This window comes from bacterium, assembly GCA_037143175.1.
GTDB lineage: Bacteria > Verrucomicrobiota > Kiritimatiellia > CAIKKV01 > CAITUY01 > JAABPW01.
Genome location: JBAWZF010000006.1, coordinates 1 through 56,325, shown reverse-complemented (window position 1 = coordinate 56,325; position 56,325 = coordinate 1). Strand labels below are relative to the sequence as shown.

Below are 56,325 nucleotides of genomic sequence, written 5' to 3'. Positions count from 1 at the left end.
GACACGATGATGTTCCTCCTGGTTTTTTTCCTGATGGCCACGAAGTTCGCTGATATTGAGCGGGATGTCCGCGTGAAACCGCCGGACAGCCGCAATGCCAGGCCCATGATGGCCATGCCACGGGAAATGGTGGTCAATGTTGGCCAGGATGGACAATTCGTCATTGGCGGACAAGTACGACAGACTGAGGAGGTTGACCGGCTTATCGGCATGGCAAAATCAGAGAATCCCGATCAGGCCGTGGTCATCCGTGGCGACAAACGCGCAGTACTCCAGTTCGCCGTGAATATTCTGGACCTGTGCGAAAAACACAGCGTGAAACATACCTATCTCACGACCAACCAAGGCGACAAATAAGGTGAAGCTATTTCGCGAACGGAAAATGATCATTGAAGGGTAACGTACGAGGATCAGCGTTGCAGCCCTGGATGTGGGTGCTGATTGCCGCAGGCCTTGTCGCCGCTGTCGCGACCAGTTTTCTGGCGCCTGTCAGCTGGGCGCAATACTGGCATTATGTCCTGGCGCGATTCGGCTTCCCCCTGTTGGCGGCCATCCTGACAGCTGTCGGTCTTCTGGTGATTTCACTGCTGGCCGCCGGGCGTCGTCAGACCTCTGGCTTTGTCGCGCTCGGCATGTTCATCAGCATCGTGGCACACATGTTGACGGCCTCGTTGTTCGGTCTGTTTGTCTTGAGCACCCCGGTGCCCGAAGTTGACATGACCGCAGGCAGGTTGGAGTTGTCATCGAGTGTCCCCCCGATGACGGAAAGCCAGTTAAGCCAGGATATGCGGGCACAGTTTACCGCAACCACAAAGCCCGATCTCCGGGAACTATCCGTCAAAAAGGAATCACTGGTGGATCCCATTGAAGCCAGGGCGGCGCAGCTAATGCTGGAACTGAAGCACGGGCCGCCACCGGAGCCCATGCAGGAAAAAATGAAGCCCGTTGAGGCTTCACGGGCCAAAGCGCAGCTTCAGGAAGCGCTCACCAGGACTGAAGAGACGATTCCCGATATCAACAAGACTAAACTGGTCGCCCTCGCCCAGATCAAGAATGCCGGCGAAACCGCTCCAGTGAAACCATCGCCCCGGGAACTGCCTGGGCAGATGCCCCAAAAACTGCAGATCGATACCCTGGCCGCTCCAATTAATGACCACCGGAATGTGACTAGGAATGAAATGCAGCGGACACTCACGCGGGATACCGTAAAAATTGAACCCATACAGCACGGCGGGCGAAAAACGGACGATATACTGCGGACCAGCGGTAGCGCCGGTAAAATCGAAGCATTGAACTTGAAGGCGAAACAAATCCAGGATGCAGAGGCACCCGGCCGGATGGAAATAAAGCGTACAGGTGAGCCATCACACGCCATGGATGTCGCTCACCAGGGAACATCGGCACCCGATGCGCCGGCGGCGGCAATGTTGTCGCGCGAGTTGAAAGGCACAATGGCCAGAGTGGCCGCTGCCAGCCTGTCCGATGCCACCCCCATAACCCGGAAATCACAACCGCGGGTGGATACAACGCCCCAACAACGCGAAACGAGTCATGCACAATTCCTGAGCGCACCAGTCCGGATGACCGACACGCAACGCCCCGTGGTTGGCCCAGCTGCCGCTGCGCTGGCAGCTGAACCCGTCTTTGACACCCAAAAAGAGGTCAGAACCTTACGGAGCGGACAAACATCCGCGATGCAAGAGGCCCCACTGAACCGGTCCAAAGCGTCAATTACGCTGGAAAGACGTCCGGCGGCTGAGAATACCAAATTTAGAGTCACTTCCACAAAAGAGACAGCTCCCGCGGGCGCTGACCGCCTCGCCCTACAGGACCGGTTACTGGTAACAATGGGTGAAACCGGCACCCACCCCCTCGTGGATGTAGGTGGATCCGCAGCGGGAATTCAGGTTGAGCGCACACAATCGTCCATGCCAGCACAATTGAATGGTCGTGATGCTTTTGAATCTATTGCAGCTGTAAAGAGCGGATTGACCACGGGAGACATTCCGGACGTAAACAGTGGATGGGTGGCACGACACTCAGTCGATTTGACAACATCCGAAAATCACACAGCCGGCGCCGGTGAGCGCACCCCCTTTGACGTTCCGGGAGCACAGGCACAGACTACCACGCGCCCCGCAGGAGACACGAGTGAACTCACATCGGCTGTTTCGCGCTCAATGGCAATAGCAATGGTGGATATGGGTGGCGCCGCGGCACCGGCGGCGACCATTTCATCGGGTAGTGCCAGCGAAGAGGTGAGATCTCTCCGCGGAATTGACAAACTGCGGTATGCCTTGACAACCGGCAAGAGCCAGGCCGCCGGAAGTTGGGGACAGCCTGACGATGCGGCTTTTTCGCAACGACTGAACGCTGGGCGCGTTCTTTCCGGGGCGGCAGGCACACACAACTCGCTAGCTGGCAAAGCAACTGAAGTACTGATAGGAGGCTTGTCCGGCTCTATGGCGGCTGATGTTGATGCAACAAAAATTGAGAATCCGGGCTCCGCTGCAGGGGCTGGCGCAAAAGTGGCTGATATCCTTGCCGGGCTGGCCCCGGCAATGGCCACGGCGGACACAGGCACACTTTCCAGTGGCAATGAAATTCAGTCGGCACTCGCCCGCATCGGCCTCAAGCCTGAAAAGGCTGATGCTGGAATTTCGCAGACGGGCGAACAGGGCTCACGGTCGCAGCTTTCACTGCCGACCTCGTCGATGGGAGGCAACATCAACGTAAGCCTGGCGGATGTGGACGCCCTCCCTGCGGCACAACCCCGCGGCACGAAGGGGAGCGGCATCGGGCAGGATTCAGTATCATTGATAAGATCCGGATCTGCGGTCGGAAATGACGTGCGCTTGTCATTTGGCGAAACCGGCAGGGAACTGGCCGCGGAAGGCATGGGCCAAGGTGACAGCGCAACCGTTTCCACGGGACCAAAGACGGCGGCAGAGATTATTGTCACCAAGGCGGGCGGACAATTCATGCCGGATAGCGCACCAGCCGGTGGCGGATTGATGGATTTTGATTCCGCAAGTATGTCTTCTTCCGCAGGCAGGCCGCATACAAGGATGGATATTGATTTGAAGGCCGGGGGCGATGGACAGAGGGGGCATTCCGCTCAGCCAGTGTTAGGGTTCAGTGGCAAGGAGACGCCACGGTTGCTGATATCGGATGAATTGGCTTCCGTGCCGAAGACCGTTCCAGAAAAAGCGCTGTACAAACTCAGAACTCCGGAAAAACGCAAGGACATCATCCGTGAGCTAGGCGGATCCGTCAGAACCGAACAGGCTGTCGAAGAGGCACTCATCTGGCTAGCCAAGGCACAAAGCGATGATGGTCGCTGGGATGTGGATGGATTCAAAACCATCTCCCGTTGTGGTGGAGGTGGTGACCGCAGTGATGATGATGTGGCGCTCACCGGCTTGTGCCTGCTATCCTATCTGGGCGCCGGGTATACGCATGTGAAGGGCGAGCACAAGGAGTCGGTGCGCAAGGCACTGAACTGGCTTGTCGACGGACAGAAGGAAGACGGCAACCTGCAACGGGAAGGACAGATGTATGGCCAGGCAATGGCCACTGCGGCCCTGTGCGAATCCTATTCCATGACGGGTGATCAACGCCTGAATGAACCCATTAAAAAGGCGGTAGACTTCATCTTGAAGGCACAAAATCCCGGGGCTGGTTGGCGATATGAACCACGGAAAGACAGTGACACGTCCGTGACTGGTTGGCAGGTGCTGGCCCTGAAGAGCGCCATGATTGCCGGCTTCAAGATCCCCCCGCAGCATTTCCAGTGGGTTGAAAAATGGCTGGATTGTGTTCGACGCGGAAACGAAGAGGGGCTCTATGCCTATATGCCGGGGCATGCAGGAACGCCCACCATGACAGCCGAAGGCTGGTTCTGCCAGTTAATGATGAAAGAAAATACCCGCATGCGCGGCCAGGGCGAGACCATCCCCTATCTCATGGCCCGTTTACCGGTGTGGTCGCCGAAGGACCATACCGTGAACCTGTATTTCTGGTATTACACCACGCTTGCGCTGCACATGTCGGGGGCCCCTGAGTTTGTCACATGGAACAAGGCCCTGGTCCAGGCGCTGCTGACCGGGCAGGTTATGAAAGGTGCCGCCAAGGGCAGTTGGGATCCGGTGTGCGTGCTGGGCGAACGTGGCGGGCGGGTGTACACCACCGCCACGGCGGCATTATGCCTGGAAGTATACTACCGCTACCTGCCGTTCTACAAACAGTGACAGACTTTTATTTGTCTGCCGGAGTGACAGTCCCCTGCTTCGCGGATGCGGCAGGACGGTTGATGTAGATTTCAATCCGGCGATTTGCCAGGTTGCCGTTGATCAAATCCGGTTTTTCAATCGGCATGCTAAATCCACACCCTACGGCTTCCATGCGTTTTTTGGCGATATTCCATTTGTCGCCTGCCAAATAATCACGGATAGCCTCGGCCCGCTTTTGTGTCAGGCTTTTAGCCTGACGCTCGGAAGAGGATGCAAGCTGTTCGCAATGCCCTTCGATTCGCACAGTGACGTCCGGCGTGTCTTTCAAGATTGTTCCGATCACATCCAGATGTTCATAGTATTGCGCCATGAGTTTTGAACTGCCCTCGGCAAATTCTATGTGCAATACATACTTCTCGCGATCGTCAGATTTGTTTTTCGAATCGACAACCACTGGTGCAGCCACCCGCGTGGTGGCCTCGCCGCCCGCAGGGGGGATCACGGATGCCTCAACACCCGGCCTTGCGACCGATTGCGGCAAAACCACTGGCTTGTTGGCACCAAAGGTCCAGGCAAGACCGATCCCGAATTTTGAATTTGAATTACTCTTCCGCCAGTCTCCATTCAGGTAATAGCCATAATCAGCACGAACGGCCACTGAGTCAGAGAGGTGATAAAACAGGCCGGCACCGGCCCGCGGTGTCGTATCGTAACAGTCATTTTCGCCGATCTCTTCGCCATAGCGGAGAACGCCATAACCGAGGGACAGATACGGGTCCACCCTCTGCCCGCTGGAAATATGATATAAAACATCAACGGCGGCGCCCACCGCCCAGGTATCAGATGCGCCGGTTTCGGCTTCCAGACGATCAACTGTTTCCGGTGAACCGGATGAGTAATCAGTGAAAGTATTTCCGGTTAACCGTGGCACCCAGGTCAATGATCCTTCGATTGAGAACCTGTGCGACAGGGAATAATCCAACGACAGCGTGCAAAAGCTGGCGTCATTGACAATCGCATCGCCCTCAGTGTCGAGTTTGCCAAGTCCAAAACTAACTGTCCAGGGATGTTCGGCACCATTGTCTTCCGCGCGTGCCGTAATCATTGATAAAGCAAGCAACGCAACACCGGCCCATACCGTTGAAAAATATCTTATTGTACTCATTATCCCATCCTTATTTTTGATTGTCTCAGACGACCTTGACCAGGCAATAGTTCTTTTTTCCCGCCCGCATGACCAGCACACGCCCATCCACCAACATGTCGCCAGTGATCTTCCCCGCAGGTTCCGTAATCCGGATGTTATTGATGTAAAAACCGCCTTCGTTCACAAGCCGCCGCGCGTCGCCCTTGCTCTTGCAGAGCCCTGACACCACTGCCACATCCAGGAAGCTGGCATCCCGAACTGAATCCAAGGATAACTCACGCGAGGGCACATTCGCAAACACTTTGATCAGATCATCCGCCTTCATCCCCTCCATTGAGCCACCGAACAACACCTGGCTGGCGCGTTGCGCTATGGCGAGCCCCTCCGCCCCGTGTACAGTCCTGGTCATCTCATCCGCCAACGTGAGTTGAGCGAGACGTTTCTCAGGTGCCGTGGCCAGTTCCAGGGAGCCTTTAGGGACAGACAAATTATCCGCAGGGATATCGGCGGGCGGCAAATATACGGTTTACCAAGATGGCCAAACTAGCCATAGCCCCGGCTTTGTCTGCAACTCCGGGATCTAAGGAGATCAGCCTGGTGATTTCAACGCATAGCCCCACCTCCACTTTGTCACTCATCCCGGAGCTGGAGCCGGTTCTTGCTCGTGGCGGCCTGAAACTGGTCGTGGTGACACTCCCACCCGAAGCCGAGGCGGGGCGTCAGCGTATTGCCAGATTGATCCTGGAGTGCTTGGGGATCATTTGCTGTCCGAGTGTCTATGCGCCAGTCTCGACAGCCATCGCCAATCAACGCCCGGTCTTTGTTCTCTGGCAAGGCGCAGGGGTAGCCATGATGAAGGCACTCCGCCTTTCGTCAAATGTTACGCCAGTAGAAGTCGAACCGGTGTCCGCACCGGCCTTCGTGCCGCCTCCCGTTGTGACACCGCCTACGATGACCGAACCACCACTCTCGCCGGTGATGCCACCTTCGGAGCAGAGCCCTCTGGGATAGAAAATCTATCCTCAAAATCATCGGCTTAACTCTTTGCACAATGCGCTTTACCAGTATTGCGCAGACTAAAGTGACAGTCCCTGACCAGAGCGCACTGAGAGGGACGAACCGGTTGCTATAAACCCCTCACCTCAATCCTCTCCCGCAAGGGGCGAGGAGGCAGAGGGCGGGCCTGGGGACAGCGGCTACTACAACGGGAAAAGACGTTAAGGATTCTCCGGCTGGACTTTCATTTGGCGCCTCAGCATCTTGATAACCCATCAACTGATAACGCCGCCGCAGACGGGAATTTTGGCCTCATTGCACTGTTCCAGATTTTGTCAATCTGGGTTTCCTGTAGGGCTTCCCATAAACTGCCGACCCCTCGGCCACTCGACGCACACCTTTTGCTGCGCTCGCAGGAGTATACTCATTTGCAGATAACCGGATATTTCGCCTCTTCCCCATGGGCCCCACATCCCGACGGGCAACCAACCATTTCGAGAGGGAGGCTTGGCTCTCCCCAGATTTCGCACCACGCAAAAGCCCATCAACGCTTATATCCTCATCCAAATCGGGCCAATGGATCCCTGATCCACGCCCAATCAACCGCCACCGATGAAGCTCCGCCCGGGTCCCATGTAATAACCGGGGATACCACGCCAACGGCACGCTTAATACACGACCATCAGAAAGATCCACGATCAGGCTCTCGTCATTTACGGCAACTTTTTCCGCGGTCAAACCCGGCAACTCAAGCGCTGAAGTATTCATTCCATTTCTCCATCAGAAGCGATTCATGTATAGCAACCATGCGACATAATTTCGATATCTCATGCCCACTGAATCCCCCACTACGCTCTAAACGAACTGGATTAATCCAAAACTTTGCCACACAGTCCTCCCGCTCAATATGAACATGAGGGGGTTCCCCGTGATCGCTTGCGTAAAAGAAAAACCGATATGGCCCTATAATTAGTACAGTCGGCATTGCAATTTAGCTTTTCATTAAATCTGCATAAATAATGCTACCCACCTCGTTCCGAGTCAATGGAATTGATTATCATATTGTTTCGCAGAACGATATTCTGCCGTACGTGAATTGCGCGGCGGGACAGACAAACAGTTACCGTTAGCCCCACCTCCACTTTGTCACTCATCCCGGAGCTGGAGCCGGTTCTTGCTCGTGGCGGCCTGAAACTGGTCGTGGTGACACTCCCACCCGAAGCCGAGGCGGGGCGTCAGCGTATTGCCAGATTGATCCTGGAGTGCTTGGGGATCATTTGCTGTCCGAGTGTCTATGCGCCAGTCTCGACAGCCATCGCCAATCAACGCCCGGTCTTTGTTCTCTGGCAAGGCGCAGGGGTAGCCATGATGAAGGTCCGCTTAGGGACGGGATATCAGTCTGGTGCCAATTCAAGTTGTAGTAGCCGCTATCCCCCCGCCTGCATCGCTATGCGAAGCATTGCGGGCAGGCAGCGGCGCAGATCACGAATCGCCCGTAATGGATCCAATGCCGACACCCGACCCGGTACCGGTGGTCGTCCCTGAACCCGTGTCCACGCCGTCAATGGATATCCCACCAGGTGTCGAATTTGCGCCTTTGGCCTCCGAGGTGGATGCCGACGTCTCGGCGGCATTAGCAAACAGTCTTGAAATGGCAACCGGCCTTCGGCACGTGAGACAAGGACAGCGGGCGTCTCGCCCAGAATCCAATCGCCATCCTTGCTCATGACGGCCAGCCGATGCATCACGACGGCCTGCCCACTGCTCAGAATGGCTCGCAGCCGTCCCGCGTTAAAGGCCTGCGTCAGTTCCTGGTAAATATTTCCGCTCATGTTGGCAGAAACCTAGCACACTCGTACTAGCTCGGGCAAATGGATTAGACCACCTTGACTAGACAGGATCCGTCCATGACATTGATTCCTTGTCATATGAAGCCCATTTTGATTAACTGTGTACAGATAAGGAAATCGTATACATAATGAAAACTATGACATTATCCCTTCGCCTGAATGCCGATGAAGTCAAATTACTGGATCAGGCGGCTGCCCAAGATGGCTTGGATCGGTCATCGTTGCTTAAACGTCTTCTGCGCCGGGGGTATGCCGATTATCGCTGCGAAACCGCATGTGCTGCGTACCGCCGTGGTGAAGTCACACTATCCCGCGCGGCGGAAATGGCCGACATGAGTCTCTACGACCTGTTGACCCGTTTCCCGGAGAACGGCCTGCAACTAAATCTTACGGCGGATGATCTTCGCAGGGAATTGGCCTCATGAATGTTGTTGTGGCGGACGCCTGCCCGGTAATATTTCTGGCCAAATTGGATCAGTTAGCGCTCATCCGAAATGTATTCCCCGGAACGGTTTTGTTGCCTAAAAGCGTTTGGCGCGAACTCACCCAAAATACTATCCCATTTAATGAACAGCAGCGCATTCGGGAATTCCTCAAACATTGTCGTATCGAGACCGTACAGAGTTCACTCTTCCCGGCCTCGGCCTTGAGCATGGCTGACCGACATGTCCTGACGCTGGCGAAAAAACACCGCCCATCGCTCATCCTAACCGACGACAGCCTGGTACGACGCATCGCCTCAGCCGAAGGACTTCCCGTTGCAGGCACACTGGGCATCATGATCAGGGCTGCACGAGCCAAATTTATTTCCCAATCGGAGGCGATCAAAGCCGTTGATGAACTGGTCACAGAACATCATTTACGGATATCCGTGGAGCTTTACCGGGAAACGATACGTCAAATCCGCCAATCTGGCTAGACCACCTTGACCAGGCAGTAGTTCTTCTTTCCAGCGCGCAGAACCATGACGCGCCCCTCGATCAGCATGTCACCGCCAATCCGCATTGCGGCATCGGTCATGCGGACATTGTTTACGTAGAAACCACCCTCAGTCACCAACCGGCGGGCATCACCCTTGCTCTTGCACAAACCCGCTGCAACGGCCACATCCAGCAGCCCGGCCTCCTTGACAGAGGCCAGAGGCAGTTCACGTGACGGTACGTTGGCGAAAACTGTGATCAAATCTCCCGCCTTCATACCCTCCATGGATCCACCGAACAGCACCTCACTGGCACGCAGGGCGATCGCCAGACCCTCGGGGCCATGGATGGTCCGGGTCATATCTTCCGCAAGGGTTTTCTGGGCCAGCCGTTTCTCCGGAGCGGCCGCCATTTCGCGGGCAATTTCATCGATCTGGCTCAAAGGCAGAAAAGTAAAAATCTTCAGGAACCGGATCACATCCGCGTCTTCTGTCCGGACAAAGAACTGATAGAAGTCATAATACGAAGTGCGATTGTGGTCCAGATAGACCGCATTGCCCGCGCTCTTGCCGAACTTCTGACCGCTGCTGTCGCAAATGATCGGGAAAGTCATGCCAAACGCTTCACCCCCGCGCAATTTACGGATCAAGTCCGTTCCAGCTGTGATATTCCCCCACTGGTCAGAGCCGCCGATCTGAATGCGGCAATCCTCCGTGTCCCAGAGATGTAAAAAGTCATACGCTTGAATGAGCTGGTAACTGAACTCGCAATAGCTCATCCCCGCTTCACTCTCCATGCGGGCTCGGACGCTTTCCTTGCCCAGCATCGCACCCATGCGGAAATGCTTGCCCACGTCACGCAGGAATTCGATATAGCTGAACCGCCCGATCCAATCGTTGTTGTTTACAATCTTCGCCGGCGCAATTTCGCAATCGAAATCCAAAAAGCGCGACAGGTTCTCCTTCACGCCCACCAGGTTACGCTCGACATCCTCATGCGAAAGGAGATTCCGCTCGCTGGATTTTCCGGAGGGATCGCCGATCATTCCGGTGGCTCCACCGGCCAGTGCAATCACTTTATGCCCGGCCCGCTGAAAATGGGCCAAGCCCATGATGGTGACGAAATTACCGACCTGCAAACTATTGGAGGTGGGATCAAAACCGGCATACACGGCGGTGGACGATTCCACCTGCTTCATAATATCAGGGCTGGTGACGGCATCAAATAGCCCCCGCCCCTTCAATACATCAATGGCATTCATCATGGAAAACACTCCCACTAAAAAAACGAGGCGCCCCGTTGGTGGTCCGGCGCGCCTCGTCACTTCATTACTTACAACAGGTCTTCTACCGGTCGCGGTCTCGGCCACCGGATTTCTCACCCGGGCGCCATTCCTCGTCCCTGGCGCCGAAGGCGGCGTCGAAGGCACCTGCGAGATCGACCAGATCCTCACCCGGGCGGAGCCCTTCGAGCATCTCGTCTTTCACGACAAAGTCTTCATCGGACACGCTCGCCGCCTTGATGCTCAGACCGATCTTGCGATCAACCTGGTCAATACGAACGATACGGGCTTCGACTTCCTGGCCGACCTTGAGCACATCCTTCACCTTCTCAACGCGATCATCGCTGATCTGCGAGATGTGAACGAGCCCGTCAATGCCTTCCTCGATCTCCACGAAGGCACCAAATGATGCCAGCTTGGTGACCTTACCCTTGACCATCTGGCCAATTTTCAGGCGGGCGGCAATCGTAGACCAGGGATCTTCCTGGGCCTGCTTGAGGCCAAGGCTGATGCGTTGATTGTCAGGATCGACTTCCAATACCACGGCCGCAACTTCCTCACCCTTCTTCAAAACTTCAGAGGGATGATTGATCTTGCGGGTCCAGGACATATCGGACACGTGAACCATTCCGTCAATACCTTCTTCAAGTTCCACAAAGGCACCATAGGAGGTCAGGTTACGCACCTTGCCGCTGACGCGGGCACCGATCGGATAACGCATACGGACGCCATCCCAGGGATTCTCCTCAGTCTGACGGATGCCCAGCGCGATCTTTTGCTCTTCGCGGTTGACGTTCAGCACCACGACATCCACTTCCTGTCCAACGGTAAGGACATCGGAAGCGCGCGCGATACGTTTGGTCCAGGAAATTTCGGACACGTGGACCAAGCCCTCGACGCCCTGTTCGATTTCGACGAACGCGCCATAAGGAACCAAGTTGACCACTTTGCCACGCAGACGGCTGCCCACGGGATACTTCGCCTGAATATTTTCCCAGGGATTGTTGCTCCGTTGCTTCAAGCCAAGCGAAACACGTTCCTTCTCGAGATTGACGTCCAGAATGACGACTTCGAGTTCGTCGCCCACCTTGACCAATTCGGTCGGATGGTTGATACGGCCCCAGCTCATATCCGTGATATGCAGCAAGCCGTCCATACCGTCAAGATCCACGAACACACCGAAGTCGGTGATATTCTTGACCGAGCCCTTACGGACCTGGCCGACCTTGATCTCGGTCAGCAATTCGCGTTTACGGTCGCGGCGACGGTCTTCCATCAGCTCACGGCGCGACAACACGATGTTGCGGCGATCGTCATTGATCTTGATAATCTTAAATTCGAGCGTCTTGCCGACGAGGGCATCCGGATCATGAACCGGGGTAACGTCAACCTGTGAACCGGGGAGGAAGGATTCCACGCCGCCCACATCCACAATGAATCCGCCCTTGACGCGACTGCGGACATCACCATTGACGATGCTGCCTTCTTTGTAGGTATCCAGAACCTGATTCCAGTGTTCCTGTTGTTCGGCTCTGCTCTTGCTGAGCATGACCATACCTTCATCATCTTCAATGCCCTCGAGCAGGACATTAAACACATCACCGGGCTTGACCACGGAGATATCGGGAAATTCACTGGCGTGAATCATACCCTCTGATTTGTACCCGATGTCCACAAGGACTCCATCCCCGCGGACTTCCAGGACTTTGCCGGGAATAATCGATCCTTCGGTGAATGTTTTCAGGGTTTCTTCGTACATCTGAGACATCTGAACCCGGGCGGCGTCTTCGACAACCACCGGCGCAGTGCTCTTCTTGTGCTTTTTAGCCATATCTTACTTTTCGTTGTTATTTTCACTCAGTTACACGGGCCAGCGGAACCGGAGACACCCCCGAAAAACTCCACTACCCACCGACTAAGAACTGCGGATAATCCTCAATAACCCCTTGCAGCGCAAGCATAAAAAGGAGATAGCACCAATTCGAAGTACTGGCCTCCCCCCCCCTCTCCCCGGGCTATCAGGACTTACCTGATAGAGAAATCAGGTTTCTCCACCTTGCGCCCTCATGGAATCAGTCTATCCTCAGAGGTGGGATAATACCCTATATTACAAAATTGGCCTTTTTCGCAACAATACAGGAGTTGCGAAACCAGTTTTAAACAACAGTGGTATACGCACATGAAAAATAATTCTCTCAAACAATTGGAAACACTCGGCCAATCCATCTGGCTGGATTATATCCGTCGCGATCTGATTACCAGCGGCGAACTGCGCCGACTTATCGAGGAAGACGGATTACAGGGCATGACCTCGAATCCCGCAATCTTTGAAAAGGCGATTGTGGAAAGCCAGCTTTATAATGCAGATATTAAGTCCATGACCCAAAAAGGGAAAGAAGCCAAAGTCATTTACGAAACCCTCAGCCAGAGCGATGTGCAGAGCGCCGCCGATGAGTTTCGTCCGCTCTACAACAAAACCGACGGCCAAAGCGGATATGTCAGCCTGGAGGTCAATCCCCACTTAGCCCATGACACCCAGGGCACTATTCAGGAAGCCCGCCGATTGTGGAAAGCCCTGAACCGCCCCAATGTCTTCATCAAGGTGCCAGCAACTACTGAAGGGGTGCCGGCCATTCAGCAACTTATTTGCGAGGGCATCAACATCAATGTGACCCTGCTTTTCGGATTGCCGCGTTACCGGCAGGTCGCGGAGGCTTTCCTCAGCGGGCTCGAAGCGCGTATTGCCCAAGGCAAGAGTGTGAAGCGGGTCGCTTCCGTAGCGAGCTTCTTCCTGAGTCGTATTGATACGGTGATTGATCCATTGCTGGAGGCTTCTGCACTCCACAACACAAAATCAGCAGATTCTGCAAAAAACATTCGTGGGCAGGCTGCTATCGCCAGTGCAAAAATGGCCTATCAAATCTTCAAAGAGATCTTCGATAGCGACCGCTTCAAGAAGTTGGCGGATCAAGGCGCTCATGTCCAGCGACTCCTGTGGGCCAGTACCGGCACAAAAAATCCAGCCTACAGTGATATTAAATACGTCGAAGCACTTATCGGGCCCGATACGGTTAACACCTTCCCTGTTGAGACCCTTGACGCCTACCGTGATCACGGAGAGCCGGGCGCCACCCTTGAGAAGGATGTTGCCGAAGCGGCACGCTTATTAAAACACTTGCCACTGCTCGGAATCAGCATCGAACAGATTACGCAACAACTCGAAGATGAAGGCGTCGAGAAATTCTGCTGGCCATTCGATAAACTCATGGAGACCCTCACACAAGCAGTACCAGGTTAACTCCCTGTGCTGATCACCTTCAGTTGTGGCAGGGTAATACCCCATAGCTGAAGCCGGAACCAGGGGATATCCTGCTTCCAGAAGTGAGTTAAACAAAATGAGTCAACGAGTGGGGGTTACCCCCGAAAAAGAAAGAGATGGAGTGAAATTATGAAACGGAAAGCATTACTAACCTTGGCATTTACCGCGGCGTCGGCCACCCTAGTCATCACGAGTTCTGTGGTGCGTGCGTCAGAGAGCGATGATCGGATTGAGTCGTCGTTCAAACAAACCTACGTCTATAAGACCTATCTCATCAACGATGTAGTTAAGATAAATGCAAAGGACGGCGTTGCCACACTGACCGGAACGGTAGCCGAAGATTATCGCAAGACCTTGGCGCAGGAAACAGCTGCCAATCTTCGCGGGGTTACCCGTGTTGACAATCAGCTGGCGACCAAAGCTGAAGTCGCCGCCGAAACAGCGGATATGTGGATTGGCCGGAAGGTGAAGATCGCCTTGTTATTCCATCGCAACGTCAATATCAGCAAGACCACGGTTGAAGTTAAGGATGGGGTCGTCACGCTTAAGGGTGAAGCATCAAGCGCAGCCCAAAAGGAACTGACGTCCGAATACGCCAAGGATATTGAAGGCGTGAAAGAGCTGAAGAATGAAATGACGGTGGCTTCAACTCCTGTATTGGCTGAGCGAACCGCAGGCGAGAAAATGGATGACGCCTCGATCACCGCTCAGGTCAAAACAGCGTTGCTGACGCATCTTTCAACCAGCTCCATGAAAACCAAGGTCGAGACACTGCTCGGCGAGGTCACGTTGACCGGTATAGCTAAAAATGAAGCTGAAAAATCCCTGGTAACCAAATTGGTCAGCGACATCCAAGGCGTGAACACAGTAAAAAACGAGATGACGGTTGAAGCAGCGAAAGTAAAGTAAAGAAAGAGGATTCATATGGATCACACAAGTAACGAAAAGATTGCCGAAGCACTGAAACTTCTTGAAGAGGCCGCCAAGCAGAAAAAGGATGAATTGCGCACAGTCATGTCGGATAAATATACAAATCTGAGAGATATGATTATTGAGAACGAAAGCAGCCTTATGAAAGCATTGATCAACAAAAAGGATCATGCCATTGATGCGGTATCGCATGCCAAGGACGTCAGCATCGAAAAGGCCAGGGAGATGGCCGATGATGTGAACAAAAGTGTTCATCATAATCCGTGGGCCTACATCGCGGGAACAGCGGCCGTCGGGTTGGCGCTTGGTTATCTGCTTGGACGCAATCGTAAATAACTCCATAAATCAAGGTGGGATTATGTTCAAAAACCTGTTTAAGGGGATTCTTTCGGTTGTCGCGATCAAAATGATGGACAACTACCGGAATCTGTCGCTCCAACTGCTTAAGATTGAGGCCGCAAAGGCCTATTTGCAGGGCGTAAAGGCCGCCAGGATGTCGGCAATAGGTCTAATGGGGATGGGGCTCGTCATCGGGCTTATCTGCATGGGACTGGTACTTATTCACGTTGGACTCTTCCTCCTTCTGCCGTGGACCGTTGAAACCAAAGCGGTTCTCGGCATTTCCCTGGGCCTGATCTACGTGATAGGAGGCGGCTTATTGCTCCGTGCGGCCATGAACGAGAAGACTTGGATGGAGAAATCAGGCGCCACTAAAATGCTGAAGGATGCGATCAATTGAATAATTCAGTCTAGCATGAGTGTCACCAGGAGAAAAAACATGTTCTACAAATTAGTGATGTGGAGCTTTCAGCTTGCGGTCATTATCGCAATTTGCGGTCTTGCCGGATGTCGCTTACTCACAATTGGGTGAATTGGGTGAGAAAACTGAAACGCTCCTTAACGGGGTGAAATATGACTGAGGGACCCATCATACCCGCAACCCCTGAGATGAAGTTAGTTGACATTGCTTCCGCTCAAACTCCGGCGGTTGAGTTAGCTGCCTCAGAACTTCGTTATAGACGGCTCTTTGAGACAGCCAGGGATGGCATATTAATCTTAGATGCCGCTACAGGAACGGTCGTGGACGCAAATCCATTCCTGCTCAATTTGCTAGGCTACTCCCACGATCAAATCATCGGACAGGCCATCTGGGAACTAGGATTCCTGAAAGACACCATCGCCAGTTGGGAAAATTTCCTTGAATTACAGCTGAAGGAATATGTCCGCTATGATGACCTGCCGCTGGAAACGTTTAATGGACGCCGTGTTGACGTTGAATTCATCAGCAATGTTTACTTTGTGGATCAAAAGAAGGTCATCCAGTGCAATATCCGCGATATCACCGAACGTAAACGGGCGGGGGAAGTCCGCACCCGCTTGGCGACCGCGGTTGAACAGACTGCAGATACAATCGTGATTACCAACAAAGATGGCATAATTCTATATGCCAATCCCGCGTTTGAGACCACAACGGGATACACCCGCGAGGAAGCGATTGGCCAGAACCCACGTATCCTGCAAAGCGGCAAACAAGATCCGGAGTTTTACCAGCAGATGTGGGCGATACTGAATCGTGGGGAAGTATGGCGCGGCCATTTTATCAATAAACGCAAAGACGGCAAACTTTACGAGGAAGAGGCGTCCATTTCCCCCGTACGCGATGCCACTGGCAAGGTCGTAAACTATGTGGCATCCAAACACGATGTCACTCATGAGGTCCAACTCGAAAACCAACTCCGCCAGGCTCAGAAGATGGAAGCAATTGGCCGCTTGGCAGGAGGCGTAGCACACGACTTCAACAACCTGCTCATGGGCATTATGGGTTACACCGAACTATGCCGGGATCACATCGACATCGGACATCCGAGCCGCCAATGGCTTGACGAAATCACCAACGTAGCCCAACGTTCCGCGGAGATTACACATCAACTTCTCGCCTTTGCCCGCAAACAGACTATCGCGCCTAAGATCCTGAATCTTAATGATGCTGTGGCTGGCATGCTCAAACTTCTGCAACACCTGATCGGCGAAGGCATCAAGCTGGCCTGGCACCCCTGCCCTGCCCTTCGGCCTGTTATGCTCGACCCATCACAGGCTGACCAGATCCTTGCCAACCTCTGCCTCAATGCCCGTGATGCCATGGGAGGGCTTGGGACCATCTCTCTCGAAACAGGAAACATCGCCATTGACGAGATGTATTGCAATGGGCATGTGGACGCAACTCCCGGCTCCTATGTGTTTCTGGCAGTAAGCGACGATGGGTGTGGCATGGACCCTGAAACACTGACGCATATCTTTGAGCCATTCTTTACCACGAAAGGCGTTGGCAGCGGTACAGGACTGGGGCTTGCAACTGTATACGGCATTGTTAAACAAAATCATGGTTTTATAAACGCCTATAGCGAACCGGGCAAGGGGACCACGTTCAAGATCTATTTCCCGCAGGTTATGAACTCTACTGCTGAAGCAGCCGAGGCTATCGCCGCAGAAGCCCCCAAAGGCCACGGGGAGACGATTCTACTGGTTGAAGACGAAAATTCACTGCGAGTGACGTGCAGCCTGTTCCTGGAAACTTATGGGTATAAAGTCCTGTCGGCAAACACTCCGGAGGAAGCAATAGAATTGTCAGGACAGTATGCGACTGATATTCACTTACTGTTAACGGACGTGGTCATGCCCGGTATGGATGGAAAACAACTGGCACAACGTATCTGTGCAACCAGGCCTTCTATCAAGGTTTTGTATATGTCGGGATATACGGCCGATGTAATAGCCCAGCGCGGTGTGCTGGAACAAAACACAGCCTTCATGGCCAAACCATTCTCCCGCAACGAGCTCGCTCATAAAGTTCGGGATGTGCTGTTGACCGCCTGATCTTCAACCGAGTGGCCAGCCAAAAATCTGCTTTTGATGGGCAGATGGCTCCTTATTATCTTGCTTGCTGAAAGCGTAGAAATACGGAATATGATTATTGAGTTGAAACTCCCTTAACGTTGAACGCGGGCATTGCCCTTCCAAATACTCCACACTTGGTCCTCATCCGCAGGTTGACCGTAATCGGTCAGCAAAGTGGTTGCCAGGGCGCCAGTCGCCCAGCCGAACTGAATCCACTTCTCGGGTTCCCACCCCTTGAGGATCGCATAGAGCATCCCCCCGACGAATCCGTCGCCACCGCCAATGCGGTCAAGCACGGTAATATGGCGAGGTTCAACAACATACCACTCGCTGCCAGCGGCCACCAAGGCACCCCACAGGTGATTGTTGGCATCCTCAACCTCACGAAGCGTGGTGCCATACGTCTGGGCATTGGGATACGCCTTTTTCACACGCTCAATCATTCCCTTGAACCCATCAATCTTCGCCTTAATGTCCTTGCCCCCCGCTTCGGGTCCCTGAACACCAAGACACAACTGGAAGTCCTCTTCATTACCGACCAGGATGTCAGCCACACTGGCAATTTCGGCGAAAATGGCCGAAAGCTCTTTCTCGCGTCCTTTCCAAAACGACGCGCGGTAATTCAGGTCAAACGAGATCTTGGTACCATGCTTCTTCGCGGCACGCGCCAGCTCCAGACAAAATGTACTTGTTTCCGGGGAAAGTGCTCCAATCAAGCCGGACAGGTGGACAATCTGCACACCCTCTTTGCCAAAGATTCGATCCAGATCAAAATCCTTCACATTCAGTGTACGGCCGACCTCGCCCGCTCGGTCATTCCATACACGCGGCCCTCGTGACCCGAACCCGCTGTCCGCGATGTTAATCTGATGACGGTGCCCCCAGGGCCCACCCTGCGCAACCTCAGCACCTTCGAAATCCATGTTGCGGGCGCGCAGATTATCCTTGATGAGTTGGGCGATAGGACTACCCTTCACAAACGTCGTCAACACTTTGACCGGCAAACCGAGATACGAAACAACGCTGGCGACATTCGTTTCAGCGCTGGTCGGCTGCATCATGAACGTACCCCCGCAGTGTACCGGTTGACCATTCACTGGCGTGATCCGGATGCCCATGCTCGTAGGAACCAACAGGGAGTACTTACAGTTTTTTTTCAGTTCAATTTTCATGATAAATAATCTCCTTCAATACTTTACATCTTATGACTGCGACTTTGATGACGAAAACGAAAAATAACGACTCGCATTTCCATAACAGATATCTTTAACCATCGAATCGATCAGTTCCGGGGCATCAGGTAATTCGCCCCGGTCCACATCCTGTCCAATCATCTGGCACAAGATTCTTCTAAAATATTCATGACGTGTGTAGGAGAGAAAACTCCGGGAATCCGTCAGCATCCCGACAAACCGGCGCAGTAAGCCCAAGTTAGACAACGCATTAAGCTGGGCCTCCATCCCATCTTTTTGATCCAGGAACCACCACCCGCTGCCCAACTGAATCTTGCCCGGCGTCGTACTATCCTGAAAACATCCCATTACCGTGCCGATCACATGGTTATCGGACGGATTGATGTTATAGATGATCATTTTGGGTAAATGCCCTTCCTGATCCAGAGCATTTAAATATCCGACAAGAGCCTTCGCCTGCTCGAAATCTCCAATGGCATCAAACCCCGTGTCGGGCCCCAGTTGTTTCATCATCCTGGAATTATTGTTGCGCAGCACGCCGAAGTGTAACTGCTTGACCCAACCCCGTGTATAATCAAGACGTCCGAAAAATAACATCATGAATGACCGGTATTTGTCCGCCGCTTCCCGTGAAACATTTTTACCCGCCCTTGCCGTATCAAAAATGACACTGGCATCGACCTCGGTGCAAGGCTCGGCGTAACACCGTTCAATACCGTGATCAGATAACCTGCACCCCATCTTATGGAAAAACGCATGTCGTTTATCCAACGCGGCCAGGAAATCAGTCAACCTCACACATGTCAGGCCACTGGCGCGCTCCAGGGCATCCACCCAGCCATTAAAGGCAGGTGTATCAATCCAAAGTGCCTTATCGGGACGGAAAGTGGGGTAGACCTTAGTGGTCAGTCCTGACTTCTGAATTTCACGATGATGCTCCAGTGAATCAATGGGGTCATCCGTTGTGCATACCACCTCAACGCAGCTCTTTTCCAACAAGCCCCGGACACTCATATAAGGCTGTTGTAGAGCCTCATTAGCTTTTTCCCAGATGCGGGGCGCCGACTTTTCATCCAGCAGTTCATCGATGCCAAAGTAACGCTTCAATTCCAAGTGGGTCCAATGATAGAGGGGATTGCGCAGGGTGTAAGGCACCGTTCCGGCCCAGGCCATGAATTTTTCATAATCCGTGGCATCGCCTGAAATAAACCGTTCGGCAACCCCGTTGGATCGTAACGCACGCCATTTGTAGTGGTCTCCGGCCAACCAGATTTCATATAAATTACGAAACTGATGATTGCTCGCAATCAGAGCTGGAGGCAGATGGCAGTGATAGTCAATAATCGGCTGAACGGCAGCCACCTCATGATACAAACGGCGAGCTGTTTTGGATTTCAGGATAAAATCGTCATGTATAAATGATTTCATAGGGTTACTCGTATAATGATCTTAAAGAGAAAACACAAAGACTTTCTTGCATCCAATCTCAGGCATGATATTTTGCGCGGATTGCCCTCCTATATGGGGCGGGCCAATATTTGAAAATGCTAAATTCTGTCAGAATAGGAATTTCACCATGAGCGCGATCACCTTTGAAAATGCTTCTGTAACGGCAAAAGCCAATATCTACTTCGACGGCAAAGTGGTGAGCCACACCCTGGTCCTTCCCGATGGCACCAAGAAAACACTGGGCCTGATCTATCCAGGCACCTACACGTTCAATACCGGGGCTCCGGAAGAAATGAAGATCATTGCCGGCACCTGTAAAGCCCGGCAAGCAGGCGTCGCTTCCTGGACTCCCTATGCCGCAGGCACTCAGTTCGATGTGCCGGGAAATTCCAAGTTCGACATTACCGTAGAATCCGGTATCGCCGAATACATCTGCTCATTCAAAGCCTGACCCGGTTTCGGTAAGCGATGAGGATCAGAATTTCCAGCACGAGTGCGGACATCTGAAACAGGATAAGCCGGCCTGCAAAAAGGCGCAGGGTCCGCAAATCGCTGACAATCGGGATGGAATAATTTGCATAAAGCACTGCCGAAATCGTGGCGATCAACAACAACACCACGTACAAGGGCAAATGAGTCCTGAAATCAAGAAAAGTGGCAAGACTCGCCCCAGTCCGGTTCAGAAAAAACCAGCGCACATATTGCGTGACCAGCACCAGCAACAGGCCAAATGACATGACGAACTGGAGCAGGTCACACAGCGGCATCGCCCGACCATACACCTGCAATACCGGTTCCCTCAAAAAGGGAAGCCGTTCGGCGAGCAGGCCATAATCATGGGTGAAACTATCCAGCAGCAAGTGGATAAGGATGCCGATCACCACCGAAATAAGAATGAGAAAAAACCGTTTCAGCGGCCAGAATCCAAAATGGCCCGCATAGGGTACTAATCGGCGGCGATGGGCCAGAGGAACCAGATATAAGAGAGGCCTTTTTATGAAAGCGTGAAATCCCCACAGGACAAATAGGGCCAATGGCAGGGTAAAAAATACGATCCCCTCCGGCGAATGCCCCCAGTTATTGTTAGTCGAAAGACGCAAATAATACAGAAAATCCGGAGCCATGCTGCCGACGACCAGGGCCGACATAATCAAGCCCAGTCGGGCCAAAGGCGCAGCCACCGCCACATGTGAAAGTGTAAAAGGCATCGAATCTCCGCTCACCCGGCCAACTGCTTACTGCATACTGGCTTTTCGGTATATATACCCGTGCCTCACCTTTTTGTCGATACGCCGTTGACATCGCTTCGGCGTTTCTCTATTGTAACGCGACTTTTTCGCAGGCCGTTAGCTCAGTTGGTAGAGCACGACACTTTTAATGTTGGGGTCGTGGGTTCGAATCCCACACGGCCTACCACCCCTTTACAGGATGTTCAGATACTGAACATAAAGTAGAAAACACTTTACTGATAAGGACACCCATGAAATTCGGAATCATTGGCGGCAGCGGTTTATATCAACTCGAAGGACTCGAGAATGTTAACGAAATTTCCCTGACCACCCCCTTCGGCCAGCCCTCCGATGCTTATATCCATGGCACCTTAAGCGGCATTGACATTTATTTCCTGCCACGCCACGCCCGGGGACACCGGATCCTTCCGGCCGAAATCAATCACAAGGCCAATATCTGGGGCTTTAAAAAACTTGGTATGGATCTCGTCATGTCAGTCAGCGCTGTCGGCAGTCTGCGTGAAGGCATCCGCCCGCGTGACATTGTTTTGCCCGACCAATATTTTGACCGTACCAAAGGGTCCCTGAACCACACCTTCTTCGGGAACGGCATCGTCGGCCATGTTTCTTTCGGTGATCCCACCTGCCACAAACTCCGGGAACTCATGGCCAAGGTTGCCGTCGAAGTCGTCAGTTCGCTGAAACTGGGTGATATCGTACGCCTTCATAAAGGGGGTACGTATGTGAACATGGAGGGGCCCGCCTTCTCAACCCGGGCGGAATCGAACTCCTACCGCCAGATGGGCTTTGATATCATTGGCATGACCAGCCTGCCGGAAGCCAAGCTATGCCGGGAGGCTGAACTCTGCTACCTGCCCATGGCGATGGCCACCGATTACGACTGCTGGCGCGTCAGCGAAGAGGAAGTTTCGGTTGATATGATCATCCAGACCCTCACCGCCAACACCGCTCTGGCAAAAGAAATCATTCGCCGCTTTGTCGCGCAACTTCCCGCGAAACACGAGTGCTCCTGTCAGCAGGCACTGAAAAACGCCATCATGACTGATATGAAGACCGTGCCACCCGCCACACTGGAGGCACTAGTGCCTCTTCTTGCTAAATACCGCTAACGGTCCCCTACCATGTCTGATCCTTCCATGCTTGCTGAAATTGCACGACGCCGAACGTTTGCCATCATCTCTCATCCGGATGCCGGCAAAACGACCCTGACTGAAAAGCTCCTGCTGTATGGGGGCGCCATCCAGTTGGCGGGCTCGGTCCGCTCACGTCGGGATCGCAAAAACACCAGTTCCGACTGGATGGAATTGGAAAAAGAACGCGGCATTTCAATTTCCTCAACTCTGCTTCAGTTTGACTATGAAGGGTGCGTCATCAACCTGCTTGACACCCCAGGCCATAAGGATTTCAGCGAAGATACCTACCGCGTGCTCACCGCCGTTGACAGCGTCATCATGGTCATTGACGCCGCCAAAGGTATCGAGGAACGCACGCGTAAACTCTTCGAAATTTGCCGTCTGCGCGGGATTCCCATTTTCACGTTCATGAATAAAATGGATCGTCCGGCACAAGATCCCCTCGCCCTCGTGGACGAATTGGAGAAAGTCCTCGGTATCGGCGCGTTCCCGGTAACCTGGCCCCTTGGCAGTGGCGTGGAATTCAAAGGTGTTTATGACCGGTTGACGAAGAAACTGCATCTATTTGAACGGACCGCTCATAATGCCCATCGCGCACCTGAACAGGTTTCAGGTATCCATGATCGTGTCCTTCTGGACCAGATTCCTCCTCATATTCGTGATCCTTGGCTCGAAGAGCTGGAGATGCTTAGCGCCGCGGGTGAAAGTTTTGATGAACAACAGGTGCTTCGTGGTGAAATCACTCCGGTTTTCTTTGGAAGCGGTATGACTAATTTCGGAGTGAAACTCCTCCTCGACTATTTTGTGCAACACGGTGCGCCTCCTCAGCCGCGCATTTCAAGTAGCGGCCCCATTGCACCAGATCACCCTGACTTCTCAGGATTCGTATTCAAGGTTCAGGCCAATATGAACCCCCGACATCGCGATCGGCTTACCTTTGTCCGAGTTTGCTCCGGGAAATTTGTGAAGGACATGGTGGTCAATGACCCCGAAAGTGGAAAACCCGTCCGACTCTCCTACCCCCAGAAATTATTCGGCCAGGATCGGGAATCTCTGGAAATCGCCTATCCGGGCGACATCGTCGGTCTGGTCACCCATAAAGCATTTCGCATTGGTGACACCCTGACAAGCAATCCGGCTATTCGCTATGACGAAATCCCCCGGTTCCCGCCTGAAGCCTTTTCCTTCATCCGTAACTCAGGTGCCTCCAAACAGAAGCAATTACGAGAGGGGCTCGACCAATTGTTACAGGAAGGGGTCATTCAGTCCTTTGAACTGGTCAATGACTTTCAGACGGCCCCGCTACTGGGCGCAGTCGGCCAGCTTCAATTTGAGGTTGTCGCCTACCGCCTCCAGGCCGAATATGGGGCCGACCCCCGGATGGAACCGGCGCCGTTCAATCAAATTCGCTGGTTTTCTCCCAGTATCACCCGCGAAGCCCTGGACAAAATCTATTTAGGCACCGGCGTCAAAATCGCCACGGATATCCGCGGCCAGTATGTCATTCTCTTCCCTGATAAATGGGCCGTTGAATACTTTCTCAAAGAGCATCCGGGCGTAGAACTCCATACCTTATCGCCCCATGCCACCGCGCCAGCCTGACCCGTAAAATCTGTCTGTTGCTTTATCCCTCATCATCCTTTAGATTGCTAAAAGCACGACGATTGAACTGGAGATTATTATGAAGCAGATGAAGCATTCGACACGTTACCATGTGGCCCTGGTGTATAACGCAGGAGCATCCGCTTCCCCTGAGGTCCCAGAAGATACGGGAAGTACAGATGACTTACGCAAGATGATCCGCCGTATGGCCCATGTGCTTCGCAAAGTCGGATACAAGGTCACGATTGTCCCCCTCGCCAACGACCTGCTTGCATTCCAGCGCAAACTGCGACGCCTCCGTCCTGATGTTGTATTTAATCAGTATGACGACGTCGTTCATGGCGCCTTGTACGAAATGCGCGTGGCCGCTCTCGTCCAGATGATGGGATTCCCGATCACCGGCTCCCCCGCCCTCGCGCTGGGGCTGAGTCGCTACAAATACATGTCCGCCAGTTTGCTCCAGGGTGCGGGAATTCCCATGCCGCCCAAAACCGAAATTATCGAGCGCATCGGCGACGTGGACCGCGTCAAATGGAATTTCCCGATCATTGTGCAGCCCAGCCGCGAACATGCCGGCATCGGGCTCTCCCGCGATTCCGTGGTATCCACCAAGTCAGCCCTGAAAGTTAAAGTGCGCGAAATTCTTAAGCACTACCATCAGCCTGCCCTGGCCCAGCATTTTCTCCCCGGCCGTGAGTTCAATGTCGGCATTCTGGGGGGGCGCAAATTGACAGTTCTCCCCCTGGCCGAAGTGGACTACACCCGACTCCCCGCGGAAATTCCCCAGATCATGTCCTATGCCGCCAAATGGATGGAAGACAGCGTGGAGTACCAGAAAACATCCGTCATCTGTCCGGCAGAGGTGGAACCCTACCTGGCGCGAGAGATCAGTGCGATTGCGCTCCGCGCCTTTCGTGCGGTCGGCGGCTGGGGCTATGGGCGTGTGGACATCCGCCTCGACGAAGTTGGTCAACCCCGCGTCCTTGAGGTCAACTGCAATCCGTCTCTGGATGAGAGCGTGGCACTCGCCCGCTCGGCGGAGAAAGCGGGAATCGACTATCCGCACCTGCTCCAGCAGATCGTCAAAACGGCCATGGAAGGCCCCTCGTTCGACGTGGGCGTACCGATGATGTAACTACCCCGTAAACCGCCCGGTATAGGCGAAATCCTTGGCCAATGAAGTGGCCAGCGAGGTAATCTCAACCAGTTTTTCGGTTCCTTTACGCCGGGGCATCCGTAAGTTCAGGAACTTGGAACGATCCGCCAGCTTCTCAATAATCGTCGTAACTTCCTCGGAATCCAATCCTGACCAGATACTGATACTTGAGGCCAGGCGATTCCGATGCTGCCGGATAAAAGAACAAGCCGTACTTTGAGACTCCGCACGCACCTTGGGAAAAACCTGCCGCAGTTTGTCATCCACATAGCCCTGGGCAGCCTCACGATAACGCTCGGCCCGCTGTCCGTAATGCTCAGCCAGGAGCATATTCATTTCCGTCACGGGATTCAGCAACGGCCCCGAAGCCACCACCGGCGTAGCTTGCCGTTTCAGACTTTTCATCAATTTCGAGACAAACATTAACTTCCGCATCGCCGGCCAAAACCGGTATTTGCGTTGCCAACCTGAACGGGGGGTCAACCAGATGGCAAACGTCTCCGCAAAATCCTCATCTGGATGCTTCTGGGCATAGTTTCGCCCATACTGGCTATGAACCAGATGCCGGACGAAATCACGACTGGAAGGATCTGGCAGAAATACATCGCGATATGGTTTGGAAAATTTTCCAAAAATGTCGGTCCAGCCCGGCCATTCCCACAAACGATAGGCATAGTTCAGAGCGTGCCCAATCTCATGACGCAAATACATCATGGTGGTACGGGCATCTTCAATTTCCCCTGTCTGTTCTTCTTCAATTCGTGCCAAACGCCGGTCTGCCAGATAAAAAGGCACCCCTACCGCAGGAACCTCATCTGGACAACCCCAGCTGTCTGTCAGATAAAATTCAGGGATGAAATTGAGTCCTTTAGCCTGAAGTTCACGAGTTACCTGCTGGATCATGGCTTCAAGCGGAGACCCCTTGACCGATAGCGATAGATCACAAATGCGGGTATTAAGCAATTCGTAACGAATTGTACTCCAACTAGTTACAAGTAATTTCGCCTGTGCTGCACTCATTATCACACCTGAGAAATCAATACCGTTGTTATGTTACAGAAAACACAAAGAGCAACGATTTTAACACCTTATCCCCAAAACGGAACCGTTTTTTACAGGGATGCTGGTTAAATATTTTACATATTAAGAATGCAGTATAGGTGAGATTGTCGCCATTCTCACGAAATTGGAGACCATGATAAGTGCTGGCAAGCCGGATGCAGAGACGATCACCAGCGCGATGCCCCTGCAGATGAATAGGCTTAATATTTTCCCGCATTGACAAATGACCTAAAAACAGCCTGAATACCGCCCTTCGGACGGCCTAGGGTGGCTTGGTTAACAAGAACAGGATATAATTTATGGCAAACACTGAACAGATGAGCGGCACCAAGGGATGGATCTCGTACCGTCCTGAAATCAAGGTTATGGATGTTACCATCCGCGACGGCGGCTTGATGAACAATCACAAGTTCGATATCAGCCTCGTCAAATCCGTTTATCAAACAGCCTGTGATGCCGGTATTGACTACATGGAAGTAGGCTACAAGGGCTCCAAAAAAATCTTCTCCCAGACGGAACACGGGCTCTGGAAATTCTGCGACGAGGATATCCTCCGCCAGGTTGTCGGCGAAAAAACGGGCGGCACCAAAATCTCCGTCATGGCGGATGCCGAACGTACGGATTACCACACCGACATCCTCCCGCGCGAAAAAAGCGCCATTGATATGATCCGCGTCGCCTCCTATATCCACCAGATTCCCACCGCACTGGAAATGATCAAGGATGCCCATGACAAGGGCTATGAAACCTGTATCAACCTGATGGCCATCTCCACGGTTCCGGAATCCGAACTCGACGGGGCTCTGGAAGTCCTCAGCCTGTCGGAAGTTGATATCATGTATCTGGTGGATAGTTTCGGCACCCTTTACAGCGAACAAATCAGCGCATTAATGCACAAGTTCCATAAGTTCGCCAAAGTGGGCGGCAAGGAAGTTGGGATTCACACTCACAACAACTGTAATCTGGCTTACGCCAATACCATCGAAGCCATTATCTGCGGTGCGAATTATCTGGACGCCAGCCTGGCAGGCCTCGGGCGCGGTGCTGGCAATTGCCAGATGGAACTGTTGCTTGGGTTCCTTCATAACCCGAAATACCGAATGCGTCCGCTGCTGAAATGTATTCAGGAGGATATTGAGCCCCTCCGGAAGGATTTCTTCTGGGGCTTCAGTATCCCTTATATGATCAGCGGTATCCTAAATCGGCATCCCCGCGAAGCCATGGAATTTATGGAAAAGGGCGATAGCTCCGATATCGTGAAGTTTTATGACGAGATGACGGAAGCCTGATGTTTGAACCGACCCATGAGCATTACATGCAGTTAGCGCTGCGGGAAGCGCAACTTTCGGCCGATAGTGATGAGGTTCCGGTGGGCGCCATTATCGTTAAGGCTGGTGCCATCATCGGGCGAGCTCACAACCAGACAGAACTGCTAAAAGACCCGACGGCACATGCGGAAATGATCGCCATTACCCAGGCGGCCTCCGCCGTCGGCGACTGGCGCCTTACCGATACCGTCCTCTATGTGACCAAGGAACCCTGCCCGATGTGCGCAGGGGCAATTGTCCTGGCTCGCATTCCGATGGTCGTGTTCGGCGTTGCAGATCCGCTGCGGGGCGGGGCGGTTTCCGTCTTCAATATCCTCAATCATCCTCAACTGAACCATCGACCCGTGGTAATTCAGGGTATTCTGGAAAGCCCGTGTCGCACCATGCTTCAGGATTTCTTCCGCAAAAAGCGCAGCGCGAAATCAGAACCTTCTGTTTTGACGTCGTAACACGATCACGCGGGCGATGACGTCGAAGGCGGCAGGCGCAGGGAGGCATTCAGGAGCGGCACATCGGCAAGGACTTTGCCGGTTATTCCCCCACCCAGTTTCAGGAGCTTCTCGCCACTGGGCCGGACCATGCGCTCATAACTGCCGACGGCATCATTAAAGGCATTATTGGCCTTGTCCAAGCCATACCGGATGCGCTCGAAATGTTCGGTAAACTTGGTTACCCGTGAGAAAAGCTCCTGCGCCGCCTCAGCAATCGCCTGGGCATTCTCGGTCTGGGCATATTGCTGCCAGCTCACACTCACGGAACGGAGCAAGGCGATGAGCGAAGCCGGCGTGGCCAGCATAATTTGTTTGCCGGCAGCCCAAACAATCAGATCGCGATCCCCTTCAAGTGCGGCACTGAACAAGGATTCCGCAGGGAGAAAAAGCACGACATAATCCAGCGCGGCCGGAAACTGATGCGGATAATCACGATCCGCAAGGGCCTTGATGGTACCTTTCAATTTCGCTGCATGAATAGAGAGCGCCTCGGCCCGCTTCACGGGATCGGCCGCTTCCATCGCATCCAGAAAATCAAGATCCGGCACCTTGGCATCCACAATGATCATACGTTCGCCCGGCAGCCGGACGATAAGGTCCGGCTTGCTATCACCAGACTGTGCCTGTTCAACAAAATCGCAATGGGCACTCATGCCGGCGGCTTCAACCACACGGCGCAACGTCTCCTCACCCCAACGCCCACGCGCCTGATTCGAGCTGAGCACGCGCCGGAGTTGCAGGGTTTCGTTCGAAAGGGACTGACTTTGCAGGGCTAGCGTTTCAAGATGCTTCTTCACTTCCCCGAGCGTGGTGGATTGCGAAGCCTCGCTTTGCTGCAGGCGTTGCTGATAGTTCTTCAGCTGTTCTTCCAGCGGTTTGACGAGCGTGGCAATGGACTGCTGGCGCTGGGCCAGATCGCCTTTGGCGGATTCCTGGAACTTGGCGAGCGTTTCGTTAGCGAGCCGCAAAAACTCAGGCTGAGTCTGCTTCAGCGCATCAGCACTCAAGGCCTTAAACGCTTCACGCAAATCGGCAATGGCCTTGTCCTGCGCCAGACGCGCCTCTTTTAAGGCCTGGTCATGACGCTGCCGTTGCTCAGCAATCAGGTTTTCCGCAGCGGCATAGTTGGCTTCAGCAGAAGCGCGGGCGGTCTGCGATTGCGTAAGCCCTGCGCGAATTTGCGACAATTCAGATTCGCGTTGAGCGATTTGCTGTCGAAGCTCATTCTCAATACGGCTATCGGGCGGAGAGGCAGAAGCACGGCGCTGGCCAAACAACCAGCCAATCAGTCCACCAAACAAACCGCCAATTGCCAGTCCCAACAGAATATATAGTACGGAATTCATGAATGAAACCTGCCAGTACTGCCCAGTGATGTCAAGATCGGCGAAAGACCATGTACGCAAGTCGGCACGCGAACTGCTATTGATCATTGCATGCTAAACAAAACACAGATTCAGAGCATCATCGCCAGGGGGCACGGATCAATGAAATCAGGCATGCAAATCGGGTTAAACTCAATTAATCAGGATTTGTCTATCAAAACACAAACAATTCTTCGCCTATCAAAGCATTTCGCAATTATGAAAAAAATGATCATGGGCGCGTTGTTTCTGAGCGTAACGGCGCTGACGGTTAACAGTCAGGTCGTAGCCGGTTATTATGCTGAATGGACCGTTAACCGCTATCCCCCCTCAGCGATTCCGATGCAGAATCTGACCCACATCATTCATGCCTTTGCCTGGCCAAATGCCGATGGCAGTATTTCATATCCGTCGGGATTCCTTACACCTGTGCCGGATCTCACACAGCGCGCCCATACGGCTGGTAAAAAAGTCTTAATTTCAATGGGGGGCTATACAGACTCACTGGGGTTTTCGCCCATGGCGGCGAGTGCAACCGCTCGTGCTAAGTTTGTATCCAACCTCACGGCGTTATGCCTGACAAATCACTATGATGGCGCTGACTTGGATTGGGAATTCCCGGAAAACACCACGGATCGGCAAAACCTGAACCTTCTGGTTCAGGATATTCGCACTCACTGGAACCAGGTGGCGCCAACCCTGATGTTGACGATGACCATAGATGCTTCGGATTGGCGCGGAAGATATTACGATGTCACCACACTTCACCCGCTGTTAGATTGGATCGGAGTGATGACCTACTGTTATTATGGTTCCTGGTCAGGATATTCCGGCCATAATGCCCCGCTTTATTCCGACCCACGCGATCCTCTCGCCGCGGGCTCCACCGATGAAAGCATCCGCCAGTATTTCCATGACCAGCGGGGTGTCCCCTATAATAAACTGGTTGCGGGCATCCCTTTTTACGGCTTGGTATTTACCGGAACCACACAACTGTATCAGCCTGCCAGCGGCGGGGATCCCATCTACTATAAGGATGCCGCTGTCCTTAACTACACCTACAACTGGGACAGTGTATCCCAGGTCCCATTTCTCACTTCCACGCTAAACGGCGGGACCTTCGTTGGGACTGAAGATCCAGTTTCCGTTCGTTTGAAATGTCAGTATGCCAAAGCCCAAGGCCTGGCTGGGGTCATGCTCTGGGAAATCAGTCAGGATGTACTCAGCATCGGGAACCAACCTCTTCTCAGCACCATTGGGACAGAGATGCTGGCAGTCCAACCGCCGCCTCCCTCCACCCCGCCCACAGATGATTACGCTACCGGCGAAATCCCGAGCGTCGGCACCATCTCAGGCAGCCGGTCATCCCTGCTCTCGTCTGATAATGTTTATGAGTCCATCAAAGAAGGGCTTTCAGGCGGAACCTCCAGAAAACGGTATTCCTACCTGAGTCATGTCTGGACGTTCACTGTCACCGGCGGCAGTGCAGTGACATTCAATGTGCAGGCCTATCACTCAGCCAACCGCGAGACCGACCATTTTGCTTTCTCCTATTCAACAAATAATGTGAATTTCACCTCCATGCTGACGGTTACCAAAACACTGGACGACAACAGCACACAAACCTGCCCCCTTCCGCCCGCTCTGAAGGGGAAGGTTTATATCCGGGTTCAGGATACCAATCAAAAGGCAGGCAGCACCTCCCTGGACACCATATATGTAGACCAGATGTTTATCAGGTCTACGCCATAGGGAACATCACTCTGTTTTGGCTCTTGTTGTGGGGCGGATGTCCCATCCGCCTAGTTGACAGTGGGGCCAGCAGAGAGGCGGATGGGGACATCCGCCCCACATTAACTCATCGTCTTACACCCAACTCTTCAGCCCTCCTGGTGCCAATCGGAGATGCGCCCCTCCGGACTCCTTTCTTGACTTGCCGGATGCTTTCAGGGGAATCTTGGCGCCATGCCCAATGGAACCCCTACTACGCGCCGAGTGGATTACTTCTCCAAAAGGATGGATGTCGTCGTCCTGCTGAAGTTGAGCCAACAGTCCAATATAGAACTTCATGCCCATGAATTTTCAGAACTGGTAATCATCACCGGAGGTCATGGTAACCATTTCACGGAAACGGGGAAATTCCCGGTATCAACCGGCGATGTGTTCGTGATTGATCCCGGCTTGGCCCACGGCTACCGCGACACCCACAATCTGTCATTGATCAATATTCTCTTCAATTTTGATCGCCTGAGCATCCCGCTGGTGGATCTGGCGGAATCTCCGGGATTCCACGCCCTCTTCCGCCTTGAACCCCACTACCGGCACGAGCATGCATTCGAAAGCCGCCTCAAACTCGACTCCAAACAACTCAAGGAGGTATCCCCCCTACTCGCCCGGATGTATCAGCATAAGCAGTCCGTACAGCCCGGCCATGACTTCATTCAGCTATCCCTCTTCATGCAACTCGTGGGGATCCTATCGCAAGGCTATGGGGAGATGGTATCGGCCCCCTCAAGGCGACTGATGGATGCTGGCGCGGTGTTCAGCCATATTGAGCGCCATTTTGACAGGGCCATCACCACCGCCGAACTCTGCCGCATCGCCCACCTTTCAGAAAGTTCCCTGTTACGAATGTTTCATGAGACAGTCGGCACCTCCCCTCACGACTACCTGCTCACCATCCGGATCAACCACGCCCGCAACTTGCTGGCCACCTCTCCCGACAAAATCACCACTATCGCCTTTCAAACGGGGTTTTCCGACAGTAATTACTTCGCCCGCCAATTCAAAAAACGTACCGGCCTCTCCCCCGCCGCCTACCGCGCCAGAAACAGCAGTAAAGCCTGACGGTTTTGTGCTACTGCTTGGTGTTTCTGTCATGGCGGATAAACCCACCCTGTGACATAGTCCCCTCCGCGTTGCCCGGAAAAGCACGCGGCTCAACAGGCCCATTCATGATGAAAGGTTAAGTTATGAAAAACACTTTGCTTAATGATTTTAAGAGTCCCGGTGCCGAATATCGAGGTGCCCCCTTCTGGGCCTGGAACGGCAAACTCGATCCCGCTGAATTGCGCCGCCAAATCCAGGTCATGCAACAGATGGGCCTGGGTGGCTTTTTCATGCACTCCCGGATCGGCCTTGCCACCTCCTATCTCTCCCCGGAGTGGTTCTCCTGTATTGATGCCTGTGTGGACGAAGCCAAAAAATTAGGCATGGACGCCTGGCTTTACGATGAAGACCGCTGGCCTTCCGGTGCCGCAGGGGGCCTGGTCACCAAAGACCAAAAATATCGCATGCGCAGCCTGGTCCCGAAAATTTCCGAGAAAGCCTCGGACCTGAAGTGGACCTCGGATACCGTCGCCGCCTTTACCGCGAAGATTGATGGGACGTCGGCCAGCCAAGTCCGTCGTTTACCAAAAGGGAAGGCCGCCCCGAAATTAGCCGCAGGCGAAAAACTGATCGTGTTCGTCATCGAACTGCAGGGCTGCAGCAACTGGTATAACGGCTTCACCTATCTTGACACCCTCAGCCACGAGGCCGTAAAGGCCTTCATCAAGGTCACGCACGAGGCCTACAAAAAACACAACGGAAAGGAATTCGGCAAAACCATCCCGGGCATGTTCACCGATGAACCCAACCACGGCAATAAACTCGGCCACGACAATAACACGGGTAACCCCGGCGGCCTTCCCTGGACCGGCTCCCTGCTCAAGACCTTCCAAAAACGATATGGGTATGATCTGGTGCCACACCTCGTGGAACTGGTCTTTGATGTGGACGGAACAGGGATGCACCCGGCTCGCCTGAATTATCACGACTGTGTAACCCATCTGTATGTGGATGCCTTTGGCCGCCAGATTTTTGAGTGGTGCCAGAAGAACAATCTCAAATTCACCGGTCACCAGCTCGAGGAAGACACCCTCTCCAGCCAGACCAACATGGTCGGTAGCTGTATCCGGAACTACGAGTTTATGCAGGCCCCGGGTATGGATCTGCTGACCGAGCACTGGCGCGTTTTCAACACCGCCAAACAGGTCACTTCGGGGGCACGGCAGTTCGGCGCCAAGTGGCGGCTGACCGAGACCTACGGTTGTACCGGCTGGGACTTCCCGTTCGCCGGACACAAAGCCCTGGGCGACTGGCAGGTGGCGATGGGCATTAATCTGCGCTGCCAACACCTTGCCTGGTACACCATGGAAGGCGAGGCGAAGCGGGACTACCCGGCGGGCATTTTCTATCAGTCCCCCTGGTGGCAGCTCTATCCGAAAGTGGAAGATTACTTCGCCCGTATCCACGCCGTCATGACCCGCGGCGAGGAAGTACGGGACCTACTCGTGGTTCATCCCGTGGAGAGCATGTGGATGCAGGTTAAGATCGGCTGGCGTGGTAATCCCGAAACCCATGCGATGGACACCCTGCATTCGAAATTAACCGAAAACCTGCTGGCCCAGCATCTGGACTTCGACTTCGGCGACGAGGAACATCTTGGCCGCCTCGGCAAAGTGGCCAAGCAGGGCGGTACCCCGATCCTGCGTCTCGGCAAGGCGACCTACAAGGCTGTCCTGGTGCCCCAGCTCAAAACCATGCGCCGCTCTACCCTCGCCTTACTCAAGAAGTTTAAGACTGCAGGCGGAACGGTAGTGTTTGCCGGAACGCCAGCTGGTTATGTGGATGCCCTGAAGTCCGAAGACGTTGCCCAATTGGCCACAAGCTGTCCGCAGGTTCCCGCCACCGGTGCGGAAGTTGCCGCCCCCCTGGAAAAATCCTGTCGCCGCGTATCGATTTCGGATGCGGCCGGGAACGAAATCGGGGTTGCCCTCTATCTGCTCCGCGAAGATCGTGACAGCTTCTTCCTGTTTGTCTGCAATACCAGTGAAGATTTCGTCAACGCACCCGGACATTCCATGAACCAGCCTCTGGTCCGCGACCGCAAGTTGGCCTTTGCCGATGTACGCATCCGCGGGTTTGCCGGTTGCACCGGAACGCCTGTTGAGTTGAACCCCGAGACGGGAGCCACCTCCGCCTCCGAGTTCAGCCGCAACGGAAACGGCTTCGAAATTCGGACCAGCCTGCCCGCCTTGGGTAGCCGCATGTTCTTGATTCCGAAGGTTACGCAAACCAGTATTCCAGCCGTGTCGACACCGACGCTCAAAACGTTGCGAACCGACAAACTCGGAGGCGAGGCCTGGGATATCACCCTTTCCGAGTGCGCGAATCTGGTCCTGGATCGGCCGCGGTACAGAATCGGCAAAGGCGACTGGCAGAACGCCGATGAAATCCTGCGGATCGACCGCGCCGTGCGGAGTTCGTTAGGCATTCAGCACCGTTCCGGGAATATGGTTCAGCCTTGGGCGCAGCCCCACAAACCGAACCCGAAGCGGACTCCAGTCTCCTTGACGTACACGTTCGACTGCCAGGCTTTGCCATCAGGCGATCTGTTCGTCGCCCTGGAGCAGCCTCAAACGTTCCGTGTATCACTGAATGGTGTTCCGGTGAATCAAACGGCTGAGAGTGGTTGGTGGGTTGACTTGTCCCTGCGCAAGCTGCCGTTGGATACGGCCCTGTTAAGACTGGGAAAGAATGAGCTGACATTGGAATGCGACTATGAAGAGACGCATCCCGGACTCGAAATCGTTTACCTGCTCGGCAACTTCGGCACAGCGGTCAATGGAACAGACGTCGCCATTACCGCCCTGCCTACCAAGCTTCAACTGGGTGACTGGGTGCCGCAGGGGTTGACCTTCTACTCCGGATCCGTCAGCTATCGACGCTCTATCGATCTGAAGGCGGCCCCAGGACAGCGTCTATTCATCCGCGTGCAGGAATACCGGGGCGTCGCAGTGCGGGTACTGGTCAATGGCAAGGAAGCCGGAATTGCCGCCTGGGAGCCGAACGAGGTGGAAGTCACGGGGCTCGCCGAAGGGCTTGCGGACGTGCAGATCCAGCTTATCGGCCACCGCCGGAACTCTCATGGCCCGTTCCATCTGAAGGAAAAATGGCCGCAATGGACCGGTCCGGGTGAGTTCACCCGGGGCCCCGACAGTTGGTTTGACGGATACCAACTTGTACCCTGCGGCCTCATGGCAGAACCTGAGTTGATTGTACGCGGCTGATAGACAATCTTGATCTCAAGCCCTCCAGCAGGGCTTGAGATCAATTCAGACCTATTTGAGAACGCGTGGCAACAAAGCCCCTTTTAGCGGCTGTATCCAGCAGTCCTTGGCGGGATCGTATACACCAAACCCGGAACAAAATTCCCAATAGGTGTACCCCATCTTTCGCTTCATCGCAGTAGCCGCGACAAAACGCGTCCATCTTTCCCGCGATTCCATTGGGGCCTTGTTGAAGGCGCCAAATTCTCCCAGATACAAAGGCCGACGATGTTCGACCGCCCAGGCGATCGCGACATCGAAATCGTGTTCAATCGCCTGTTTCTCCGCTGTCGTCCCGGTCCACCGGGTTCCCAACCATTGTTTCGCATCAGGACCAACCCAACTCGCCCCCTGATGAGTAAACGCAAACGGACTGTAGTAGTGGAAGGTGACAATCAAGTGGCGGTCCTGCTCTGGCAGAACCAGGTCCTTCAATTCGCTGATGCCATTCCAGCCAACCGGACCAATCACAATCTCCCGGGTTGGGTTCGACGGCCTGACGACCGCCAAGGTCTCGACTAACAACCGGTTCCACTTGTCGGCCAGCAAATTACCTCTAGGTTCATTCAGCAATTCAAACAGCAATTCAGGCGGCTCATTTTTATAGTGTTCGGCTATTTGTTTCCACAGCGCCAGAAAGCGGGCGCGGTGTGCCTCCGGCTGATCCAGCAACTCGTCGTAGTGGTGCATGTTCAGGACCGTGTGAAGCTGTTGTTTGAGTGCTTGATGGACAGCCCAGTCCACCTTGGCAAAGAATTTTGGATCAATGCGGTATGGAGGTGTGGCGTCGGCAAAAGCCGACCACCGCACGGGAATTCGCACGGTATCAAAGCCGGCGTCCTTGATCTGCGCAAAGTATGACTCCTTGAGCATCACCCCCCAAGCTCCATCAGCGGGGGCCTCCAATGCATTTCCGAGATTCACACCACGGCCTGGCAGCGGCTTCAGTTGCCGGAAGAATGGATCTGCCATGATTTTCGCCAGATCAATGCGCTCCACAGTAACCGCACGAATCGAGTCGACCTCAAAGCGATGAGCACGGCCGGGGCGATCCAATAGCACGCGCATCGAGACGATTTTGGTGAGATCCATGGGGTGGCCGGCAGTGCCATGCCACATCCCGAAGGGCACGACGAGCACGGCCTTCCCTTGTTCCGAAACCGTAACGGACGCGACGTTACAGAACTTCTCTCCATCCGAACCCGGATTGTTAATACTGAGCAAAACACGGATTGGCACGTCTTCCGGGTTCCGGACATCCATTTCAACCGCATCGTACCCTGCCAAGTCCCAAACGCCTTGGCGAGGGGCGATCAGCACCCCGGGCCAGTTGGCTTGGGCCTCGGTGGTTATTTGTAATGCCTGGCCCTCCTTGGCGGGGACTAGGGAGGCCTGAGCTTGGTCCGGACTGAGCCGTATCGCCCGGGCATCTTCAAAATCAACGATCATTCGCGGCGTCACGACGGGGCTATCCGACGCCATGACCCCTGCCGCCATTGCGACAGCACTGACCCTCACGGCCAAATTCAGCATTTCACGAATCACTCTGGATTGACGATTCATTCGGCGATCACCTCGTAAACGAAAGATAAATAGGCCCTCTCGAAAAAGCGATATGTTTGTCACAATCCAGTACTTCCGCTATTCTCCCAGTGACTCATGACCATAAAGGCACAAATCAAGGCGCTTGCCACTGAACTTGGATACCACGCTTGTGGCATCACAGGGATGCAGCCGTTTGATGACTATCAGACAGCGCTCAAGGAAAACGCCGAGCGCTTCCCCGATGCGGCAACGCTCTACCATGACATGGAGCGTCGCATCAATCCCGCCACCTTCGCGCCTTGGGCGAAGTCCATTGTCGTGGCCGTCCGCCGCTACGGCAAATATGATATTCCTGAATCCATTACCCGCCATATCGGCCGCAATTATCTGTGCGATCGCCGCATTAAAGCGTGTCCGGATAATACTCTGCCAAAACGCATGAAGCAGGGGCTCATCGCGCTGGGAAACCGGGTTAAAATCGGCGGCATCCCCTGCCGCGAGGCGGCGGTCCGGGCCGGACTCGTGAAAATTGGTCGGAATGGGTTCGCCTATGCCGACGGATGCGGCTCATGGCTCAATATCGAGGCCTGGCTTATCGACACCGAACTGGAGCCCGACGCACCTTCACCCCCGGAGGCCCCCTGCCCAACTGGCTGCAAGGCCTGTCTGGACGCCTGCCGTACGTGTGCCTTGACGGAACCCTATGTCGTGGATATGAAACGCTGTATTGCCTATCTGACCTATGAGGAGTCGTTGCCCATTCCGCAGGAATTGTGGAATAAAATGGGGCCCTGGATCTATGGGTGTGATGACTGCCAGAATGCCTGCCCCATGAATCATGGAAAATGGAAAGCACTTGAGCCCGCCCCATGGATCGATTCCGTCGCCAGCCAGTTAACGCCCGAATCCCTGGCGTCCATGGATTTGGTAACCTACCAGAAACTCATTTATCCGCTCTTCTGGTATATTTCCGAGAACGACTTAGAACGCTGGCACAAAAATGCCCACCGCGCTTTACTCTAAAAAGAACTAAACTACTGAACACGCAAAACACACGAAAAACTAGTTTCGTGCATTCCGCGTGTTTCGTAGTGGCTCTATCACCCTGCTTGAATTATTTCTTCTTTTTGACCGTGGCGGCAACGGACTGCTTACGCTGGGCCATCGCTTTATCGGCGGCATCCGCATTGCGGCGGGCCTCATCTTGATTCTGCTTCATCTCTTCCACGGTCTTGGTCTTGAGCCGAGCCGCGCCTTCGGTGCTGTGAACCCCGAGTTTTTCCTCTGAGGCAAACCGGGCCTTAGCCGCCGGAATCGCCTGCTTATACTGCGGCAACCACCGGGCCTGCGCCACCAGCATTTCATCCACCATCTGGGAAATTTCCGGCGGGTTACACACCGCGGAGGTGAGAGGATCCATCAGAACCGCCTGCTTGAGAAGGTTAACATCCCCATGAACCGCCGCCTCAACCGCAAGCCGCTGCACCGAGATGGATGCATTGCAAACGGCCGCACAACCCAGCGGAAGATCCCCGACCTGAGGAACGCTGAGTCCATTGCGATCAACATATACCGGCACCTCCACAATCGAGTCATCAGGCAGATTAGTGATACACCCGTTATTTTGCAGATTGAAGTGTCCGCGATAGACGCGGCCCGTCTTCAACGCTTCGATGATGTAACTGCAGTGCTCATGACTACGGTTAGCCGCCGAGAAGACCGTGGGTTCACCTTTGATCCAGTTGGGGAAATCTGTTTCAAACCAGTTCCGACCTTCGGTGCAAACCCGCAGATAACCACCGGTCTCACCATTGATCCAGCTCCCCATGTCGATCCATTTGTTCAGCTCTGCAGGGCGCTTCCGGTACCAGGCAACATATTCCGAAACGTGCCCGTTGGATTCGGTCGTGTAGTACCCAAACCGCTTGAGCATATCGATGCGGACTTTCTCAGACTGACTGAAGGCGGGATGCTTCTCGAATCCCTCCAGAAGCCGGCTGGTCCAGTCTTCACCCTTATAGATCACCTGAACGTACCAGGTCTGGTGGTTAATACCGGCACAGATGATATCCACATCCTTTATGTCGATATTGACGTAACCCTTCTGATCAGGCTTCTTGTTATCATTGACCAAAAGCTTGATCACCTCGGTAATCTGCCAATGCCCGCCATGCACTCCGTGGCACAAGCCAAGCGTAGGCACACCACCATATTCAATCGCCGCCCAGGTATTCATGGCATTCGGGTTGGCATAATTCATGAACAGACAGTCCGGGGCAGCGACCTCGCGGATATCTTTACAGAAGGCCAGAATCTGCGGAATGTTGCGCTGCCCGTACATGATCCCACCGGTGCAAAGCGTGTCACCCACACATTGATCCACGCCGTACTTGAGCGGGATATCAACATCCAGCTTGAAGGCATCCAACCCGCCGATACGTGTCGTATTGATTACGAAATCCGCGCCATCGACAGCTTTGCGCCGGTTATTCGTGGTAATGATTTTTGCAGGCAGCTTATTGGCCTTGATGTCGCGACGGGCCAATTGTGTGATCATGTCAAGATTCTGGGCATTGATGTCCATGAACCTGAACTCGGCATCACGCAATTCCGGAACCGACAAGGTGTCCTTCATCAGTCCGCGTGTAAACCCGATACTTCCCGCCCCAATAACCGCAATCTTAACCGACATTTTGATTCGCTCCTGTTGTTGAAACTTAATACCCCTTCCTCAATTTCTGGTTTTCAATTGAAGAATTACGCTCTATCATACACACCCATATGAGTGATTGTATTCAAATTGATGGTGATTCCGCGCTAAAAAACATAAGAATCGTGCTCAAGGCCGGATTGCCGTTGCGGGAAACAGGATTCAGCCGTATCACCAGCTACCCTAAACATCGTTGCGATATCGTGGCTGAAGGCATTGTGCAGGAACGTGGCCAGCGCGAGTACGACTACGACAACCGGAAACGGCACAACTCCTGCCTGTTCCAATATACTTTCTCAGGGGAGGGTAGATTCCAGAGCCTGCCGGGCGGCAAAACCACTCGACTCACGCCCGGAATGGGATTTCTGGTTCCGTTTCCCTCCCCCACCCGCTATTGGCTTGCCCCCGGAACGGAATGGGAATTTTGTTACATCATTATCGCAGGTGATATGGCGTATGATCTGGTCAACCTGTTGGTTCGCATGCATGGATACTTATGGGAACTCCCCGCAACCCACCTCGCCATCGACCTGATCAAAGGCCTTCACCGTCAGGTCCTGGCAGAAAGAATTCCAGATGAGTTCGAACTGGCCGCTCAGGCCCATCGATTCCTGATGGAACTCTTCCGCGCGCACCGGATGCCAAAGCCCAGGGTTTCGCCCGCGGTAGACCGCGTGCTGAAACTGGTGGAGCGGGATTATCGTGATCCTGGGTTATCGCTGGAACAAATTTCAAGGGAGGCCGGATACTCACGCCACCATTTCTCCCGCATGTTCCGCCGCGAAGTGGGAATTAGTCCCCACGCCCATCTTCAACAATTCCGCCTGCAACGTGCGCTGAACCAGATCACTACGACGGAATTACCCATCAAACAAATTGCCCTGGAAAGCGGCTACCGTGACTACGCCTATTTTTGTAAAGAGTTCAAGCGCTGGACCCATAAGACCCCCCTCACGGCTCGCCGCTTCGGCGACCTGCTCAACCTGAGCACGATCCACACGGAATAGAAAACCCTCAATCCAACGGCAATTTGGTTGTGGGGCCCAACGAGCCGCAGACATAGCGTCCCGACCGCCCGGCCATGGCCTTACGGGCATTGGCGACGGCAGCGGTGTTGATTTCCGCGGTGCGATCCCCAATGCCGTATTCATCAAACACAATGCGCGAAACACCGAAGGTATTGGTTTCAACGGCTTGAGCGCCGGCCTCCAGAAATTCCTGATGGAGTCCCGTTAGTGGCACCCCCGGCAAGGTTCGAACTTGCGACCGCCGGATTAGAAATCCGATGCTCTATCCAGCTGAGCTACGGGGGTAAAGGCTATAAAAGCCCAATAAAACTCGGTTTTTCTAAATCCGCGCAAGCGGCAAAGAATGCTGCTTGACTCCATGTGGCACTTTTGTGTACCTCTATCCCTGCAAAACAGACGGAGGGTGCCACATGAATAAACTTGGAACTGAAAAACATGGCGAGAATGTAGGGGCGGAAGCGGATATCGGCAAGCCAAAAAATGATAAGGGCCTCCTGAAACGTACCTGGAAGGGGCCGGACGGTGAAGAGCGGATAGCCTGGCAGGCCTACGCCGGAAAGACGCCGGACGGCAAGCGGATCCGGAAGCAGTTTGAGACGAAGGCGGAGGCCCGCACCTGGTTGTATGCCGAAAAGTTGCGCCGGAAGAATGAAGGGCACGCGGCCATGAATCTGACAGACCGGCAGCGTCTGGATGCCGTCCAGGCCTCCGAATTGCTCACTGCCGCCAATATGCCCGATATGACGATGGGGGAAGCCGTAAAAGTACACATAAGTGCCACACAGGCACTCGGGGGCGCGGCCACGATCCTGGAGGCGGTAAGGAGCTACGCGGCCACCGTTGCCATTCTCGAAGGCACGGCCACCCCGGAGACGGCCGCCAGGTACTACAGAAAGCACAAGGCGCCGGTGGTACGCCGAACCGTGGGACAAGTCATTGACGAACACCTTGCAGATTCCAGAGACCGAAACGTCCGCCCCACCACTCTACGGGACCTTGAACACAGGATGGGGCTTTTCCGGGAGGTGTACGGAGACCGCCTAATTACAGAGATCACCCGTGACGATGTAGAGAAGTGGATCCGAAGCCGCGCGGATAAGTGGAAGAAGAAACATCACGCCGAAATGTCGAACATCACGAAGAAGAATTACCAGGTGCTTGGCGGCGGCCTGTTCAATTTCGCTATCGGCAAAGAATATGTCACTGAAAACCCCTTCACCCGGCGAACGCGCGCCCGGCACCATGAAGACGAGAAGATGCCGGAATGTTTGACCTGGCAGGACGTGACGGCGCTCTTGAATACGGCCGCCAAGATCGAGCCCAACATGGTGGCGCCGCTCGCCATCGGCTGCTTTGCCGGCTTGCGGACGGCTGAACTCCGGGGCATGGATTGGAAGGATATCAATCTGGCCGCCAAGCGGATCACCGTCATGCCCCACTACGCGAAGAAACGCCGGGCGCGACATGTGACCATTTCCGACAACCTGGCCGCCTGGCTATTGCCACACAGGGAACAGGCTGGCTTTGTGGCGCCCCAGGGGGATAAGTGGCGCTTCCGGTTTGATCACGTCCGGAGGCTGGCAAAGACACGCTGGCCTAGCAACGGGATGCGCCATGCATTCGCGTCTCACCACCTGGCCATGTACGGGGATCCGGCCCGGACCGCCTTCGAGCTCGGGCACCATCGGGACACGTCCATGCTCTTTGACCATTACCGGGCTCTTGTGACGAAGGAAGACGCGGAGGCCTATTGGGCTATCATGCCAACGGAAGAGCCTGGCATTATCCGGATGACAATTGCACAGGCAGGATGAAAGAATTTCCCGCTGGCGGCAGTGACCGCCGGGGGATGAAAAGAAGGTGCCCCCGAGGTGCTAGAACACCCCGAGGGCGGTGCGAACCGCACCAAGCATAGAAAGGATACGGTTCACGATGAAGACAGTAGCACGGCGGAAGACGGCGGGCAAGGCGGCGGAACAGGCGACGCGGGCATACCTTGCCGCATTGATGAAGGCGGACGGGATCGCCCCGGAGTCTCTCCAGATGTTCACGGTGGTGAAGGGCGATTTTCCAGAGCCGGGGAAGATGCCGGAATCGTTGCCGACGGAATATATCAAAACCCTCACGAAGCCGCAAAATTGGAGGAAGGTAATCGCCCATATAGGCCTGCTCACCAAAGGCGGACCATTTGAACCCGCCGTTTACCGGGCGAAGCAAAGAAACAAGATGGTCGTAATACTCACGGCGGAGAATTCCCGGAAGTTGCGGGAACTGGCTGACCTTGTTTCCTCTGATCCGGTCCACCTGGTAAACCTGATGGTCGGGGAAGAGCTCGACAGCTACCTTGACCCGACATCGGGTATGTTGGAGACAACCATTGATGGGTGGAAGTATAAGAACGCCGCAGAGGCGCAGCGCGTTGCTGAGGCTGTCAATGCGCGGAACGAAACAGGCGGTTATCATACCTCACTTTCCTGCAAGGGCCGCGAACTGGTACACCGCGAATACCGCAAAGAAAAAGCGGATACCCGCCGTTGGAGTAAGCGGTATGATTCCCACAAGGTGGCCTGATTGAAATCGCCCCGGCCGGGATCGCCCTGGCCGGGACACCCTACCAGGAGAAACACGCGATGGAAAACAAGCTAACTGACTCGGATGGGATGCTGCACGCGCACGCGGTGCCCATTCACGGCCCGGCCTATCTGGTGAAGTTGAACAGAAAGGCGGCTGACAACCTTGAGCGGCTTTCAAGGGAGCACGACATCACCCCGGAGGATGCCCTTACGGTGGCCGCCCTGGTGATGCTGAAATGTGGCAGCGGTGACTGCTGGGCTGGCGATTGCTTCCGGGAGTTGCTTCAGGAAACGAATGAACCCGATTTCAAGTTTATCCATGCGGCCGGATCCGGGAGGAAGCGGGCATGAAGACACTCACACTTGATGCAGGGACCGCCAAGGCCTTGGAGGAGGCCGCCAAGACCGTCTGCAATGCAGAGCCATACGGATGGCTTGATACAATGTCACCCGAACGAACGATTGCCCTCTATGCCATTCAGGCAGTAGCTGAGGCCATTGTGAAGCACGGCCCGATTCAAGCCGATACACTCAAGGGATTGAAGGTGCGCCTTGAAGAGCCGGACGCCTTCGAGGCTGATCTTGAAGCATTGCTTGTGAAGAGGAACTTTTCACCCCCATTGTAACATCAAACCAGAAAGGCAATTATGAAGCAGAAATCAAAGAAGCCCGTCTTCAACTTCGTGGTTGAGATTGTCCCCATGAAACCCAGCGCCCTCCTGCAGGCCGCCGGGATCATTCAGGATGTAAATAGCCTGGCGCGGCGCCTTCAGCTTGAACAGGCCGGAAAGAAAGGGTGCTGAAATGGAAATCCCGCTTAACAGTCTGACGGTAGAGGTGCTGGAAGAGGCCGCTTTCATTTTGGGATTAGAACCCAGCGACCTGGCAACCAGGATTATTGAACAGGAAATCATGGGGAGGTTTTCACATCCCGAAAGAGGCTTAACCTGGCTGCATTCATTTTTCGCAACCATGGAGTTTACCAGCACCGCCGATGCCGAACAGATAATGGACAGAATACATGAGCGTGAAAAGGCACGGGGAATCGATTGTGAGACAACCAAATTCATGATGCACAGGAACGCGGAGGGCCTTTATTCCGTCGATATTGAAGCCATGCGGAAGCACATTGAAAAGGTGAAGGCAGAGGTTGCGTGGATTCGCCAAAAGGCAGAAAGGCTTAGCCAACAAAGAAGGGATGCGGAAGGCCCCAGCATTTGAAACCAAGCGCTCTACAGCACCCCACGATTGACAGCACGAATACGAAAACCGCATGATGATTTCGCCCCGCCCTCATGAAGCGGGGAAGCCCTGCCGGTCCTGGCCGTGTACCAGGATCGGCGGGCACCTTACACGGAGGTGAGACGATGAAAAAAGACACCAAGAAAAGCCCAGCTAAATCCACCCCGCGCGGGGATGGGATTACCATCATAGAGGTTTCGCTTGCCGACAAACGAATCCTACAGCGTGAACTTAAACGCCTTCGCAATGTGAAGCGCGGAAAATGGAAACAGTCGGACACCGCATATCAGAAGGTTTGCGATTGTCACGAGGCGAATCCCGGGACAACGAATAAAGAGATTCACCGGCTAACGGGAGTAAGCATCAGGACAGTCCACCGCATTCGCGGACGGATGCACCCCGGTGAATACACCATTACCACTACCACAACGCCGCCGTGATTCTTTTTTGGTCGTAACGATTTCGCGCGCTCAAATGCTTTCCTGATTGAGCCGCTTTCTCCCCTCATTTCCCTTGTTTTATAGGCTCTTGCCGAAATTCTGCCGCTTATATATGTGGCAGACTTCGCCCCTTTCATCCGCCCGCATTCTTGTGCGACGTTCCAGTCAGCACAGAGAAGCGGGCCTTTTTTTAGGCCTGGTGGCGGAAGAAAAAAAGAGGAGGTGGCAGGATGACAAACAACGTGCATAGATTGAAAGTCGCAAGGACGGCGGCCGGGTTGAATCAGTTTGACCTGGCAAAGCGCGCCGGTTGCTCAGAGACGGTTATTTCAAAAATCGAGACCGGACGGCTCACACCAGCGCCGGACCTCAAAGCCAAGATCGCCACCGTCCTGGGTAAACCGGCATTCGAGCTTTTCACCCAGTAGGTACACCATGAAAACCATTGAACCCACAACCCAAACGCCAGCGCCGGAATACTTGCGGGTACCCCAGGCGGCAGCCCGGTTCGGCGTCTGTGACGCCACCCTCCGGGACTGGATAAAGCGCCGGATCATTCCGGCCTTCGCCCCAACACGCCGGACACTGCTAATCAAGGCCATAGACGTTGACAAGGCGCTTGCCCGCTTCCGGGTTGGAGGCGTTGCCTAAAATGCCTCTCTCGAACCGCCCAACACCTTCCGCCACCGATAACCCCTCGCCATTACCGGGCGGTTCTGGCGCTGGGGCCGGTGGCGGATCCTCTTCCGGATTCCTGAAACTAATGCGAGGGGAGGCGACAGTCGAACTGATGAAAGATCCCAAGGCCTTCACACTTCTTGCCCTGATTGCCTATCGCGCACGACGTGAAGGCGGGTTTTCCCTACACAACCTGAAGCCAGGGGAATCATTGATCGGAGACTATGACGCTTGCGGATTTACTGAAGGCGAGTACCGGGCCACTAAGCAAAGGCTTGCCGCTTGGGGTTTCATTACGTGCAGGACAACGAACAAAGGAACCATAGCGCGCTTAATAAACACGGTGATTTTTGACGCAAACACCACCCACAACAACGGACAAAACGACACCCCAACAACGGGCCAACGACGGACCAACGACGGACGAACAACGGGCCAACAACGACTAACAAGAATTAAAGAAGGGGAAGAAGGGGAAAAAAGGAAAGAGGGAGAGGGGGCCGCCGCGCGCACACCTTTTTCTGACGACGGCTGGGACCTAGGGAAGGTACTAGAAATAGCAGCATCCCCCGACGTGGCAGTCACCCAGGACATGGCCCGAAAATGTTTTGACCACTACGCCGCTAAAGGTTGGGTCGATAGCAACGGCAACGAAGCCGGCAGAACCATCAGCGCCCTTAAATCACTCCTGCGAAACTGGAAGGTACGGGAACCGTCATTCGCCAAGGCGCACGGGATCACGCCAGCCTCTACACCCAGCGCCCCCAGGGCAAAGAATTACGACGACTTGGTCCCGGAGGTCGCGCGGGACCTTTGGAACCATCGGGAAGACGATCAGGCATTCCAGCGCGTGCTGCGAACCTGGCGGGACAAAACCAAGGACATCCCAAAACAGGACGGCATGAGCGTGATAGACAACGCCCTCGACATCGTTAAGCGAAAGCGCCAGGCAGGCAAAGGTACATCATGAAACGCAACACCACAAACGACATCATCGTAACGACATCAAAAAGCCCGAATGTCACGGCCTGCAATCTTCCCCGGCCCCCTGAATTTCAGTTCACGGAGGGCGGGGAGGTGCCGGAGATAGCCAGGATCCGCGCGGAGGTATTCGAGTCGATGCGTAAGTTTTTCTTGGATGACCAGGATTTCACGAAAGCCCGGCGAACACTTGAATCTCTCCGTTCAAGGGCGGACACAAGCAGTTACCACGCGCTGGTTATCCTGGATGAGGCCCGCAAGGCGCTTTCATCCTGCGACAAATCAGAGGGAAAAATCAGGGAGTACCTGAAGGGATGCGCGTTATGATCTTCAAATCAACAAAGACACTTGCCCCCGGACGGTCCCTCATTGCCACCCTGGACACAAAGCATGACCGCCCATTGATCGAGTGCCGCGGCGGCGCCGATGTAAACGAATTGGACGCCGCTGTCCCTGCCCTGATGCAGAACTTGGCGGACAAGGCCCGGTTGCCGGTACGCTGGAAAGGTGCGGTGTATTACCCGGTGGCACAAAGCGACCACCACCAGCCAGAGGAGGAAACATGACCTTCGAAGCCTCTACCACCTTGACGCCTGGCTCCGGAATCACGGCGCGGCTCACCCCTGGAGCCAACAGGGTAGACATTGAAGTCATCGGGCACCCGGCGCCGGAAGCCGTAGTGATGGCCGTGCCGCGCGTGCTGCAGCTCCTAGCCGACAAAGCACGGCTGCCGGTCCGGCATGGCGGGCAAGTATACAGGCCGGTTCCTACACCAGCCTTGAATTTCGATGTTTGGGGCGAAGGAAAAACAGAAACCATTTCAGGCGGCATCATGTCGTTTGATGAACAGAAATTGAGGATCAAATGACCGAATCGAGATTTGAACGGATGCAGAAAAATTCAAAAACCTATTCTTTGCAGGCGCTCAGGGAAAAACTATTCAAAAAGCCTTCCTGGTTATCCTCAACGCCCCGCCTAATCAACGATGATGAAGAGAATCCGCCGGCGGCCTGCGCCGTCCATGAAAAGCCGGTGGACCTGACTCGGGAACAGGCCATCAAGCAGCATACCGAAAGGTTAGGATCGATCGAGGGGGAATTGAAGAACCTCCAAAACGCGGTTGCAATCCAAACGAAGAAAATCACACTGCTGGGACAACTCCAGGAAGCCCAGGCCACTTTCTGGGGCGCGGATGAGGCCCGGCGGATCGAAGCGGAGCTTGTGGAACTGGAATTGCAGTTTAAGGCCGTGACTGCCCCCGCTGGCATCAAGCCGCAATCCGCCGCTCAGTCTACACATTCGCAAACATCCGCCCCGGTCCGGAACTACACGGCAGAGGAACAGGCGAAGCTCAACGAACTCAGTGACCGGCTTATTAATGCGCTGGGAACGCCCCGGGAATCCGTTGTGCGGAAAGAGGTGCGCAAGGCCATGCAGTTGGCAGGGCTTTGACCATGATGCCCGACTTTGAGCAAGCGGCCGTCCCGGTTCCTGGCTGGAAGGGATGGACGGGGCCTTCTCCGGAGCGCCGGGAAAAGAAGGGCTCACCCAATCGGGCAGACTGGCACGATACATGGGGGAGAAAAGGAATTTCCGGGCGCAAGGTGCGGCCGGGTGAACAGCAACAGCCTAACAAGGCGGAAAGTGGAACATGAAAAAGTTACGGACACAAAACACGCTCGGGTGGATGAGTGCGGCCCTGCAGACCAAAATCGAGGCTACAAATCGTGACGCGGCACAGCTTAACGCCGATCGGGAGGAACATGCCATCGTCATGGGGCGCATTCGGGAGACCGCGTCAACGGCTGATCGACTGGTAGGGAATGGCCGGGTGACTGGCAACGGCGTTCAAAGTTGGATCATGCCGGGAACTTTCGCCAGCGCCACGGACGCCACCCGGAAGGCGGAGGAACTGCGGGCGGAACGGTTGCGCCTACCGATTGAGGGATTGCGGGTCCTTGGCTACCAGGAATCACTTGTGCATACGGCGCGCCGGGAATGGCAGGCATACGTCGAAGCGCTCAAAGGCGCCCTTGAAAAGGCACGCGCTGCGGCCCGGAAGAAGGTTGAACAATTCAAAGGCCTGAGTGATGCCGCGCGCGCCGTTGAAATCGAGACGGCCACACAGGCAGAGGCCGAGGCCTTCAATGCCCAGGTCTACGATTCAGAGATGAAGCGTCCGCTTATCCCGGAGCATGTTGTCCGCTGGGATTCACGTGAGTCCGACGAATTGCGCGTCGAACTACTGGAAGAGTTGCGTGCGGCTTTCATGCGTGAGGTGGGTTGATGTTTTACCCCGTTGCCAGCAGAAACAAAGCGTTCAATCCTCAGAGGGCGCCAGCGAGTGTTGGCGTCAACGCTGGCAACGGGGTTTCTATTTTCGAGCGTGGCCCAGGTGGCCCGGCGTGCGTGTGCTCAATCGCCGTCTCCCTTCGCGGGTGCGAAGCGGTCACCTGGGCCTTTCGTTTCACAGTGTTTCAATTTGCCACGGCGGCCAGAGGATGTGCTCAAAATGGGTTTCGGGCTCCTATGCTCCTCTCCCGCGGGTGCGGGGGCTTGCTGCCTTGGCTTCTTCTTTGTGTGCTGCGCCTTCGCCAGTGGTGTGCTCCACTGCCTTTAACCTTCGCGGGTGCGATGGTGCGATGGCGCAGCCTTTTTATCAATGAGGCATCTGCCCCACGCAGGAAGGCAGGGGGACCCCTCCCCCGGTTTAGGTACTTCCAGAGCAAAAATTCACAAGACTGCACAAGGCGACCTCGACATCCTATATCGCGTTAACCTGTGACACTTTCAATTTTTACACAAAAACACGTCTATGACTGAAATCTTACCCAGAATCCTGGCCTACATGGATGCCCTTCTCCTGCCTGAACCAGGGGAAACGCCTGGCGGCGACAGCATGGCAAACCGGCGGGCGCAACATGTTCAGGATTACCACCTTCACGGGATCCCCTGGCGTCCCACTCTGCTGGATCCGGAACGGACGGCCAAACAGGCGGAGCGTGACCTTTCCTCACTGATCGCTTTCGGCATGGTCCTGGCACCGAATGAGCGGAGGCGGGAACATATCCGCCTGACGCCATACGGGCACGCCCTGGCGCGCCTGCTGACTGGCTGGGATTGCTCGATAGATCGGGCATTCAGCGTCATAGAGGTTATGCACAAGGCGCGAAAGCGGGCTGCATGGTGGCAAGGCCGCCCTTGGTTATCAATTGTTTTGACCCCCAGCGTGCGGGCGGAGGTTCTGTTTGCCTTGGGACATGGATGGATTACGGCGGATTCCGACCAGTACGGCCTTGTCATGTTTTCGATTACGGAGGCCGGGGATGATGCTCTTAAAAGCGGCATGGTAAACGACGTGTCCGATAAAGCGGTTTCCGCCTTCCGGGACATCTACAAAGACACCTACAAGGCGGCACGAAAGATCATCCAGGCGTTGCCGTTGCTGAATGAATCTGATCTTCACATCTTCATGCCAATGCCTGCAGGAGGCTGGGGCCTTGGTGGTGGACCGCGTGCGAGATCGGGAAAGCGCTCGAACGCCCGGGAGGTAGACGGTGATTGATTATACGGCAGATGAAACCCACCCCGGCAGGAATCGGAGAAGGAATATTTAGATGAATATGAACATTAAATTTTCGCCAGGAACGTTTGACCGCCTGCGCCGCTCTGCACAGGCCCGGTCCAGGGTCCTGAATGAGGACATGCGAAAGACGCTTACTAAGACCAGCATGAAGATACTGGTAGCCCTTCGAGCATCGGCAAAAGTCTCTCCAAAGAAGCGGGATTTGTACGAAACCAAGGCCATGTCGATGGATAATCGCTTCCGGCACACCCGCATGCAGGATCATATTCAGGATTGGTACAAGCAGCACGGCGCACCGAAAAAAAAGACGGGCAGAACCTTGCATCCATCACAGTACACATCGAAAGCCGAGAGAAGCGAAGACTTTAAATTTGCGGCAATAAAACGTCGATTCGCCGGTGAATACAAACTTTTCCCCATGCACGGAGTAGAGAAGGTATCAGAAGCCGAAAAAAGCAAAAAACTAATCATCAAGAAGCAGGGTCTAGCGCGATCGTCTTTCACCTGGATGATGGGAAAACTTGGAAGCGGCGCGGCCTCAGGGATCGCCAAACAGAGAGAAATTACTGGTGTGACTAATGTGGCTAAAGAGTCAACCCAAAGCGCAGGATCAACAAGGCTTTTTATTAAAATGGTTAATGAGCTCGGATACATAATTTCATCCCTGCAAGGGGGAAAGAAAGACGTGTCGTCCGCACTGGAACGTGCCCGAAACATGTTGAGAAGTGAAACAAAGAATGCATTGAAAAGGATGGTTAAAAAATGAGCAACACGATAATGACAGAGAAGCCGAAACTTCATCCAATGGCCGCCGCCGCCATTAAGTCCCTTGAGGCAAAGGGACTAAACCCCACACCCGCCCATGTCCTGTGGATTCAGGATGCCGCCTTACGGATGCGCCGTAAAAATGACAGGCGCATTGCTGAATTAATTGATTGGCCAATTCCATGCGGCGGGGTTTCCCTCTACCCTTTTTCAATTGGGGCCATGGAGTGGATGCGGATGCTTGATGAGGATCTGCAAAATCAAACTTTCGTTCAAGCCTTCGCGTGCGCACATGCGAAAGATCGGGCCGCGCTTTCCAGGCTTACGGAACGGCGGGAAATTATTCGGGCAGTCCGTGAATGGCGAAAACACATTACGGCGTCTGAAGCGGCAGTTTCGGCGGTTCTGAATACGTTTATAGGGCGAGATTCAGAAATGGTTGAAGTTGATGCCATCGTGCCTAGAATTGCCGAGGCGCAAGAGCGAGCCTATCAGGTCGAATTTGGAGCGTTCATTCTGGCCCTTTGCGCCAAGTATCCGGGAACCATGCCAGATTATTGGGCCTTCCAGGTTTCCTTTGATTTCGCCTGCAGTGCCATGGCCCGCCCGGTTGACGGGGAGAATGAGGAAGGCGTGACGGGGCGTGACATCACCATGGGGGTGGCGTTCCGGTCCATCATGGCCCAGATTGAGCGTGAACTGATCGAAGCAAAGGAGGCAACCCATGGGTGAACGAATGGAAATGGAGATTGTCGGGAAGAACTCCACCGGCAAAGGATGGGACCAAGTAGAACAGGACGCAAAAGCGCGCGCCAGGCGGATCAATAACACCCTTAACTCAGACGGTGGGCTCTTCGGGGGAAAGCCTGGCGCTGACAAATCAATGCAAGGCAAAGGATTCATGGAGGCTTTCGGCAAGGCCATCCGTGGGGACTTCTCCGGAGCGATTGAGGATATGCAGGCCCGAATGGGTGCTGGAATGAAAAGTATGACCGGCAAGGCGTTGATATGGGGGGGCGGGATCGCGACGGCACTGGCTGCTGGGTGGAAGGCCGGAAAGGCTCTCGATGATATGTTTGGCATATCTGACAAGGTGGCCGCCGCATGGAACCGGGCCGCCGTGGTGGCCGGGTATGCCTGGGATAAGTTCTATAAGTCCCTCCGGGCTAAGCGCCTTCAACAAGAGGCCGAAATACAATCCGCCGTTGAAATAGGGGCAAAGGTTTTCGACATCCGGGAAAAGGCGAAGATGAAGCGCATGTCTCCGGGTGAAAAGGTGAATTACCTGGAATCCGGCATAGAAACACTTGAGCGCACATCAAGAGCTTCGGGCATTTCATTGGATGAGCAGAAAGAACGCAAGATCATGCTCGAGGAAATGAAGTCTGATTATCAGGATGCGCTCGATGAAATGAATAAGGCTTGGGAGGAATCCTCCAAAGCTGAGTATGCTGCGCAGAAGGCGGCGGAAGATGAAAAACTAGCGGCCAAAAAACGTAACGCCGAAGTTGAGCAGGATTTTGTCCGGATGGGCATTCGGGATGAAATCACCGCCATACAGGATGCCATTAAAAAACGCGATGCTCAAAACGCCGCTGATATGGCCGGCCTGGAAGCGAGAAAGGCAAAACTGCAGCAACTTGCGGCACTTGAGAACGTATGGAAAAATGAAGGGGCCATTGCTGCGGATCCCAATAACTGGCGCGCCCAACAAAAGGCGGATAAAGACGCCGAACGCGAAAAAAGGCGCCGTGAAAAAATGCACGCAGAGGCCGAGGCGGCCATTGCTCGGGGCGTGAAAATTCCACATCGTTGGCAGGCTTTACTTGATGCGGATCACGCCGCTGAAGCTGCCGGGCAGGCAGGGAGGCAACTTAGGGGGCTTGAGAAACTTGCTGCCGAGGCACAAATCAAAGCTCAAAAGGATATCGAGGGAATGAGAAAAAATCTTGATGGCCTCAATAAACGCTTGGATGCAGCGTTAACCATGGGAGGCGGGGCTTAGTTGTTGCAAATGTGAGGCGCGCACTGGCTCGGTTATCAGAATCGTGAAGATACTCTTACCGATGCCGCGGGCCGCTAAAAAGTGGTGATGAATGGCTGAAGCCGCTCTATACCTGTCAAATTGGCAAACGCTGGCGGCCGCCGTGGCGGAGCAAGCCGTCGTCGATCTTATGGACCATCACCGAACGATCCGCACAGATGCGGCAGCATTTATCAATGCAAGCGACTTCAAGGATTACCTCACAATGGCGGGAGTATGCCACACGGCCGCCGCGTGCCGCTTGTCTTTGCGCCGCCGCGGGATCCTGCTGGAGAACTCCGCACCCGTTTCAAGGAAACGGAGCATTGCGTTGAAGTTGCCGGATTCCTCCCGCGTATCCCATTCAGTCACCAGTGAAAATCCAGTGCTTGCAGAAACCCAGGCACCGGCCACGGCACCACGCGAAAGCCACCCGGCCACACTGGAGGAAATCCCGCTTGCCCTCCCGGAGGCGACACCGCCTATGACACAACCTTGTGTCCCTGGTAATGAAAAGCTTCATGGGGTGGAAGTCATCAGGCTTTGAGAATGGCACGGCAATGACGGCGCCAGAAGGCGAAGCCCTGTCAGAATCCCCCCAGGCGGGGCGAATGGTGCCATAGGCGGGCTGCCCCTGTTCTGATGTGCGATCGTGGCAAGATGCCCAGGTGCTGGCACGTCTTGACAGCATGAAGTGACTCTTAGAGAATCATCAAATGGAGCTTCGGAAGAACATCACCATTGAGGATATACCGGTCATTTGGCAAACAAACATGACGGATGAGGCGTTGCGCAGTCTATACCTGGACCTCGCGTGTGATTCTGATTTCCAGAATAGTCATTTGAGCATAGGGGGAAGTCGAATAAAGCTTTCACTTTTTCATAAAAGCATTCCCTTCAGGGACGGGGCCTGCATGTGTATTGGTTTCGACAACCAAATCACCGCCATTTATCGTACAGAGGCAGAGTGGAAGATATTTCTAGCGCGTAGATCCGAGGTTAACGAACTCCGGATAGAGCAACATGATGAGAAAAAAGTCGAGATCCTGCTTTTCCGTACTCAAGACGATTACTTGAAAGAAAAGATTGCGAAGAGCCTCACGGCGCGGGACGCACCTGGCATTTTCACATTGGTTTTAGAGCGGGTGGCACTTCGAAAGAATAACGAGGGGTTGAGGGTTCACCTTTATACTTCCGGATGCTGGGATATTGAACAGCACACTATGGATGCTCTAAGGCAGATCCCGGACATTGATGCCGTGATTCACTTTTTCGCTGAAAACAACTGGGACATTTCATGGTTTGAGAGTTATTGGGAGGCGTACTTCTCATTTCATTTCAGAAGGATAGAGGCTTTAATGGACCTCCGAAATGATCCTGGCTGGCTAGCCAAAGTGAGGCAGTATCCGGAGTATGAAAAACACTTGGCGCTTACCCTGGACATTCAAGAGAAAGCCCTCTTGAAATTTCCGTGTAACGGTCGCCTTTTTGCGAGCGTAATCAAGTTTTGGGAAAGAAATGACCGGATTGCGCAAGCGATTGAATTCTGCGAGAGGGCGATCAAATATTCCCTGTCTGATGGATCAAAACAAGGATTTCAAGGCAGATTGCGTCGTCTTGAAAGCAAGTTGAGGCGGGCATCTGGTATTTAAGGGGGGGAATGTCAATATACCGCACGACGCCGGAGGGCCGGATCATTCCCCCCCCCAGGTAAGGCAACAGGCCAGGACCGGCACCAGGGCGCGCGGCCATTCATAGTCGGCACGATCACGGCAAGGCGGGCAGGCAGGTGGACGGTATTCCCGCCTTGACCCGAACAGGGGGGCCGTGCCAGACTATTTGCATGACAACGTTGACCCTTGACCATAGCAGTACCGCCCTCGATAACGCCTTGCGCCACATGCGGGCAGATCATGAGGCCGTAATGATCGAACAGGACGGCCGTGTCATTGCCGTACTTGTCCCGCCCGAGGAATATTTGCCGGTGAAGGATGCAGACATCCCGCCGGAATTCTGGCAGGGGTTGCGGGAAGCACAGGCGGGAATCGGCGTTGACATGGAGACGGCCCTTAATGAGCCCCCGCCCGGTGTATAATTTCAAGGCAACGCCGCAATTCTGGAAACGATTCTACGCCCTGCCACCGGCAAGCAAGGAGGCAGCGCGGTCTGCATGGAGAGTCTTCAAGATGGATCCCTTTTCGCCAAGGCTGGGAACTCACAAGATCCATGGCCTATCGGCGCGGGCCGGGCAAACCGTTTACTCTGTTATTCTGGGCCCCGACCTTCGGGCCGTCTTCTATATCCAGGGTGACACGGTGTGGACATTCGATATCGGAACCCATTCCGTGTATCGCTGAATTTACGCCACAGACTAGCCGCCCCCTTTCACTTCGCCACTGGCCCCCCGGCAGCCTTTACACCCGCCCGGATGCCGTTTTGTATTCCGGGCAGACCACGGCGCGGAAGAAATTTCAGTGAATTCCGAGAGGTTGAAAAAGAGCTATCAATTGAGCGGCCGTTTTGTGGCTCGCTTGTGGCATGGTTAGAACGGTAAAGACTGATAAACCTTTAACAACCTTGTATGAGCACAATACATAAACCCCAATAAATACGCAAAAGCCCAATAAAAGCGGGGTTTTTAGGTGCATTAGAAATCCGATGCTCTATCCAGCTGAGCTACGGGGGTATGAGAAGAACGGGGCAGATGATAGGGAGCTGTGGGAAGGCTTTCAAGCCCAAATGAGGAAAAAGGATATCAAGCGAATCATTCCAGCCAAGCAAGTGAATAGAAAGTCCATGCTTTATCGGTGAACGGCATTCAACCCACTTTTCAATCAAAGACGCAATAGGAGAAAGAGATATATGGCAAATCAGGAAAACTTAGCGGTTCGGTAAGAGGCAAGCACACGGAAACAGGAAAATTCTAAAAATTCTGAATGGTTGGGTTCTCTGCGATTCAGACACTGGGGAGGGGCTCGGGGGGTGCCAACCCTGACCGTTAAA

The 56,325-nt window shown here is 54.2% G+C and carries 61 protein-coding genes and 2 tRNA genes (1 of these 63 only partly in view); 46 read left to right on the top strand and 17 right to left on the bottom strand.

Features of this window, described 5'->3' with window-relative positions; translation table 11 throughout:
* Positions 1-357, top strand: the 3' portion of a protein-coding gene (locus WCI03_03935; GenBank protein ID MEI8138999.1) for a biopolymer transporter ExbD. 57 nt of this gene lie to the left of the window's left edge; 357 of the gene's 414 nt are visible here — the last part of the coding sequence; its start codon lies off the left edge, out of view; it ends in the stop codon at positions 355-357.
* Positions 358-389: 32 nt separating this feature from the next.
* On the top strand, positions 390-4,250 hold the full coding sequence (locus WCI03_03930; protein MEI8138998.1) for a hypothetical protein: 3,861 nt from the start codon (positions 390-392) through the stop codon (positions 4,248-4,250).
* A gap of 7 nt (positions 4,251-4,257) precedes the next feature.
* Here the strand turns inward: WCI03_03930 and WCI03_03925 are convergent, their stop codons facing one another.
* Complete coding sequence (locus tag WCI03_03925) at positions 4,258-5,397, bottom strand: OmpA family protein (protein MEI8138997.1); 1,140 nt, start codon at positions 5,395-5,397, stop codon at positions 4,258-4,260.
* Between the two features lie 25 nt (positions 5,398-5,422).
* Positions 5,423-5,866, bottom strand: a complete 444-nt coding sequence (locus WCI03_03920; protein MEI8138996.1) for a S4 domain-containing protein — start codon at positions 5,864-5,866, stop codon at positions 5,423-5,425.
* A gap of 110 nt (positions 5,867-5,976) precedes the next feature.
* On the opposite strand from WCI03_03920, the gene WCI03_03915 reads away from it, so the two are divergent.
* Positions 5,977-6,390: a hypothetical protein gene (locus WCI03_03915; protein ID MEI8138995.1), complete on the top strand. Its 414-nt coding sequence runs from the start codon at positions 5,977-5,979 to the stop codon at positions 6,388-6,390.
* Between the two features lie 297 nt (positions 6,391-6,687).
* On the opposite strand, the gene WCI03_03910 is transcribed toward WCI03_03915, so the two are convergent.
* From WCI03_03910 to WCI03_03895, 4 genes are all read right to left on the bottom strand, one after another.
* Positions 6,688-7,143, bottom strand: a complete 456-nt coding sequence (locus WCI03_03910; GenBank protein ID MEI8138994.1) for a DUF2442 domain-containing protein — start codon at positions 7,141-7,143, stop codon at positions 6,688-6,690.
* Complete coding sequence (locus WCI03_03905) at positions 7,124-7,360, bottom strand: DUF4160 domain-containing protein (protein MEI8138993.1); 237 nt, start codon at positions 7,358-7,360, stop codon at positions 7,124-7,126. The genes WCI03_03910 and WCI03_03905 overlap by 20 nt, the downstream gene beginning before the upstream one ends.
* Before the next feature lie 161 nt (positions 7,361-7,521).
* Positions 7,522-7,725: a hypothetical protein gene (locus WCI03_03900; protein MEI8138992.1), complete on the bottom strand. Its 204-nt coding sequence runs from the start codon at positions 7,723-7,725 to the stop codon at positions 7,522-7,524.
* A gap of 77 nt (positions 7,726-7,802) precedes the next feature.
* Positions 7,803-8,207, bottom strand: a complete 405-nt coding sequence (locus WCI03_03895; protein MEI8138991.1) for a hypothetical protein — start codon at positions 8,205-8,207, stop codon at positions 7,803-7,805.
* A gap of 146 nt (positions 8,208-8,353) precedes the next feature.
* Here WCI03_03895 and WCI03_03890 point away from each other — a divergent pair, with 146 nt between their 5' ends.
* Together WCI03_03890 and WCI03_03885 are read left to right on the top strand one after the other, a co-directional pair.
* Positions 8,354-8,650, top strand: a complete 297-nt coding sequence (locus WCI03_03890; protein MEI8138990.1) for a UPF0175 family protein — start codon at positions 8,354-8,356, stop codon at positions 8,648-8,650.
* Positions 8,647-9,144, top strand: a complete 498-nt coding sequence (locus tag WCI03_03885; protein ID MEI8138989.1) for a DUF3368 domain-containing protein — start codon at positions 8,647-8,649, stop codon at positions 9,142-9,144. Before WCI03_03890 ends, WCI03_03885 begins: the two co-directional genes overlap by 4 nt.
* Here the strand turns inward: WCI03_03885 and tyrS are convergent.
* Positions 9,141-10,409, bottom strand: coding sequence for a tyrosine--tRNA ligase (gene tyrS / locus WCI03_03880; GenBank protein ID MEI8138988.1), 1,269 nt, complete (start codon positions 10,407-10,409; stop codon positions 9,141-9,143). The two genes, WCI03_03885 and tyrS, sit on opposite strands and share 4 nt — an antisense overlap.
* Before the next feature lie 82 nt (positions 10,410-10,491).
* Positions 10,492-12,195, bottom strand: a complete 1,704-nt coding sequence (rpsA, locus tag WCI03_03875; protein MEI8138987.1) for a 30S ribosomal protein S1 — start codon at positions 12,193-12,195, stop codon at positions 10,492-10,494.
* A 411-nt stretch (positions 12,196-12,606) separates the two neighbouring features.
* Here rpsA and tal point away from each other — a divergent pair, with 411 nt between their 5' ends.
* The 5 genes from tal (at position 12,607) to WCI03_03850 (ending at position 17,550) form a co-directional block, all read left to right on the top strand.
* Complete coding sequence (tal, locus tag WCI03_03870; GenBank protein ID MEI8138986.1) at positions 12,607-13,725, top strand: transaldolase; 1,119 nt, start codon at positions 12,607-12,609, stop codon at positions 13,723-13,725.
* 150 nt (positions 13,726-13,875) lie between these two features.
* Positions 13,876-14,655 (top strand): BON domain-containing protein, encoded by a 780-nt coding sequence (locus WCI03_03865; GenBank protein ID MEI8138985.1) that lies wholly within the window; start codon positions 13,876-13,878, stop codon positions 14,653-14,655.
* Between the two features lie 15 nt (positions 14,656-14,670).
* Entirely contained in the window at positions 14,671-15,012 is a 342-nt protein-coding gene (locus tag WCI03_03860) for a hypothetical protein (protein MEI8138984.1), read from the top strand.
* Positions 15,013-15,034: 22 nt separating this feature from the next.
* Entirely contained in the window at positions 15,035-15,415 is a 381-nt protein-coding gene (locus tag WCI03_03855) for a hypothetical protein (protein ID MEI8138983.1), read from the top strand.
* Between the two features lie 173 nt (positions 15,416-15,588).
* The gene (locus WCI03_03850) at positions 15,589-17,550 is read left to right on the top strand and encodes a PAS domain S-box protein (GenBank protein ID MEI8138982.1); all 1,962 of its coding nucleotides are present in this window, start codon (positions 15,589-15,591) and stop codon (positions 17,548-17,550) included.
* A gap of 113 nt (positions 17,551-17,663) precedes the next feature.
* Here the strand turns inward: WCI03_03850 and WCI03_03845 are convergent, their stop codons facing one another.
* Positions 17,664-18,743 (bottom strand): sugar kinase, encoded by a 1,080-nt coding sequence (locus WCI03_03845; protein ID MEI8138981.1) that lies wholly within the window; start codon positions 18,741-18,743, stop codon positions 17,664-17,666.
* A 30-nt stretch (positions 18,744-18,773) separates the two neighbouring features.
* Positions 18,774-20,192 (bottom strand): glucuronate isomerase, encoded by a 1,419-nt coding sequence (gene uxaC, locus WCI03_03840; protein ID MEI8138980.1) that lies wholly within the window; start codon positions 20,190-20,192, stop codon positions 18,774-18,776.
* A gap of 148 nt (positions 20,193-20,340) precedes the next feature.
* Between uxaC and WCI03_03835 the strand changes: the two genes are divergently transcribed.
* Entirely contained in the window at positions 20,341-20,664 is a 324-nt protein-coding gene (locus tag WCI03_03835; protein MEI8138979.1) for a pyrimidine/purine nucleoside phosphorylase, read from the top strand.
* Here the strand turns inward: WCI03_03835 and WCI03_03830 are convergent.
* Positions 20,654-21,421, bottom strand: coding sequence for a DUF4184 family protein (locus tag WCI03_03830; protein ID MEI8138978.1), 768 nt, complete (start codon positions 21,419-21,421; stop codon positions 20,654-20,656). The genes WCI03_03835 and WCI03_03830 overlap by 11 nt on opposite strands.
* A gap of 132 nt (positions 21,422-21,553) precedes the next feature.
* Here WCI03_03830 and WCI03_03825 point away from each other — a divergent pair.
* The 4 genes from WCI03_03825 (at position 21,554) to WCI03_03810 (ending at position 25,333) form a co-directional block, all read left to right on the top strand.
* Positions 21,554-21,629 (top strand) — tRNA-Lys (locus tag WCI03_03825).
* 64 nt (positions 21,630-21,693) lie between these two features.
* The gene (gene mtnP, locus WCI03_03820; GenBank protein ID MEI8138977.1) at positions 21,694-22,572 is read left to right on the top strand and encodes an S-methyl-5'-thioadenosine phosphorylase; all 879 of its coding nucleotides are present in this window, start codon (positions 21,694-21,696) and stop codon (positions 22,570-22,572) included.
* A gap of 12 nt (positions 22,573-22,584) precedes the next feature.
* The gene (locus WCI03_03815; protein MEI8138976.1) at positions 22,585-24,198 is read left to right on the top strand and encodes a peptide chain release factor 3; all 1,614 of its coding nucleotides are present in this window, start codon (positions 22,585-22,587) and stop codon (positions 24,196-24,198) included.
* A 79-nt stretch (positions 24,199-24,277) separates the two neighbouring features.
* A complete protein-coding gene (locus WCI03_03810) occupies positions 24,278-25,333 on the top strand; it encodes a hypothetical protein (protein ID MEI8138975.1) in 1,056 nt (351 codons plus the stop codon).
* Here WCI03_03810 and WCI03_03805 read toward each other — a convergent pair whose 3' ends face one another.
* Positions 25,334-26,374, bottom strand: coding sequence for a putative zinc-binding metallopeptidase (locus WCI03_03805; protein MEI8138974.1), 1,041 nt, complete (start codon positions 26,372-26,374; stop codon positions 25,334-25,336).
* Positions 26,375-26,715: 341 nt separating this feature from the next.
* On the opposite strand from WCI03_03805, the gene WCI03_03800 reads away from it, so the two are divergent.
* Both WCI03_03800 and tadA read left to right on the top strand, forming a co-directional pair.
* Complete coding sequence (locus WCI03_03800) at positions 26,716-27,705, top strand: aldolase catalytic domain-containing protein (protein ID MEI8138973.1); 990 nt, start codon at positions 26,716-26,718, stop codon at positions 27,703-27,705.
* Complete coding sequence (tadA, locus tag WCI03_03795) at positions 27,705-28,193, top strand: tRNA adenosine(34) deaminase TadA (GenBank protein ID MEI8138972.1); 489 nt, start codon at positions 27,705-27,707, stop codon at positions 28,191-28,193. The genes WCI03_03800 and tadA overlap by 1 nt, the downstream gene beginning before the upstream one ends.
* A gap of 5 nt (positions 28,194-28,198) precedes the next feature.
* On the opposite strand, the gene rmuC is transcribed toward tadA, so the two are convergent.
* The gene (gene rmuC, locus WCI03_03790; protein ID MEI8138971.1) at positions 28,199-29,581 is read right to left on the bottom strand and encodes a DNA recombination protein RmuC; all 1,383 of its coding nucleotides are present in this window, start codon (positions 29,579-29,581) and stop codon (positions 28,199-28,201) included.
* Positions 29,582-29,818: 237 nt separating this feature from the next.
* Between rmuC and WCI03_03785 the strand changes: the two genes are divergently transcribed.
* From WCI03_03785 to WCI03_03775, 3 genes are all read left to right on the top strand, one after another.
* Positions 29,819-31,351, top strand: coding sequence for a glycoside hydrolase family 18 protein (locus WCI03_03785; protein MEI8138970.1), 1,533 nt, complete (start codon positions 29,819-29,821; stop codon positions 31,349-31,351).
* 213 nt (positions 31,352-31,564) lie between these two features.
* Complete coding sequence (locus tag WCI03_03780; protein MEI8138969.1) at positions 31,565-32,446, top strand: helix-turn-helix domain-containing protein; 882 nt, start codon at positions 31,565-31,567, stop codon at positions 32,444-32,446.
* Between the two features lie 125 nt (positions 32,447-32,571).
* On the top strand, positions 32,572-35,712 hold the full coding sequence (locus WCI03_03775) for a glycosyl hydrolase (protein ID MEI8138968.1): 3,141 nt from the start codon (positions 32,572-32,574) through the stop codon (positions 35,710-35,712).
* Between the two features lie 51 nt (positions 35,713-35,763).
* Here WCI03_03775 and WCI03_03770 read toward each other — a convergent pair whose 3' ends face one another.
* Positions 35,764-37,314 carry a cellulase family glycosylhydrolase gene (locus WCI03_03770; GenBank protein MEI8138967.1) on the bottom strand — a complete coding sequence of 517 codons (1,551 nt, stop codon included), beginning with the start codon at positions 37,312-37,314 and terminating at the stop codon, positions 35,764-35,766.
* A gap of 96 nt (positions 37,315-37,410) precedes the next feature.
* On the opposite strand from WCI03_03770, the gene WCI03_03765 reads away from it, so the two are divergent.
* Complete coding sequence (locus WCI03_03765) at positions 37,411-38,319, top strand: 4Fe-4S double cluster binding domain-containing protein (protein MEI8138966.1); 909 nt, start codon at positions 37,411-37,413, stop codon at positions 38,317-38,319.
* Between the two features lie 91 nt (positions 38,320-38,410).
* Here the strand turns inward: WCI03_03765 and WCI03_03760 are convergent, their stop codons facing one another.
* Positions 38,411-39,988 carry an alpha-glucosidase/alpha-galactosidase gene (locus tag WCI03_03760; protein ID MEI8138965.1) on the bottom strand — a complete coding sequence of 526 codons (1,578 nt, stop codon included), beginning with the start codon at positions 39,986-39,988 and terminating at the stop codon, positions 38,411-38,413.
* An 89-nt stretch (positions 39,989-40,077) separates the two neighbouring features.
* Here WCI03_03760 and WCI03_03755 point away from each other — a divergent pair, with 89 nt between their 5' ends.
* Positions 40,078-41,013, top strand: coding sequence for an AraC family transcriptional regulator (locus tag WCI03_03755; protein MEI8138964.1), 936 nt, complete (start codon positions 40,078-40,080; stop codon positions 41,011-41,013).
* A 7-nt stretch (positions 41,014-41,020) separates the two neighbouring features.
* Here the strand turns inward: WCI03_03755 and WCI03_03750 are convergent, their stop codons facing one another.
* Together WCI03_03750 and WCI03_03745 are read right to left on the bottom strand one after the other, a co-directional pair.
* Entirely contained in the window at positions 41,021-41,248 is a 228-nt protein-coding gene (locus WCI03_03750) for a homocysteine S-methyltransferase family protein (protein MEI8138963.1), read from the bottom strand.
* Positions 41,243-41,319: transfer RNA gene (locus tag WCI03_03745), tRNA-Arg, on the bottom strand. The genes WCI03_03750 and WCI03_03745 overlap by 6 nt, the downstream gene beginning before the upstream one ends.
* Positions 41,320-41,444: 125 nt before the next feature.
* Here WCI03_03745 and WCI03_03740 point away from each other — a divergent pair.
* The 24 genes from WCI03_03740 (at position 41,445) to WCI03_03625 (ending at position 55,679) form a co-directional block, all read left to right on the top strand.
* Positions 41,445-42,848 (top strand): site-specific integrase, encoded by a 1,404-nt coding sequence (locus tag WCI03_03740; protein MEI8138962.1) that lies wholly within the window; start codon positions 41,445-41,447, stop codon positions 42,846-42,848.
* A 118-nt stretch (positions 42,849-42,966) separates the two neighbouring features.
* Entirely contained in the window at positions 42,967-43,605 is a 639-nt protein-coding gene (locus WCI03_03735; GenBank protein ID MEI8138961.1) for a hypothetical protein, read from the top strand.
* Positions 43,606-43,664: 59 nt separating this feature from the next.
* Positions 43,665-43,958: a hypothetical protein gene (locus WCI03_03730; GenBank protein ID MEI8138960.1), complete on the top strand. Its 294-nt coding sequence runs from the start codon at positions 43,665-43,667 to the stop codon at positions 43,956-43,958.
* Positions 43,955-44,233 carry a hypothetical protein gene (locus WCI03_03725; protein ID MEI8138959.1) on the top strand — a complete coding sequence of 93 codons (279 nt, stop codon included), beginning with the start codon at positions 43,955-43,957 and terminating at the stop codon, positions 44,231-44,233. Before WCI03_03730 ends, WCI03_03725 begins: the two co-directional genes overlap by 4 nt.
* Before the next feature lie 21 nt (positions 44,234-44,254).
* A complete protein-coding gene (locus tag WCI03_03720) occupies positions 44,255-44,410 on the top strand; it encodes a hypothetical protein (protein MEI8138958.1) in 156 nt (51 codons plus the stop codon).
* Position 44,411: 1 nt separating this feature from the next.
* Positions 44,412-44,828, top strand: a complete 417-nt coding sequence (locus WCI03_03715; GenBank protein ID MEI8138957.1) for a hypothetical protein — start codon at positions 44,412-44,414, stop codon at positions 44,826-44,828.
* Between the two features lie 146 nt (positions 44,829-44,974).
* Positions 44,975-45,289: a hypothetical protein gene (locus tag WCI03_03710; protein ID MEI8138956.1), complete on the top strand. Its 315-nt coding sequence runs from the start codon at positions 44,975-44,977 to the stop codon at positions 45,287-45,289.
* Between the two features lie 230 nt (positions 45,290-45,519).
* Positions 45,520-45,717: a helix-turn-helix transcriptional regulator gene (locus WCI03_03705; protein MEI8138955.1), complete on the top strand. Its 198-nt coding sequence runs from the start codon at positions 45,520-45,522 to the stop codon at positions 45,715-45,717.
* Between the two features lie 7 nt (positions 45,718-45,724).
* Positions 45,725-45,940: a helix-turn-helix domain-containing protein gene (locus tag WCI03_03700; protein MEI8138954.1), complete on the top strand. Its 216-nt coding sequence runs from the start codon at positions 45,725-45,727 to the stop codon at positions 45,938-45,940.
* Between the two features lies 1 nt (position 45,941).
* The gene (locus WCI03_03695; GenBank protein MEI8138953.1) at positions 45,942-46,937 is read left to right on the top strand and encodes a hypothetical protein; all 996 of its coding nucleotides are present in this window, start codon (positions 45,942-45,944) and stop codon (positions 46,935-46,937) included.
* Entirely contained in the window at positions 46,934-47,275 is a 342-nt protein-coding gene (locus WCI03_03690) for a hypothetical protein (GenBank protein MEI8138952.1), read from the top strand. Before WCI03_03695 ends, WCI03_03690 begins: the two co-directional genes overlap by 4 nt.
* Positions 47,272-47,514: a hypothetical protein gene (locus WCI03_03685; protein ID MEI8138951.1), complete on the top strand. Its 243-nt coding sequence runs from the start codon at positions 47,272-47,274 to the stop codon at positions 47,512-47,514. Before WCI03_03690 ends, WCI03_03685 begins: the two co-directional genes overlap by 4 nt.
* Positions 47,511-47,816: a hypothetical protein gene (locus tag WCI03_03680; GenBank protein ID MEI8138950.1), complete on the top strand. Its 306-nt coding sequence runs from the start codon at positions 47,511-47,513 to the stop codon at positions 47,814-47,816. The genes WCI03_03685 and WCI03_03680 overlap by 4 nt, the downstream gene beginning before the upstream one ends.
* A 20-nt stretch (positions 47,817-47,836) precedes the next feature.
* Positions 47,837-48,400, top strand: coding sequence for a hypothetical protein (locus tag WCI03_03675; GenBank protein MEI8138949.1), 564 nt, complete (start codon positions 47,837-47,839; stop codon positions 48,398-48,400).
* A 2-nt stretch (positions 48,401-48,402) separates the two neighbouring features.
* On the top strand, positions 48,403-48,603 hold the full coding sequence (locus tag WCI03_03670; GenBank protein MEI8138948.1) for a hypothetical protein: 201 nt from the start codon (positions 48,403-48,405) through the stop codon (positions 48,601-48,603).
* Positions 48,600-49,235, top strand: a complete 636-nt coding sequence (locus tag WCI03_03665) for a hypothetical protein (GenBank protein ID MEI8138947.1) — start codon at positions 48,600-48,602, stop codon at positions 49,233-49,235. Before WCI03_03670 ends, WCI03_03665 begins: the two co-directional genes overlap by 4 nt.
* Positions 49,236-49,763: 528 nt before the next feature.
* Positions 49,764-50,513, top strand: coding sequence for a hypothetical protein (locus WCI03_03660; protein MEI8138946.1), 750 nt, complete (start codon positions 49,764-49,766; stop codon positions 50,511-50,513).
* A gap of 52 nt (positions 50,514-50,565) precedes the next feature.
* The gene (locus WCI03_03655; GenBank protein MEI8138945.1) at positions 50,566-51,300 is read left to right on the top strand and encodes a hypothetical protein; all 735 of its coding nucleotides are present in this window, start codon (positions 50,566-50,568) and stop codon (positions 51,298-51,300) included.
* Positions 51,297-52,031: a hypothetical protein gene (locus tag WCI03_03650; GenBank protein MEI8138944.1), complete on the top strand. Its 735-nt coding sequence runs from the start codon at positions 51,297-51,299 to the stop codon at positions 52,029-52,031. The genes WCI03_03655 and WCI03_03650 overlap by 4 nt, the downstream gene beginning before the upstream one ends.
* Positions 52,024-53,304 (top strand): hypothetical protein, encoded by a 1,281-nt coding sequence (locus WCI03_03645; protein ID MEI8138943.1) that lies wholly within the window; start codon positions 52,024-52,026, stop codon positions 53,302-53,304. Before WCI03_03650 ends, WCI03_03645 begins: the two co-directional genes overlap by 8 nt.
* Before the next feature lie 91 nt (positions 53,305-53,395).
* The gene (locus WCI03_03640) at positions 53,396-53,869 is read left to right on the top strand and encodes a hypothetical protein (GenBank protein ID MEI8138942.1); all 474 of its coding nucleotides are present in this window, start codon (positions 53,396-53,398) and stop codon (positions 53,867-53,869) included.
* 169 nt (positions 53,870-54,038) lie between these two features.
* Complete coding sequence (locus WCI03_03635) at positions 54,039-54,974, top strand: hypothetical protein (protein ID MEI8138941.1); 936 nt, start codon at positions 54,039-54,041, stop codon at positions 54,972-54,974.
* A gap of 191 nt (positions 54,975-55,165) precedes the next feature.
* Complete coding sequence (locus WCI03_03630; protein ID MEI8138940.1) at positions 55,166-55,417, top strand: hypothetical protein; 252 nt, start codon at positions 55,166-55,168, stop codon at positions 55,415-55,417.
* Complete coding sequence (locus tag WCI03_03625; GenBank protein MEI8138939.1) at positions 55,410-55,679, top strand: hypothetical protein; 270 nt, start codon at positions 55,410-55,412, stop codon at positions 55,677-55,679. The genes WCI03_03630 and WCI03_03625 overlap by 8 nt, the downstream gene beginning before the upstream one ends.
* Positions 55,680-56,325: the final 646 nt, after the last annotated feature.

Excerpts from the sequence above, each read along its gene's own strand:
- WCI03_03925 (MEI8138997.1), bottom strand. The coding sequence starts at position 5,397 with ATGAGTACAATAAGATATTTTTCAACGGTATGGGCCGGTGTTGCGTTG.
- WCI03_03910 (MEI8138994.1), bottom strand. The coding sequence starts at position 7,143 with ATGAATACTTCAGCGCTTGAGTTGCCGGGTTTGACCGCGGAAAAAGTT.
- WCI03_03905 (MEI8138993.1), bottom strand. The coding sequence starts at position 7,360 with ATGCCGACTGTACTAATTATAGGGCCATATCGGTTTTTCTTTTACGCA.
- WCI03_03895 (MEI8138991.1), bottom strand. The coding sequence starts at position 8,207 with ATGAGCGGAAATATTTACCAGGAACTGACGCAGGCCTTTAACGCGGGA.
- WCI03_03890 (MEI8138990.1), top strand. The coding sequence starts at position 8,354 with ATGAAAACTATGACATTATCCCTTCGCCTGAATGCCGATGAAGTCAAA.
- WCI03_03885 (MEI8138989.1), top strand. The coding sequence starts at position 8,647 with ATGAATGTTGTTGTGGCGGACGCCTGCCCGGTAATATTTCTGGCCAAA.
- tyrS (MEI8138988.1), bottom strand. The coding sequence starts at position 10,409 with ATGATGAATGCCATTGATGTATTGAAGGGGCGGGGGCTATTTGATGCC.
- rpsA (MEI8138987.1), bottom strand. The coding sequence starts at position 12,195 with ATGTCTCAGATGTACGAAGAAACCCTGAAAACATTCACCGAAGGATCG.
- tal (MEI8138986.1), top strand. The coding sequence starts at position 12,607 with ATGAAAAATAATTCTCTCAAACAATTGGAAACACTCGGCCAATCCATC.
- WCI03_03865 (MEI8138985.1), top strand. The coding sequence starts at position 13,876 with ATGAAACGGAAAGCATTACTAACCTTGGCATTTACCGCGGCGTCGGCC.
- WCI03_03860 (MEI8138984.1), top strand. The coding sequence starts at position 14,671 with ATGGATCACACAAGTAACGAAAAGATTGCCGAAGCACTGAAACTTCTT.
- WCI03_03855 (MEI8138983.1), top strand. The coding sequence starts at position 15,035 with ATGTTCAAAAACCTGTTTAAGGGGATTCTTTCGGTTGTCGCGATCAAA.
- WCI03_03850 (MEI8138982.1), top strand. The coding sequence starts at position 15,589 with ATGACTGAGGGACCCATCATACCCGCAACCCCTGAGATGAAGTTAGTT.
- WCI03_03845 (MEI8138981.1), bottom strand. The coding sequence starts at position 18,743 with ATGAAAATTGAACTGAAAAAAAACTGTAAGTACTCCCTGTTGGTTCCT.
- uxaC (MEI8138980.1), bottom strand. The coding sequence starts at position 20,192 with ATGAAATCATTTATACATGACGATTTTATCCTGAAATCCAAAACAGCT.
- WCI03_03835 (MEI8138979.1), top strand. The coding sequence starts at position 20,341 with ATGAGCGCGATCACCTTTGAAAATGCTTCTGTAACGGCAAAAGCCAAT.
- WCI03_03830 (MEI8138978.1), bottom strand. The coding sequence starts at position 21,421 with ATGCCTTTTACACTTTCACATGTGGCGGTGGCTGCGCCTTTGGCCCGA.
- mtnP (MEI8138977.1), top strand. The coding sequence starts at position 21,694 with ATGAAATTCGGAATCATTGGCGGCAGCGGTTTATATCAACTCGAAGGA.
- WCI03_03815 (MEI8138976.1), top strand. The coding sequence starts at position 22,585 with ATGTCTGATCCTTCCATGCTTGCTGAAATTGCACGACGCCGAACGTTT.
- WCI03_03810 (MEI8138975.1), top strand. The coding sequence starts at position 24,278 with ATGAAGCAGATGAAGCATTCGACACGTTACCATGTGGCCCTGGTGTAT.
- WCI03_03805 (MEI8138974.1), bottom strand. The coding sequence starts at position 26,374 with ATGAGTGCAGCACAGGCGAAATTACTTGTAACTAGTTGGAGTACAATT.
- WCI03_03800 (MEI8138973.1), top strand. The coding sequence starts at position 26,716 with ATGGCAAACACTGAACAGATGAGCGGCACCAAGGGATGGATCTCGTAC.
- tadA (MEI8138972.1), top strand. The coding sequence starts at position 27,705 with ATGTTTGAACCGACCCATGAGCATTACATGCAGTTAGCGCTGCGGGAA.
- rmuC (MEI8138971.1), bottom strand. The coding sequence starts at position 29,581 with ATGAATTCCGTACTATATATTCTGTTGGGACTGGCAATTGGCGGTTTG.
- WCI03_03785 (MEI8138970.1), top strand. The coding sequence starts at position 29,819 with ATGAAAAAAATGATCATGGGCGCGTTGTTTCTGAGCGTAACGGCGCTG.
- WCI03_03780 (MEI8138969.1), top strand. The coding sequence starts at position 31,565 with ATGCCCAATGGAACCCCTACTACGCGCCGAGTGGATTACTTCTCCAAA.
- WCI03_03775 (MEI8138968.1), top strand. The coding sequence starts at position 32,572 with ATGAAAAACACTTTGCTTAATGATTTTAAGAGTCCCGGTGCCGAATAT.
- WCI03_03770 (MEI8138967.1), bottom strand. The coding sequence starts at position 37,314 with ATGAATCGTCAATCCAGAGTGATTCGTGAAATGCTGAATTTGGCCGTG.
- WCI03_03765 (MEI8138966.1), top strand. The coding sequence starts at position 37,411 with ATGACCATAAAGGCACAAATCAAGGCGCTTGCCACTGAACTTGGATAC.
- WCI03_03760 (MEI8138965.1), bottom strand. The coding sequence starts at position 39,988 with ATGTCGGTTAAGATTGCGGTTATTGGGGCGGGAAGTATCGGGTTTACA.
- WCI03_03755 (MEI8138964.1), top strand. The coding sequence starts at position 40,078 with ATGAGTGATTGTATTCAAATTGATGGTGATTCCGCGCTAAAAAACATA.
- WCI03_03740 (MEI8138962.1), top strand. The coding sequence starts at position 41,445 with ATGAATAAACTTGGAACTGAAAAACATGGCGAGAATGTAGGGGCGGAA.
- WCI03_03735 (MEI8138961.1), top strand. The coding sequence starts at position 42,967 with ATGAAGACAGTAGCACGGCGGAAGACGGCGGGCAAGGCGGCGGAACAG.
- WCI03_03730 (MEI8138960.1), top strand. The coding sequence starts at position 43,665 with ATGGAAAACAAGCTAACTGACTCGGATGGGATGCTGCACGCGCACGCG.
- WCI03_03725 (MEI8138959.1), top strand. The coding sequence starts at position 43,955 with ATGAAGACACTCACACTTGATGCAGGGACCGCCAAGGCCTTGGAGGAG.
- WCI03_03720 (MEI8138958.1), top strand. The coding sequence starts at position 44,255 with ATGAAGCAGAAATCAAAGAAGCCCGTCTTCAACTTCGTGGTTGAGATT.
- WCI03_03715 (MEI8138957.1), top strand. The coding sequence starts at position 44,412 with ATGGAAATCCCGCTTAACAGTCTGACGGTAGAGGTGCTGGAAGAGGCC.
- WCI03_03710 (MEI8138956.1), top strand. The coding sequence starts at position 44,975 with ATGAAAAAAGACACCAAGAAAAGCCCAGCTAAATCCACCCCGCGCGGG.
- WCI03_03705 (MEI8138955.1), top strand. The coding sequence starts at position 45,520 with ATGACAAACAACGTGCATAGATTGAAAGTCGCAAGGACGGCGGCCGGG.
- WCI03_03700 (MEI8138954.1), top strand. The coding sequence starts at position 45,725 with ATGAAAACCATTGAACCCACAACCCAAACGCCAGCGCCGGAATACTTG.
- WCI03_03695 (MEI8138953.1), top strand. The coding sequence starts at position 45,942 with ATGCCTCTCTCGAACCGCCCAACACCTTCCGCCACCGATAACCCCTCG.
- WCI03_03690 (MEI8138952.1), top strand. The coding sequence starts at position 46,934 with ATGAAACGCAACACCACAAACGACATCATCGTAACGACATCAAAAAGC.
- WCI03_03685 (MEI8138951.1), top strand. The coding sequence starts at position 47,272 with ATGATCTTCAAATCAACAAAGACACTTGCCCCCGGACGGTCCCTCATT.
- WCI03_03680 (MEI8138950.1), top strand. The coding sequence starts at position 47,511 with ATGACCTTCGAAGCCTCTACCACCTTGACGCCTGGCTCCGGAATCACG.
- WCI03_03675 (MEI8138949.1), top strand. The coding sequence starts at position 47,837 with ATGCAGAAAAATTCAAAAACCTATTCTTTGCAGGCGCTCAGGGAAAAA.
- WCI03_03670 (MEI8138948.1), top strand. The coding sequence starts at position 48,403 with ATGATGCCCGACTTTGAGCAAGCGGCCGTCCCGGTTCCTGGCTGGAAG.
- WCI03_03665 (MEI8138947.1), top strand. The coding sequence starts at position 48,600 with ATGAAAAAGTTACGGACACAAAACACGCTCGGGTGGATGAGTGCGGCC.
- WCI03_03660 (MEI8138946.1), top strand. The coding sequence starts at position 49,764 with ATGACTGAAATCTTACCCAGAATCCTGGCCTACATGGATGCCCTTCTC.
- WCI03_03655 (MEI8138945.1), top strand. The coding sequence starts at position 50,566 with ATGAATATGAACATTAAATTTTCGCCAGGAACGTTTGACCGCCTGCGC.
- WCI03_03650 (MEI8138944.1), top strand. The coding sequence starts at position 51,297 with ATGAGCAACACGATAATGACAGAGAAGCCGAAACTTCATCCAATGGCC.
- WCI03_03645 (MEI8138943.1), top strand. The coding sequence starts at position 52,024 with ATGGGTGAACGAATGGAAATGGAGATTGTCGGGAAGAACTCCACCGGC.
- WCI03_03640 (MEI8138942.1), top strand. The coding sequence starts at position 53,396 with ATGGCTGAAGCCGCTCTATACCTGTCAAATTGGCAAACGCTGGCGGCC.
- WCI03_03635 (MEI8138941.1), top strand. The coding sequence starts at position 54,039 with ATGGAGCTTCGGAAGAACATCACCATTGAGGATATACCGGTCATTTGG.
- WCI03_03630 (MEI8138940.1), top strand. The coding sequence starts at position 55,166 with ATGACAACGTTGACCCTTGACCATAGCAGTACCGCCCTCGATAACGCC.